Origin of the sequence: Beijerinckia mobilis, assembly GCF_000745425.1 — a bacterium.
Lineage (GTDB): Bacteria > Pseudomonadota > Alphaproteobacteria > Rhizobiales > Beijerinckiaceae > Beijerinckia > Beijerinckia mobilis.
The window spans coordinates 1-57671 of sequence record NZ_JQJH01000021.1; the positions used below are offsets into that span (position 1 = coordinate 1).

Consider the following 57671-nt stretch of genomic DNA (forward strand, 5'->3'; position numbering starts at 1 on the left):
AATGCCGGCTGGTCACTACGTAAAAGCCGCTTCTCAGCAGCTCTCTCGACGAGTCCCAAGCACACCCGTTCAAAGCTTAAAGCTCCAAACTCGGTGAACTTGATCCGTGACCGCCAGAGTTCTTTCTCAACCCAACACCTCAAAGGTTCCCCTTCAAAGGTCAGGCCGCAAGGACCCCGCCGCCCACGTTTCTCTTTCTTCCGATTCAATTGTCAAACAGCTAATCCAGCAAACAAGGGTACATAAACCCTCTAACTCAGAGACGCCAAACCACCCAGCCTCTCAGCCGGGCGATCCTTCACCCAATCATTCAGGAGATAACGTCCCGCGTCAGCCGCCTCTTCAGCAGCGCCGCCGTCGATGAACGCCTTATAGAACCACCCCTCCCCCAATGTCAAACCCTTTCTTCAGGGATGAGCTGGAAAGGGCCATTTATATTGATTTTCAATGGCTTATTTATGACAGGCAAAGCGCCAGCGAGAGGGTCGGCGTGCAATTTCGCGGAAAATTTTTTCGAAAAATTTCTTTGCTAGAGGAATGGCAGATTTCCGATGCTGCGGCGCGCAAGCTCGATAGCAACCAGATGCCGGTCTCTTGAGAAAAGCGAGACGCCTCCGGCCTCCATCAGAGCACGAAAAGCGTTCCCTGAGCGTTGCCGTCATTGGAATTGGAAGTCGCGAAGCTTGGCATGGGTGCCTAGCTTCCCCTTCCATCCAACATCAAAATGCGGTTGCGGGGTAAGCAAAGCGCAGCGAGGAACGGCGACCTAGCCCACGCTTCAATTGATCGTCACCAGCTGGACTTTTCCCTCACGTTCCAGAACGTGAATCGCGACCTCCCGGTCGGCGCGGCAGATTTTCACGTCTATTCGCGCACCAGAAATTGCGAGCCCGTGCAAAGTCACCTCATCGAGGAAATCGGGAAGCATCGGGCGCTCGAATATGACATGGCATTGCTGCGGATCGAATCGCAGCCCCAGACATGATTGCAGCAAGGACAAAGGCGCGGCGGCTGCCCAGGCCTGAGGAGTGCAGGCGACCGGATAGAAGGTCGGTCCCTGGCGGCGGCGGCGAGCGAAACCGCAGAACAATTCCGGTAAACGCCTCAAATCGATGTAAATCGACGCTTCGAACAATCCATGAAACAGGCGTGCCACCGCCTGTGTATGACCATAACGGGCGAAGCCCCTGGCAATCAGTGCATTATCATGGGGCCAGACCGAGCCGTTGTGATAACTCATCGGATTATAGCGCGGCTCGGCGTTGGCGATCGTCCGGATGCCCCAGCCTGAGAAAAATTCGCCACGCATGAGATTGGCGATCAGGACCTCCGAACGCTCCGGCCGTGCAAGCCCGGTCAGCAAAACCTGTCCTGCGTTGGAACTTTTGACGCGGCACGGCCGCTTCAAACGATCGAGCGCAATCGCATAAGTACCTATATCATCCTGCCAGAACACATCATCGAATCGACGATAAAGATCGTCAGCCTTGGCGTTTTGAAGCGAGCAGCACTCGCTTTGCCCGAGACGTCCGGCAATCATGGCAGCCGCCCGCCGAGCTCCATAAACATAGGCCTGCACCTCACACAAGGCGATTGGCCCCTCCGCCAACGTGCCGTCGGCATGAAAAATCGAATCGTAACTATCCTTCCAGCCCTGGTTCACGAGACCATCATCGGTCTGCCGATGATATTCCACGAACCCATCGCCATCACGGTCGCCCCAGGAATCGATCCATTCGAGAGCACGCATGATATGCGGCCACAAATGTGTCACCGTCTTGATATCGCCGGTCCTCTCGAAATAAGCACCGGCCAGTAGAACAAAGAGGGGTGTCGAATCGACGCTGCCATAATAACGGCGGAAAGGAACCTCCCCGCACTCCGCCATTTCGCCAAATCGAACCTCATGCAGGATTTTGCCCGGCTCTGCATCTGAAGCAGCATCCTCAACCAAAGCCTGATTGGCAGCGAGATGCAGTAAAACGCCCCTCGCAATGGTGGGATCAAGCCAGAGGGTCTGCATTGCGGTGATGATCCCGTCCCGTCCAAAAACGGCGGAGAACCAGGGAATGCCAGCATAGGGATAGAGGCCCTCAGGAACATTCGTCGCAAGCGTATAGAGATCCGAAATTGCGCGACGCACCGCCTCATTAAAGATTTCATTGGAAGTCGTCACCGCTACTGCCTGGCGCATGGCCGCTCGCGATGCGCGGCGCGAATCGCGCAAGGCGAAAAGAAAGGCATCTCGCGCCTTTCTGGCTGGCAGATCCGCGCAGCTGATTTCCGTGAAGATGATCTGCCGTTCACGGCTCACGAGAGAAAAATCAAAGAAAACGTAATCCGGGCCGATCCGGGTCGGTCGCGGTTCAAAGCGCAGGCGTGTTATACGCCGCACACCATCAAGCCCCAAATAGGAGAGCGTTACGCCGTCGGGCTCGACGCAGGGAAGCTCGAACTTTCCACGCCTGTCTCTCCGCACGCCGCGTACTTCAAACAGATCGGCAAAATCGCAGGAAAAATGCAGAGCCAATTCTACTCTCTGCACCTGCTCATCATAATTACGCACGGAAATTCGCTCGAAACAGGTGCCTTGCCACAGAAATTTCGAACGCCTCAGGTGTAGCAGATCATGACCGATCAGGATGTTTCCATCCTTATTGAAAATATCCGGATTGGCGAGGTCACAATTGAGCGAGGCATTATCATCGCAGATGGTCGAACTGAGCAACATGGGGCGCGCGCCGCCAAGAGTCAACATGAGCTTCGACAGATGACGGGTATCGCGATGGAACAGCCCCTCGGTACCGCCACCCGCGACGGCGATATCGCCATAATGATCAAAAACAGCGAATGTATCGTTATGTTTCAGCGTGCGCGGCTGCAGCTCCTGAAGCGACACCGACGCCGGAATATAGAATTGCGCCGCATGACATTCGTCGCTCGCCAAGACTTCACCGATCATTCTATCGGATAGCGCTGGCATGGCCATACCTTGAAAAGTATTTCCCGCTCATGTGCCCCGTTTACGCACAAGAGCTACATGGTTTCCTGAATGATTTGATCTTCTTCCGGCTTTCCTTTCAGGATCTGATGCCTGAATGGATTCCGTCTTCTGCGCGGTTCACGTGGACGGTCCTCAGCGAGTGACCGTTTCAGCTCCCCTTTCGCATCAAGCAGCGTCTGATAGAGCGCCAGATGATCTTCCGCCATACGGCGCGCCGTAAACCGCCGATCGAAACAATCGCGGACGCCTGAGCGTGGAAGCGCGAGAACCGCGGATAGAATCTGCACAGCAGCCCCAATATCGTCGACGATAAACCCCGATTGTCCGTTATCGATCACTTCCGGAACAGAACCGCGGCGGAAGGCGAGGATCGGAGTGCCGCAAGCCATGGCCTCGATCATCACGAGGCCGAAGGGTTCGGGCCAATCGATTGGAAACAGCAGTGCCGCCGCATTACCGAGAAACTCGGCTTTCTGTCGTTCATTAATCTCGCCGATATATTCGACGTTCGGGTGACGCGCGATCATCGGCGCGATCACCTCATGCCAATAGGCTTCATCCGCCTTATCGATCTTGGCAGCAACCTTCAGATTCATCCCTGAACGGACGGCTATTTCAATCGCGTGTTCCGGCCCCTTTTCGGGGGCGATCCTGCCGAGAAACGCAAGATAATTGCCTTTCGGATAAGGCTGAAACGGCAGAAGCGCGCTAGGAAGGCCATGATGAATTGTCTTGACCCAATTGACGTAGGGCATCGGTCCGCGTTGAGCATCGGAAATTGAAATGAACTGAATGTCCGAAAACAACCGATAAAGCGGCCAAAGATCCGGCATGTCGAGCCGGCCGTGCAAAGTCGTCACCCCATTCAGTCGGGTTTCGTGAATCAAGGGATAATGAAGCAGATCAATGTGGAAGTGGATAATATCGAAATGGTGCGCACAGGAGCGTACCTGCTCAAGCATGCTAATATGATGGGGTATCCAGTCTCTGACATCCGGATTAAGCCGAAGAGCCTTGTCGCAACAGGAAACGAGCCTCGCCGATGTGATGGAATCGCTTGAAGCAAACAATGTTACCTCGTGACCTCTGGCAACGCATTCCTCCGTCAAATAAGAGACGATGCGCTCCGTCCCCCCATAAAATTTTGGCGGCACGCATTCAAAAAGCGGAGCAACCTGCGCGATCCTCATCTTATGCGTTTCCTGTTCTTCTTGCTTATTCCGCGTTCGTTCTCTTCAAACCCCGAATTCTGCTGGACAGGATTCGTCGCGATTTAAAGAAATACCGATTTTCTGCCGCAGGTATCGATGTTGATCGCGGATGACAAAAAAAGCTTTGTATCCACCCCTAGACGAACGAGCCTGGACGAATGAACCCTATTGGAACCGCGCGGCAGAATTCCAACGCATGTCCACCGGCGGCGGCCCCGTTCTCGCTGATGTGAGACCAAGCTTGTTGAAAGATACCCGCCAGGAATCTTTATCGTTCCCGCCCGTTGCCAAACGAACGGGAGACCTCACGATTAGTTCCTCTTTCGAAACAGCAATGTCCCGCCGATGTGAGGCGAAAGGGGTTGCAGAACAGGTCCTGCCCCGAGCAGAGGCCGATGGATCAAACTCATCTCTTTTGTATGCTCTGTAATGGACGCTTGAAACGGCAATGCCGGCTCCGAAAATCCGGCCGCCGGCATTTGAAAGAAGAGGTTTGAATGGTTTGAGCTTGAGGATGGCGACAGATCAACAGCCTTTTTCACTGACGCCTGTCTGCTCAACGACAGGTTCCAGAATATGCTGCAACCCGATGAGGATCGGCTGATCAGCGCCCTTCATGGCTTCTCCGAGCGCATCCTTCCGGCGATGATCCGAAAACCGGTCGAAATTGTCCACGATTTCCGCTGTGAAACGTCCAATCGACATGCCTTTGGCGCAGGCTGCGGCTTCCACTTTACGCGCAAAGGAATAGCCAAGCGACGCGACCGCCGCCTGAGCAACCTTTTCATGCGAACAATTCCGCAGGATTTCCGTTATCGACGACATAATCCCTCCCAAATCGAATGGTGGCGGTTGTCCGACTATTATTCTGAACACTTTATAGCGTGATGAGCTTAATCGACGAACACAAAGATAAAATGACAATTACGGTTTTTACACATGCATTAATTTAAATATTAAACAAAATTATACAACGCAATCCTCGCACATCCCAGGGCATTCGTCCCTTGGACCATTCTCGCATCGAGAGCAATCGCGACCCAACCAAATGTCTTGAAAATACTCAACCTTCTTTGTCGACTATCTCAGGAGCATCGGTGAACACTCTGGTTTTAACTTAAAACCTTTCAGCTCGAGAGAGCTTTGAGAAGCTTTCCGATCCAATCTTTTCGAAGACAAGAAAACACCGCCTATCGCCGTTTTCAGGTGCAAACGCAACGGCACGGCAACGCTCTAGAATACTGGCGTGAATTCTTTGCGAACCACTCCAGTATAATTGAAGTACAACGCTTGTCGGGATGATACTCGTCTAACGTATTTGACGCAGGAGCAAACGCAGATCTTCCGGGTCGGAAAGCTGGTAACGCGCGCTTGTCCTCATGGAAGAGGCACCAATCTTGACGGTCACACCCCCAAAGGCATTGACGACATCAAAACCTTTTTCATCCGTAAGATCATCGCCGAAGAAGACCGGTTTTCGGCCCATGAAAGGGGAAACGGCAAGGAAAGCTTTAATCGCGGTTCCCTTATCGAACAAATCTGGCTTCAATTCGACGACCATCTTCCCTTCCTGTAGCGCCAACCCATACTTTGACCCAATTACAGAGAGTTCAACGCGTACGATCTCGGAAAGTTCCGGACATTTACGAAAATGCACGGCCAGCGTCATCCCCTTATCCTCAAGGAAGAGCGAGGGAAACCGCGCGGCGAAACCCTCTACCTCCGGCCGTGCCTTTCTTATATTCTCATCCGAGACCAAAATTTCGATCGTATCGGAACGGCGTAACTGTGCGCCGTGCATTCCTGCGGCCGGCAGAGTGAGAGGAAAGAAAATCCGATCGAGATCCTCAATCTTGCGTCCGCTGACAAGCGCCACCGCGCCACTCGCGCATTGGGCCAGATGAATCAAATCCGTTTTCAAGGTTTCGCCGGCAATGACATCGCCAGGTTCAGGCTTGATATCGAGCAACGTTCCATCAACGTCGAAGAAAAAGGCATTCCTGCCGTGCGCCAGCAATCCTTCCAAAAACTCAGGGGTCGAATGCGTCGGTTCGTTGATTGCGAACGGTTCAAGCATCGGCGAAACCCGCGATTGCGCAACGGCAGAAAACGTTAGATTCCAAAAGTGTAATTATTAGGGCAGAATGCACAAATCCTTGACCGATTGCGACACGACGACGGATCAATTTCTCGGCGGCTCTCTGTCTCTGCGACAACCACGCAAAGGACACCGTTCCGGAACCGATGCGATCTTGCTCGCCGCCGCCCCCCCTCCTGATTTTTCAGGTCATGCTCTTGACCTTGGCGCAGGCGTTGGCGCCGCCGGTTTGGCTTTAGCCTTAAAGCGACCAGCACTCACCATCGGCCTCGTCGAGATCGATGAAGCAGCGGCCCAACTTGCAGCCGAAAATTTACGAACCAACCGGATCGATGATCGTGGAATGGTCCATCATGCCGATCTGCTCTCGCTATCGTCCCGCAGGGGAGCCAATCTCCTGAACGGAGCTGCGGATCTCGTCATCACCAATCCACCTTATTATGATCCGGCGCGATCACGCATGCCGGAAAATGCCGCGCGGCGGCAAGCCGCGATGATGGAAGAGAGCGGGCCTCGCCCATTGGAACGGTGGATCGTGGCGAGCCTCTCCCTTCTTGCACCCCACGGTCTATTTTTCATGATCCATCGACCGGAAATGCTCGCCACGATCCTCGGCGCTTGCTCAGGACGCGCGGGCGCCATCACCATTCTCCCTGTGCATTCCGGCGCAAACTCTTACGCGAAAAGAATCCTCATCCGGGCTCGAAAGGGTAGCCGCGCCCCTTTTTCCATAGCTCCCCCGCTCATCCTCCAAAATGAGGGACATTTCACCGAGATTGCGGATGCCATTCATCGCGGTGAAGCCTTCATCCCCTGGCCATGACGCTGGCCCGAGAGGATGGAGATATGGGAAGATGACCTGCTGACACGATAGGTGTCGCGAGATGATTTGATGCCTATCAGGTCGGGGGATCAGAGCTATCCAAGCTGCTAGGGTTAGACGCTCGCGACTTAGCGTGCGACCTGGCGTGCGCCTGGTGCCCAAACTCCGCTTACCCAAGTGCTACTTACGCAAGCTCCACTTGCCCAAGCCCCACTCGCCATTGTAGGAGCCAACAACTCTCTTTTTCAGCCGTCATACGGCATGGGAAACAACATTTCAGTCTGCTGGTGCACAAATGCAGTCCTCGACCGTTTCCACTCTTTCTCCAGAATCCGAAGGGGACAGGCTCCCGTCGCTTGATCCGACCCGTTCCTTTCAAGGTTTGATCCTGACCCTGCAGCATTTCTGGTCGAGCCAGGGCTGTGTGATCCTGCAACCCTACGATATGGAAGTTGGCGCGGGTACCTTCCATCCGGCGACGACGCTGCGATCTCTCGGTCCGAAACCATGGAAGGCCGCCTATGTGCAGCCTTGCCGCCGGCCGAAAGATGGTCGCTACGGCGAAAACCCAAACCGCCTGCAGCATTATTATCAATTTCAGGTCATTCTGAAGCCATCACCGCCCGATTTGCAGGCTCTCTATCTGCAATCCCTGCAGGCAATCGGCATCGACACGCTCCTTCATGATGTCCGCTTCGTCGAGGATGATTGGGAAAGCCCGACGCTCGGCGCCTGGGGGCTTGGTTGGGAATGTTGGTGCGACGGCATGGAAGTCTCGCAATTTACTTATTTCCAGCAGGTCGCGGGCGTTGAATGTGCTCCCGTCTCGGGCGAATTGACCTATGGGCTCGAAAGGCTCGCCTGCTATCTGCAGAATGTCGATCGTATCATGGATCTGAATTACAATGGCCGGGAGGGAGAGGAGAAGGTCACCTATGGTGACATTTTCCTGCAAGCGGAGCAGGAATATTCACGATACAATTTCGAGAGTTCCAATCCAGATCTGCTCTTTCAACATTTCAAGGATGCCGAAACGACCTGTCGTCTGCTTCTGATCGAGGCCGAGAAAACCGGCAAGAGCCTCGTGCTGCCAGCCTACGATCAATGTATCAAAGCATCCCACATTTTTAATCTCCTCGATGCACGAGGAGTCATTTCCGTCACAGAACGCCAAAGCTATATTCTTCGCGTCCGCGATCTCGCCAAAGCCTGTGGAGCCGCTTGGCTCAAGACGGCCGGCGGCGGAGGCACTGCCTGAAAGCATAGCACATATCCCGACAGACGGGCCCTAATGGATCGCATGTATGAGTAGCGCTCGCCTTCACGGCGAGCCCATCAGATTTTTCCGGGAGGCGGTGAACTCTTTCCGGATGGATGTGGTGATTGTTCCATAAAACATCCCGCACACATCAAGATCATTCGAGATTCCGGATGATTCTAACGAAATGCCTTGAATGTGATAATGGTGCATGTATCGACAATGCCGTCGATGCCATGCAGATGTTCGCCAATAAAACGGCCGATATCCACGTCCTCCCCTACATAGAATTTTGCCAGAATGTCGTAGCTCCCGGCAGTCGAATAGATTTCCGATGCGATTTCCGCTTGGGCCAAAGCATTTGCAACATCATAAGTGCGGCCCAGCGCGCATTTGATTTCAACGAAGAATGTCTGCATCAACAGCTCATTTCAACTATAAAGCCTCACAAGAGGGTCGATCGGAAAGTCCGATTATCGTGAGCAAGATCGACACGGATTTGATCGGTGCTCCTCGGCAAGATTGATATTCTGCGCAGATCGAAGACGTCCAGATATATTCTGATAGAAGCCGATCAGTACATAAAGCGAGACGAAGAGATCTTTATCAGAAGATGTCCCATTTGATCTGCCAGTTTCCCTAAGAGACCACGTCCCGCAGAACAATTTCAGCAAAGCTGATACCGCTCAGGTCATGTGGCCCTTGACCGCTTCGATCAATTGTTTCAGCGAAAACGGTTTCGGCAGGAAACCAAAATCCTCCCCCTCGGGCAGGTTCTTGGCGAAGGCTTCTTCCGCATAACCGGATACGAAAATCACTTTCGCCTTGATACCGCGTTTACGCAATTCACCAAACATGGTCGGGCCGTCCATTTCCGGCATGACAACATCGGAGACGACGAGATCAATCGAGTCGGCGTTCTCTTCGGCGACATCGAGCGCCTCAAGACCCGAACTCGCCTGCAGGACGGTATAGCCTCGCGATGTCAGGGCGCGCGCGCCGAAAGCCCTGACGGCTTCCTCATCCTCAACAAGCAGAATGGTTCCACGGCCTGTCAGATCCGGAGCCGGTTTGCGTGTTTCGATCGTTGGTGCGTCGCTGCGCTCTTCTTCCTTGTAGCGTGGAAGCAGAATGGAGAATGTCGTACCGCTACCAATGGTACTGTCGCAAAAAACCGTTCCACCCGTCTGTTTGACGATGCCATAGACCATGGCAAGGCCAAGGCCCGTGCCTTTGCCGACTTCCTTCGTCGTGAAGAAGGGTTCGAAGATCTTATCCTTCACATCATCAGGAATGCCATGTCCATTGTCCTCGACCTCGATCAGGACATATTCACCCGGCCGCAGGGATTGTTCACTGAAGGCTACACAATCCTGCGGCTCGATATTGCGTGTACGGAGACTGATCCGGCCGCCTTCCGGCATGGCGTCACGGGCATTGACGACGAGATTGACGATAACCTGTTCGAATTGATTGAGATCCGCCTTGACCAGCCAGAGATCGCGTCCGTGGCGCAGATCAAGATCGATCTTTTCCCCGACCAGGCGACGCAGCAGCATATGCAGATCGGACAGCACGTCACCGAGTTGGATAACCTGCGGCCGCAAAGTCTGGCGGCGGGAAAAAGCCAACAATTGACGCACCAGACCCGCCGCCCGATTGGCGTTCTGCTTGATTTGCATAATATCCTGAAACGAAGGATCGGTCGGACGCTGATTGGCGAGCAGAAGATCGGAATAGCCAATAATGGCAGTCAGAACATTGTTGAAATCATGCGCGACACCGCCGGCTAGCTGGCCGATCGCCTGCATCTTCTGGGATTGCGCGAAATTATTCTGCAATGTGCGCAATTCCGTCGTATCCAGCGCGTAGATGGTGGCCCCGCCCTCCCCTGCGTCGAAACCCGCCACGAAAAGCCTGGCCGAACGCTCACCTGGGCCGGACAACGTCACATCAAGCGGAGCTGTGTCCCCCTTCCCTTCCCGCGCCGCGTGGATCGCGTCATCAAGCAGAGACCGGTCCCGTTCGACGATGGCCGATTGTACCGTGCGCGCTTCTCCGCGATCGTCGCGCTTTAAAGCCTCCGGCATGAAACGGGCAAAGGCTGCGTTGGAGCGCAAGATTCGCCCCTCGTGGTCTACGATCGCGATGGCAATGGGAGTCGTGTCGAAGACCCGTGCGTAACGGATCTCTCCCTTGTCAGGCAAAGGGACCTTTGCGAGCTCTGGCTCGCGTTTCAGTACCAGCGTCCACGATCCGATGGACGCTCCTCCATTATCGAATTCCACTCGCCGCAACAAAATGACGGGCAGTACCTGCCCGTCTTCCCGTTTCAGTTCGGACTCAAATCGATCCTCCCGCGCTTCGCCGTCAGCCCCGTGGAGATCATTGAGGAGGAACAGCGATGCGTCTTTCGGAGAGAAAAGCGATGCGGCATCCTCAGCAGACGGTCGCGCCTCATTCCCGTCCAGCATCGACGATAGCTGCTGCCGGGACTGGTGATTCCTGCCGAGCCAGCCTGCCATGGCGGCATTCATGCCAATGATTTTCCCACTGCGGTCACAAGCGAAAAAGCCTGCGGGAATATGATCAGCAAAGGTATCGCCCCTAAGAATGTCTCTGCCGATATCATCCCGGTTCTCACGTTCCTTAGTGAGATCGGAGAAAACCCACAGGTTAAGAAGAGCGTCATCGCCTCGGCCAGCCGGCGCCCGTCCCATCGGATGCAAAGCGATTCGATACCATCGACCGGGTTCCTCCCCGTCCCTTGAAGCGACACGCACATCCTCGGAACCTTTGCCATTCAGACGTGCTATCTGGGCCAATCGGTAAAGAGTTTGTGCGACCTCCGGATGCTTTGAGAAAAGGCGATCAGGGTCGCATAGCCCATTTGCCGCGCGGGCCAACGCCAGATAGGCAGCATTGGCAAAAAGGATCTTTCCGTGCTGATCCGCTATTGCGAGCCCATCGGGATAATTCTCAAAGAGGAAATCTCGCCAATTCTGAGTGCCCGCGACCTCTCGATCAAAGTGCAGGAAGCCGGCGGCATAGGCGTATGTCGCCAAGATGCCGAGCACTGCAAGAAGGATGAGGCAGGCCTCTGCAAGCATGGCCGCATGCTCGCGAGGAAGGAGAAGCAATGCGAAGACCGCAGCGAGAATTCCGGTGAGTAAAATCAGAATGGTTCGCCCATTTCCGAACCGATCGACGATCACTGGCGTTCTTAGATCGTCCATGAAAATATCACCTCGTCTCGAGACACATGAATCGCTTGCAGATTCGACCCTTGTGCGAGCAATTAACCGAAATTTACCAAGGATCTCTTATCAGCGGCGATATCAAGCCGGTCTCGCATGGCACATGCTTCTAAACACGGAAGAATTTCCACCTTTCAACCATCATGGCCGCAAAAGGTTGGTGATCAATTTTCGGACGTCACCAATTCCAAGATTAAATGATAGTTTCCTGACGCGAGGCTTGCCTATTCTCAACCAAGGCGATCGTACCGAGAGAGGAATCCATGGAATTACGCCTGCTTCGTAAAAGCGAGACCTCCGCATTTGCCCTCGCTCTTCTCGCTTTTTGCCTGCTCGCATCCGAAGCTTTTCTCGACGCCTGGCATCCAGCCTATGGCGAGGTCCAGACTCTGCCACGGACCATGCGACGCCCGCAGGCCAATGGATCCGCTCCAAGTTCCTCGATCCCGGTGGATGTCTATCGCCGCCAAATCTACCATAATTCGGGGACAGCCGGCCGGATGGGGCTTGGCGCCAGCCCTTTTCATCCCGAGGGTCCCGGAAATGTCGTGACTCCGGGCTGGTGATCAGGCACCGTCTTTTTGTGATTGTGCTCTAGCTTTCAAAGTCGGTTGATCTTAATCGGAGCACAGATAAAAGCGTTTCATTCGCCGCCGAAACCGGTTCTCATCCTCAATCAACTGTCGATACAGGCCTTGACCGAGCAATTCTTCGAATCCAGGACCTTGATGTATGCTGCGGCGCTGATCACCTTCCTGATCGCGGTCGTACTGATTCTCTTGATCTTCCGGCTGGCGTTCGGCCGCAGGGTGCGGTTGCCGGGCGGAAGGACACGTCAGCAACGGCTCGGCCTTGTCGAAGCCTTCGACCTCGATCGCCAGCGCCAGCTGCTGATCGTCCGCCGCGACAATACCGAACATCTCATCATGGTCGGTGGCCCAAACGATCTGCTCATCGAAGCGGAAATCATCCGGATCGAAGGTCGCGCGCGTGAAAACGAGGCGAGAGAGCCTAGTTTACCGCTCCGCAACGGAATCCCCTGGCCGGCGAACTCCATGCCGCCTGGCGCGTCGCCATCCCCGGCCTTCGGGTCTCAAACTGGCGTCCCCATCCCGGGACAAAGCTGGAGCTCGGATCAATCCGTCGAGTTTCCCCTTGCAGGCGAACGGACCGTCGTGGTGACACCCGGCATCGAGCCCGCGCCGCCACCTCCCGAACCGGTTTATCGCGCCAGTCCGCCCCCTCCGGAATTTCCACCGGCCAGCGAACCGTCCATCCCGCAACCACAATTCGCCCAGGCTCCGCGGAGGGAACCCGGTGAGCGGCCGGTACCGCCGCCGCCACGCGTCACACCTGCACCTCCGACGATGCCCCCGCGCACGCCGACTTATCCGATGCCGCCCAAGCGGCCGCTGCCTCCCCTCGGCACGCTCGGAAACCGAGTCGTCGCGGCCCGCGACCAGGGACAGACAGCCTCCGGCCAGCCGGTCAGCCCCGCAGCGGCTTTTCCAAGAGCGCCGATCACCACGCCGGTTCTGAGACCCCTGCCCTCCCGGCTGGCGACAGCCGAGCAGAAGGCAGGCGGACCGTCGGCACCACCCTCTGCGGCCCCCCTTTCCACACCGGAAACAACAGCACCGACGACCACGACGGAGGCGCAAGCGCCACAATCTTCCCCCTCCCCGGCAGAAAACATTCCGTCGCCGCTGGCCGTCCAGGAACCACAAGAGACGCCTCGGATCGTCTCTCAGGAGCCCGCTCCAATGCCAGAGGAGAAACCGGCACCGGCAGAAAAACCGGCCGACATCACGGATTCGCTGGAAGAAGAAATGGCCAAGCTCCTGGGTCGCAGCCCGTCGGAGTCTTGAAACAACCTTCGCTGATTTTTGGCGGCATAATCCTGATACTCTTTCAGAACCATCCGAAAGAGTATCAGGCTGGCGGCATATTGTTGAGCGCCAGCAATTCTCCAGCGAGATAAAGGCTGCCGCAAATCAGGATACGCGGCGCGACACGCCAGTCGCGCACCGCTAGGAAGCGAAGCGCCGCTTCGACACTTTCGCAGGCCGCAGCCTGTATTCCCACCTGCTGAGCCGCCGAAGCAATCTCCGCCGCGGGGCGCGCCTTGCGTTCACTATGGACCGGGACCGCCAGAACTTCCTGCGCCAACCCTTTGAAGGGATGTAAGAAGCCCTCAATATCCTTGCTCGCAAGCGAACCGCAGATCAGCACGAGGGGCCGCGATGTCTTTTCTTCGAAATCGGCCATAGCCTGACCAAGGACTCTTCCCCCATCGGCATTATGGCCACCGTCAAGCCAGAGTTCCGCCCCCTCCGGCGCCAACTGGATCACGGGGCCCTTCGCAATATTCTGAAGACGCGCCGGCCATTCGGCATGGGCTATTCCATGTTGATAGGCGGAATAGGGCAAGGCGAGCTCAAGCGAGCGCAAGGTGGCGATCGCCGTGGCGGCGTTTTCATGCTGATGACGGCCGGCAAGACGTGGCAGGGGTAGGTCGAGCAGCCCGCGCTCGTCCTCAAAGATCAGATGGCCATGTTCTTCCCGAACGTCATAATCCCGGCCGGATTGCATCAAAGGGGCGGACAAACGCGCCGCTTCTCTCTCAAAAACCTTAAGCACCTGCGGCTGTTGCGGCCCAACGACCGCCGTCACCCTGGCTTTCAGAATACCCGCCTTCTCAAAGGCGATTTTTTCGAGCGTCTCGCCGAGAAACTCCTGATGGTCCAGAGAAACCGAGGTCAGAACGGTTCTCAAAGGGTCAGGAACGACATTCGTCGCATCGAAACGGCCCCCTAGGCCGACTTCGAGCAAAAGATAATCCGCCGGATTTTGTGAGAAAAGATGGAAGGCTACTGCCGTCGTGGCCTCGAAAAAGGTGATCGGCTCCTCGCCATTCACCTTTTCACAGAAGCGCAACGCCTCCACCAACGCTTCATCATCAACGAGACGACCACCAGTCGCCGAGCCGAGCCGGATCCGTTCGTTGAATCGCACAAGATGTGGCGACGTGTAGACATGGACGCTTTTGCCGGCCGCCTCGAGAATCGCACGCAAAAAGGCGACGGTGGACCCTTTGCCATTTGTGCCCGCGACATGAATGACGGGGGGCAAATGCTTTTGCGGCGAGCCCATGGCAGCAAGCAGACGGTGCATGCGGCCAAGCGAAAGTTCGATCTGCTGGGGATGCAACGAAAACAATCGTGCCAGCAGCGCATCTAAATTCTGCATGGAATGCGGTTCAGGCAATCGCCGGAAGAGCAAGCACCGGACTGGGACGCGGCGCTCCGGTCAGCAGGGCACACAGGCGCGCTAGCACCGAGGGAAGATCATGGCGCCGTACGACCATATCGACCATGCCATGAGCCTGAAGATATTCGGCACGCTGGAAGCCTTCCGGCAAATGTTCGTGGATCGTCTGTTCGATCACGCGCGCGCCGGCGAAACCAATGACGGCTCCCGGCTCGGCGATGTGAATATCGCCCAGCATGGCATAGGAGGCCGTCACCCCGCCGGTCGTCGGATGGGTCAAAACGACGAGATAGGGGATCTTCGCCTCGCGCAAAGCCTGTACCATCAGAGTCGTGCGTGGCATCTGCATGAGAGAGAACATGCCCTCCTGCATCCGGGCGCCGCCAGAGGCCGTGAAAATGATGAAAGGCACCTGGCGATCGAGCGCCTGCTGCATGCCGGTAATGATCGCCTCACCTGCTGCCATACCCAGGGAGCCACCAAGGAAACCGAAATCCTGCACGGCCGCGACCACGTCGAAACCTTGCAATTTGCCGGTCGCAAGCTTGATCGTATCGGCGGCTCCGGTCTTCTGCCGATATTCCTTGATGCGGTCGGTATAACGTTTAACGTCCCGGAACTTCAGCGGATCGAGCGGGACCTCGGGCGTTGGAAGCAATTCGTAGACACCACCATCGAACAGGGCATCGAGACGCGCCTTGGGCGCGATATACATGTGATAACCCGACCCCGGGATGACGAAGAGATTGGCTTCCAGATCCTTGTGAAAGACCAGTTCACCGCTGTCCGGGCATTTGATCCAGAGATTTTCCGGCGTGTCCCGCCGCAGAAACGAGCGGATTCTCGGCGGCATGACATTGGAAATCCAGTTCATTCGTCACACTCTCGGCTAAACCGCCTAAGACTTTATGGATTTGTCACGCGAGCGCAAGCCGCACTTTGAGCGGATCGCAAAGATCATGGGCAGCAGGCATGACCGCCACACTCTTTCTGAACGCACGTCTGGCTTATGCAATTCGTTCGGGTACAAGGATTTCATGCCGATGCGGCAATGGCGGTTCTCACACCCTCGGCAAGTTCCTCTACGAACTTTTCAACAACTGTGACGCTGTCAGGTCCAGCCCTTCCCTCGGTATCGAGCGATTTGCGCAAGGTTTCGACGATGGAAGAGCCGACGACCACGGCATCGGCATGACGAGCAATCGTCCTCGCGCTCTCTGCATTCTTGACGCCGAAACCGACGGCGACCGGCAGGTTCGTATGAGCCTTGATGGCTGCGACAGCGTCCGCGACTTTGCCATAATCAGGCACGCCCGCACCGGTAATGCCGGTGATCGACACATAGTAGAGAAAACCCGATGTATTGGTGAGCACGGCAGGCAATCGCGCATCATCCGTCGTCGGCGTGGCAAGACGAATAAAATTCAAACCCGCCGTCCGCGCCGGAAGGCATAATTCCTGATCCTCCTCCGGCGGCAAATCAACGACAATCAATCCATCCACCCCTGCCGCCTTTGCCGCCACCAGAAAGGCCTCGACGCCGAAAACATAGATCGGATTGTAATAACCCATCAGAATGATGGGTGTCGTCTCGTCGGATTTGCGAAAGGAGGTAATCATTTCCAATGTCTTGCGCAGGGTCGTGCCGGCGTTGAGCGCGCGCAGACCCGCTGCCTGAATGGCTGGGCCATCCGCCATCGGATCGGTGAAAGGCATGCCGACTTCAAGGATATCCGCGCCTGCGCGGACCAGAGCGTGCAGAATCTCGAGCGATGTCGCGAGATCGGGGTCGCCCGCCATCACGAAGGTCACGAGTCCGGCTCGGCCCTCCCCGGACAATTCCTTGAACCGACGATCGATGCGTGTCGCTATTTCCATGAAATCAATCTTGCAAAGTTTGTCGCCCAAGAGGGGCGCGAAGCAGCGGGTTCATCCGCAAGGCGGTCTTCGCCTCACCGATACGACCAAAAACGATGCAAGGGAATAGGTTGAGCGTAAAATGCACCAAGGGCAGCGAGGCCAGCATCATCGTTCAAGGGGAGTTCTCTGGCTCCTCGGCAGACCTGCCCAGCGTCAGGCCTTTTTCGCGTGATATTCTCGCCAGAGCCAGAATATCCGACGCCGTTTGAGCGAGCGCCTGAGCCATTTCCGGACAGCACATACGCATGGCAAGACGGGAAAGATGATCGATATCGGCGGCAAGATAAAACATTTCGAGCAGTTGTTCGTCTTGCGACATGACCCGATTCTCAGGAAAGTCGTCCTCGACAATGGGCATGGCAAACCTCAAATTCCATAAAGCAACATCAATGAAAGTATTTAAAACAAAGGTAAGCGGGAATTTACCTTATAAAATGCCACCATTACGTTAAATATGCGTAATATATGTTGTTGTTTTTGTAATATAACACGAATTTTTCTGCATAATATATGTGGCGATAATTTTTATGTTGTCTAATTTAAAATGAAGACTTGTAATATTTTCTGGTAAAATAATTTTTATATTCACATTTCTATGAAAGCGCCAGCCATCGTCGATTCAGTCGAAGCACTTTGGCGTTGAAAATCGTTCAACTTGCCGCACTTCCAAGTTCAGTGGCTAAAAGCGTCCGCGCGGTACAGCCGCCTCACCGGCTTCCTTCCCTCTCATGTAGATCATAAATAGAGTTTCAACATATTTGAGTACGTCAAAACAAAAACAACATCTTACTGCGATTCAATACTGAAGTGACAATACATATAGCATCAATAACAATGATCTTTCGAAGGAATATTGTGATGCATCGCTACGAACAAAACCGATGATCAACAGAAAAACCGGCAGAGCAATCGCTACAGGCTTTCCCGATAGAGATTTCACCGCTTATCGGTCCCGGGGCCAGGACCGCCGGTTTGCCACCACATTGGGCCGAACAGGCAGGATGATCAAAGAGAATTTCCCATGCCCGGAGTGACATCGTCAATCTGGGCAGCATCTCCGGAGTCAAAATACGGAGTAGACAACACTCTAATGGGAACGTCTTGAGTGTATGGTGCCGCAAGAGGGATTCGAACCCCCGACCCCCTCATTACGAATGAGATGCTCTACCAGCTGAGCTATTGCGGCGAAAACCAAGGGCGTCATGCGTCCTAAGCCATCTCTTACCGATCTTGGGTCGGCTTGGCAACTGACGGCACATCAAAACCCATCTTTTCCGCTTCCAATTCACCGGGCTCAGTGCGTGCCGTCGTGATCAGGAACAGGAGGTGCCGAAACGGGAGGCGGTTGCGTGGCACCAAGGGCCTGTCCGATCTTTGGCGGCTCCGGCAGGATTGGCTGCGCTGGGCTCTCTGCCCCCACTTCTTCAAGTTCAGGTTTTTCGGCGTTCAGAAGCGGCACTGATTCTTCCAGTTTCTCCGCTCCATCCAAAGTCACGGCCAATCTTTCAGCAGGGCGCTGCCAGCGGAAAGCGTCCAATTGACCGGTGACAGGAGAAGCCGGAAGCCATTTCGGCGAAACATAACCATCGGTCGCCACCCACGTCTCGTCACGAGGGGCACGCGCCGCCTTGGAAAGCCATTCCCGCACATAGCCCGAAAAACCATTCTCCGCTTCTTCGAGCTCAGCCATCAATTGGCACATTCTGACAGAAGGGGTGGTTTCCCTGGCTAAAAGCAGGCGCATGGTCTCCCGCGCGAGCGAAAACTGTTTCGCAGCAATGGCCGCTCCGGCCACGATCAATTGGCTTTCGGCCGATTCGGGCGCGAGCCGTGCGAGCCTCTGCGCGCGGTGAAGCCGGTCCAAAGTCGAATCACCCGGGCGTAAATCAAGATAGGCTAGGGCGATGTCGGGATGTTGGATCTGCGGCCATTCCTTTTCAATCAGCTTTGCGGCCCGCCTCACATCGTTTCGACGCCCCCACAAACGGGCCACGAGAACAATCGCCGGTACGAGATCCGGTGCGTGTTGCACTGCCTGGCGGCCAAGATAGAGGGCTTCGTCCGGCGCGGAGAGTTCTTTTTCCTCCGCCATGGCGAGTTCCAGGACCGCTTTTTGCCGCTGACCGGTCTTTTCATCGACCAATTGGGCGTCGATCTGCTTGCCGAGGATGGCGTAGGCCCCTTCCCAATCCTTCGAGCGGATATGTTCGTCGAGCACTGCCTTGGCCGACCATGGCAGGGGATGTTCTTTATGGGCCTCGCTGGCGAAATGATAAGCAGCCTCGCTGTCGTCATTCCGCAAGGCGTCCGCGTGAAGGCCGCGAAGCCCCAGAAGCCGGGTTTCAGGCCGTTTCTCCATCAGCTGGAAAGCCTGTTGCGCGCGGGACCGGTCACCGGCCAATTGCGCCGCCTGCGCCTCGAGAACGAGCGAGAGCGGATCTTTCGGCAAATATTTCCGCGCTTCGACAGCCGATTGACTGGCGAGCCGCGCGTCACCGGCGCCTGCGGCGACGATGCCACGTGACAGAGCCTCATACCCCTTGCGTTTGCGGCGTGCCTCTCGCCACCGCGCGAAGGTCGCTGGCAAATTGACGATGGACACCAAGAACCAGAGGAGAAGGGCGAGGGCAAGGGCGCCCGCACCAATCAGCCCCGCTGCGACCGGCGCCGATGTTTCGATCTGATATCCCTGCCAGGTCAATAGAAAACGGCCAGGCTGGTCGCCAACCCATACGGCGGCTACCGCCAAAAGCCCGATCACAAGCAGAAAAAGGAGGACACGCAGCATGCCGTTTCCATTCGATCAGCCTTTTGGCCATGACGGCTCAGAAAGCGATTGCGGTAAAGCGAGTCAGGACGTTTCGCGAAAAAGCGGATGATCTTCCCTTACGACCATGGTCTGAAGCATTTGCAATGGGAGGGAACGCCATGCGATAGAAATATCGAGACTTCCTTCTCCCGCAGACAGTTCGTCATCATCCGAACTGCTCCAAAACCCCATCAATATTTCTGCCGGCCAAGCGTCGAAACCGCTTCCGCTTCAACCGCGCGCGCCTCACGCAAGGCATCGATCCGCGTCTGTAATGCCGCGGTGAAGGTGGATGCCTTTACGCGTGCGTCCGGCGGCAAATCGTTCAACAGCGTCATCGCCTCGTCCACCTCGCCTCGGGCCAGCGCAATTGTCACCGCCGCGACAATATTGCCAGATTCTTTCGAATCCTTGCCGTCGAGCCGTGTGACGCGCACGAGTTGCGACGCATCCCGTTCCAGCCTTTCGAGAAATCCTTCATCGGATTTGGCTGGTGGTGACGTCACCACCAGCCCCTTCGACAAGGCGGCGAATTCATCGCGCAAAGCGCGCGGTGTCGCGACACCGGTATTCGCCGCCGCGCGGAGCGCGTTCAACCGTCCCTTGTCGACGCCAAGTGTTTCGAGCGCATCGAGATCCTCATTGTAGGAAAGCCCGCCGCGACGGATTTTCTCGACGAGAGCGCTTGCCAGAATCGCCGTAGTTTCCAACCGATTACGCCGATTGTCCGCCGCGTCCGACTGGGTATCTCGCAGGAATCGGATATCGATCTTGGCCTGTGCCAGCGTCTTTTGCAGGGTCCCGATCTGCTGCTCCAGCAGATTCAAGCGTTCATCATAGGCTTGGGGATCATGCGCCTGCAGGGCGGCCGTCATTTCCTGCTGCCCCTTCTGCATCTCCTCGCGAAGTCCGGTCACGGTCTCTTCGATGGTGCCGACCCGTTGGTCGATGGCCTCGATCTGCTGGTGGTTCGCCGCGATTGCGTTTGATTGATCGGCAGATGTCTCGGCAGCGGCTTCAGATTGCGGCGATGTCGGCGAGGTACCGGCAGCGCGCTGCGCTTCCTGCATCTGGTTCAAGGCTCGCGTATGACCCTCAAGAGTATTCTCTACCGCGGCAAACCGCTCCTCAAGCGACGAAAGATCATGCCGGGTCGTTTCCCCTGCGTGCTCCGCACCATGCTGTAGCTCCGCAAGCCGAGCCTTCACGCCCTGCAGATCCTTACTGATTTCGACCGACACGCTATTAGGCTGTTCGAATGTGATCAGAGCCCATTCACCAAGGAGCGCGATACCGGCGCCGCCCAAGATCGCAAAAAAAACCGGCCATAAAGAGCGGTGGGTCCTTTTCTTGCTTTGCAACTCAGGGTCTTCGAAAGGCGGCAGGGTTTTGTTTTCAGGCTTGCCGTTCGCTTCCTCCGCCTGCGCGTCGATTATGGGTGGGGTCCGTTGCAACGCACGGCCCGTCCCGGACGCGGACGGCTTATCCTCGACGCCATCGCCATTCTCATCGGCCATACCCGCACCCTCTCATGAACCATCATTCAGCCAAGCCGCGACAGATCCTGGAAAAAACACGCGTCTTTCCAAGAATGTCGCGCATGATATCGGAATTTGCGACTCTGTAATGTCACGATTTGGCGTGTCGATCCCCGTTTGCGAAATTGCAGCGGAGAAGCCTCGCGGTAAAAAGCGGCACGATTCACAATCCGCCATCTGTTCAAGCAAAGCGTACTTTTCTTGTAGGGGCTTCGGTTGAAAAGGTGCCCCCTGCTTTTCGGCAGAGTCATAGGCGACAGGGCTCCAGCGCTCCGAAGTTGATCGCCGGTTTGTGAGGAGTCTGGGAAAGCGTCGGAACCGAGCGGCTTCTTACGCTAGCGCCGCAATCGCTTCCGCGATCTTAATCGTCCGGCGCGCCATTTCGGCATGCAACCGCTCCACCATCCGCCCCTCCACCTGCAGGACTCCTTTCTCGGCATTTTCCGGCGCGGAGAAAGCCGAAAGGACCTTGTTCGCCCACAGGACTTCCTCGGCGGGGGGAGCGAAAACCTCGTTGCACGCAGCAATCTGGCTTGGATGAATCAGCGATTTGCCGTCCATGCCGAGGTCGCGTCCCTGGATGCATTCCTGCCGGAACCCCTCGGCATCCGAGAAATTATTATAAACGCCGTCGATGATTTCCACGCCATAGGCGCGTGCCGCGACGACGCAGGTCGAAAGCCAGGTCATGATGGATGCCCGCCCCGGCGTCAGCCGCGCCCGGGTTTCCTTCACGATGTCATTCGTGCCCATGACGATGACACGGAGGCGCGAAGCGGGATCAAGAGCCGCGCGCAGGATGGAATCCGCGTTCAGCATCGCGAGTGGCGTTTCCATCATTACCCAAAGCGCCGTGTGATCGGGAGCGCCCGCCTCGCGCATGTCCTTGGCGGCGTGCATAATATCGCCTGGACAGGTCACTTTGGGGATCAGAATAGCGTCTGGCCCAGCGGCGGCGGCGGCAAACATATCGTCGCGTCCCCAGGGCGTATTGTAATCATTGATCCGAACGATGGTTTCCCGCACACCAAAAAGGCGCAGCGCGACAGCCCTCGTGACAGCATCGCGCGCGGCGGGCTTTGCATCAGGCGCAACGGCATCTTCAAGATCGAAAATGAGACCATCCGCGGTCAGCTTTTGAGCTTTTTCGAGAGCGCGGCCATTGTCGCCGGGAACGTAAAGCAAGCTCCGGCGGGGGCGAATCGACATGAAGAACCTCCGATCGTCACCCGTCATTTTATTGCAATGCACTAATGAAACAAGGGTATCCTCGACCAAACGGCAATATTCACGCCATTGGCATGAAGTAGCAGCCATGATACTTTGAGCGCCATGACAGAAAACATACCTCCCCTTCCCGCAGAGCCTGGCCGCACGCTGCTGCCGCCCCATTTGGTCTCCGGCTACGAGAGTTTTCTGACCGGCCGATTCAAGAGCGAACGGGACCATTATCGCCATCTGGCCGAAGCCGGCCAGAAGCCCCGTGTCATGATCATCGGCTGTTGCGACTCACGGGTCTCGCCAGAGGTCATTTTCGATGTCGATCACGGCGAAATCTTCGTCGTGCGTAATGTCGCGGCACTTGTTCCGCCTTATCGCCCCGACAATGATCTGCATGGCACCTCGGCAGCCCTCGAATTCGGTATCATGGGTCTGCGCATCGAACATCTTGTCGTTATGGGCCACGCGCGTTGTGGCGGTATCAAGAATTTCGCTCAAGTGGATGCCGACCCCTATCAACGGCCGCTTTCCTCGGGCGACTTCATCGGCAAATGGATGAGCCTGATCGAACCCGCGGCAGCGCGAATCGGTCACGCGCGGGAGCCCATGGCCAATTACGTCGAGGAGCTCGCTCTCGCCTCCATTGTCCAGAGCGTCGCCAATCTGCGGACTTTCCCCTGGATCAAGACCCTTGAAGAACGCGGCTTCGTGAAATTGCACGGCGCTTATTTCGATATTTCGAATGCCGTGCTTCAGATCCTTGACCCGGCGACGGATCGCTTCGTCCCGCTGTCCCCCCAAGTTCATGCGGAAGCCTTCGAAGAACCGCGCTTCTGATACCAAAATCACGCAGCGGACGGCGATTTCCTTCTTCTGAAGATGGAGAAAGCCAAGTCGCAGTCACAAACATCACCTTAAACGATTGGAGCCGTCCGGAAATATCCGGACGGCTCCAATCGTTTTAACATGCGAATGATGAGCAAGATGACGCGGCTCGCTCCTGTCCTCAAGCGGCCTTGCGCTTCGGCTCGATCAGCTTCCGATTGATAAGGACTTCGGCGATCTGAACCGCATTGAGCGCCGCCCCCTTACGCAAATTATCGGAGACGCACCAGAACACGAGCCCGTTTTCAACCGTGGGATCTTCCCTGATGCGGGAGATATAGGTGGCATCCTCGCCCGCCGCCTCATGCGGGGTCATGTAGCCGCCCTTTTCCCGCTTGTCGACGACGAGACAGCCCGGCGCCTCACGTAGAATGTCACGCGCTTCATCCGCGCTGATCGGATGTTCGAATTCGACATTCACCGCTTCCGAATGGCTGATGAAGACCGGCACACGGACACAGGTCGCCGTGAGCTTGATCTTCGGATCGAGAATCTTCTTGGTCTCGACCACCATCTTCCATTCTTCCTTGGTGTAGCCATCTTCCATGAAGACATCGATTTCCGGAATCACATTGAAAGCGATCCGTTTCGGAAATTTCTTGCTCTCCACGGGATCCGATACAAAGATGGCCCGCGTCTGCGCGAAAAGCTCATCCATCGCGTCCTTGCCAGCGCCGGAAACCGATTGATAGGTCGAAACCACCACACGCAGGATTTTCGCCTTATCGTGCAAGGGCTTCAATGCAACGACCAATTGCGCCGTCGAACAATTCGGATTGGCGATGATATTCTTGCGGGAGAAACCGACGATCGCGTCGGCATTCACCTCGGGAACGATGAGAGGAACGTCGGGATCCATCCGCCAGGTCGACGAATTGTCGATGACGACGCAGCCCTGGGCGCCGATTTTCGGAGACCATTCCTTTGAAACTGCTCCACCGGCGGACATGAGGCAGATATCCGTTCCGGTGAAATCGTAATTCTCGAGCGTTTTGCATTTCAACGTTTTGTCGCCGAAAGAGACTTCCGTTCCCATGGAACGGGAAGAGGCCAGAGCGACCACCTCATCAGCCGGGAATTGACGCTCGGCTAGAATATCGAGCATTTCCCGCCCGACATTGCCCGTAGCGCCGACGACAGCAACCTTGAAACCCATCCTTGTCTCCGTCGCAAACGCGATCCATTTTGAGAAAGTTCATTCGATCCGGCGGCCTTACGCGCTGAAAGGCCTGCTTCGGAATCATTCCATAAGCGTCTTGGCGCCCCACCGCGGATATCGTCCCTGAAGGGTCTCGACCAAGCGGTTTTTTCAATACCACAAGATATTCCGATTTTGCCAAGAATCGACACTTGCGAAGAATCGACGTTTGGCGAAAATCGAAAATACCCTACGAGAGAAGGGCTGGACATTATCGCTCGCCTGACAATCGCGCGCCCAACGGAACCACATCAGGCCAAGCGCGCCAGCCGATTCGTCCTCAAGAGACACAACGCATCGAATCTGCAATTGGCATCCGATCCCGACACGCAATTCTTTGCGAACGAGGCCAGCCGGCTCCGCGAAAGCGAGAGCCTATTTTGCTGCGTTTCAGCACCAAAGCCTGGAACCGCTCTGCCCGCTCGCGACTTTTCAGAGTGACGATCACGCTTCCAACGTGAGCTCGAGCCGAATTTCGGCGGACGCCCGAGGCTCCCGGCTCAAGGCACCACTCCGCCGCTCTGATTACACCAGGGTGGGCGTGGCACACTATTGATGTTTCCCGGACCATACCAAGCATAAAAGCCACAAATCGCAAGAATATGAAGGGATCTTGGCTCAAGCTTGAGCAAAAGTCTTTTCCCATGCCTGCAAGAGGATTAGTGAGAAGGAGGCGCTTCGATCGCGGCTCATCCCATGCCTCCTTCGGAAAGGGCACCGCCAAACCTGGCAAGCAAAAGGAATTGTTCAGATGCGTCGCTCATTCAGGCTTGTTCTCGCAGGAACCCTGCTCCTTTTTGCCATCGATGGTGCCTCCGCCGAGACGACAACGCATAAACACGCCAAACACACGCGGCGCTACAACACCGTCCAAATGGCACGAGAAGCCAATGAGCGGCCGCCGCTGACGGTCAACCGCCGCAGCTTTCTCGATCCCGGACCGGTGGTTCCTGTCGGCAGCCTGAACAATTATGTGACCGCGAATACCATCTTCAACCGGACACCGGACCAGTCGTTTCAGCGGTCGCGCTTCGGCAATGAGAATTTGCCGGCCCCGCTCGAAGTCCCCGGCCGTGATGCTTATGTCCTGCGTTTTGCCTCACCGGCGGAAATCGGCGAAGCGCCGACGATCGACGAGCCGAACGGTTGGGATTGGGACTGGGATAAAGAAGATAAAGAATAAGCGGCGCGTTCTAAAAGAACCGCCGCCTCTATCCCTCGACATTCATCGCAATCCTGATGGGACTTACCATCAGGATTTTTTTTTGCATCAACCGGCGACGCCGGTCCCGGCTTAAAAGTCCATTTCCCAAGTCACCTGAAAGGTTCTCGGATTGCCGACCCAGGCGGTATTGGGCTGCGTCGTGCCGTTGATATTGCCGACGTTGATCGAGCTCCAATAATAGGTATCGGTAATATTTGCCACCTGGAACCGCAGGGTTGAATTATAGCCGTTGAGCTTCGTGGAATAGCGCAACCCGAGATCAAGCGTCGCATAGGATGCGGCCCAGGAATTATTGGTGTTGGTTGCCGCCCGCTCGCTTTCATAATGCGCGTTTGCAGTAAAGGCGACGCCATGCGCCCAATCCGGATGGTAATCGAGAAAGACATTGGACGTCCAATGCGGAATGCCGATCACCAGCTTGTCCGAGGTCGTATAGGACGATGTCCCTTCAAGGCGCGGATCGAGCCAGGTGAAACCGCCAACGGCGCTGAGTTCCGGCGTGATCGCTCCCGATCCGAAGAATTCTATGCCCCAGTTACGCTGTTCGCCCTCGACCTGAAACACTCGCGACGTGGGGTCTGTATAGGCGAGAGGCCGTGTGATCCGGAATCCGTCGAGGGTCAAAAGGAAATTCTTGTTCACGGCATATTTCGCGCCGAGCTCATATTGCTGGCTGCGGTAAGGTGCCAGCGTCTCACCGGAATTGATGGCGTCCGAGGTCGCCGTATCACCTTGCTGAAGACTTTCGGCATAAGTGAAATAGGTCGTCCAATCCTCTGCCGGCTTATACATGACGCTCACCGTGGGGCTGAGCACCGCACTCCGCCTGTCGCTTGAAGTCTCCTGACCCGTCTTGCTGAAATTATCGGTTGTCATCCAGGTGGTGCTGACCACACCCTGTACTGACCATTGATCGTTGAAATGAATCGTATCTCCGGTAATCAAGGATTGCTGGAAGACGCGGCTCTGCAGATAACGACCGCCGGTCGGCCCGACGGCTTGCTGTTCAAACAGGAGCGGATTGGCGATGCTCGCCGATCCGAGCTGGGTCGTGATGCTATTTTTATTGCCATATTGGCCATTGATGTAACCATTGGTGCCGATCGTCAGATCGTGCTTGATGCCCCAAGTGTCGAAGTGACCATTGAGGTAGACCATATTGCTGCCGACATCGAAACGGGACACCGCGCTGAACCCCCTCGATGTCTTGTAATTGCCAATATCGTTTGTCAGCGAATTGGTGACACCGTAAAGACCGCGATCGGCAACCTGATAGAGGCCGCCTGCGACGAGATCCCAATCCTTATTGATACGATGCCGGATCTTGATATCACCGGAATCCGTGGTGAGATTGGTGCCCATATTCGGCTGACCGTAGCCGACTTTCGTCGGATCGACAGCCGCCGGCAGGATCGTGCTGTTGCCACTGCCATAAGTGAAGGCACCCGGATAACCATAGGCCTTGACGTTGTAGTGATAGGCATCGAGTTCGACGGTCGTATCCTCGTCGAAATGAATGTCAATGCCGCCACTGTAGAGCGTCCGGGCGGTGAAACTATTCGCCACATAGCCTTGGCCCTGACCATGCAGCATGTTCAACCGGTAACCGATCATATTGTTGGGACCGGCCCGGCCGCTGACATCGGCATAACCCGTCATGATACCGAGGCTGTCATAGCTGACGAGTGCGCGGGCCATCGGCGTATCGGTCGGCCGTTTCAACGTATAGCTGAATGTGCCAGACGGCGCCGCCGGGCCATAGAGAGATCCTGCGAGGCCGTTCAGCACCTGCACATTATCGAGGATTTCCACGGGAACGGCAGTGGTGCCGATAATATTCAAACCGTCGAGACGCGTATTCTGGACGATGGATCCCTGAAAGCCGCGCGACTGCGGCCGCGTCACCTCCGTACCCTGCTGCATCTGGATATGCACGGAGGGAAGATAGCTCAGAACCTGATTGAGAGAGCGCGCCTGCGTGTTGACGATCATATCCTGCGTCACGGTGGTGACGGACATGGGAACGTCCAGCGCATTCTTCTTGCCCAAAGGACCAAGATCCACGGATTTCGTCTCGTAACGCGCACCCGATGCATAAGCACCATCCGTGCGGCTCGTCACATCAACTTCCTGTAGCTGGATCGGTGTGCTGTCTGCCTGCTGCGCCGAGGCCGAGCCGGACAGAAAACATGCGGCAGCCACGAATTCAAAATGAAGCCTGGATATGGCCTTCAGTGACAACCTGCGCCTGTTCGAACGGCCGCAGGAAACAATCTGTGCCCCACCTGATACAGCCCTTCGAGCAAACGGCAGACAAATGATATCGTTCATTCTGCTATTCCCCGTGTAATATGGGAAGAAAGCAGGTTCGAATGCTCGAAATCAATCAAAGATTTTTCACGATTTTATGAGCCGGCGCATGCGCCACCCAAGTGCACGTGACGATATCGCTAACGAAATGTATTCAAAAGCATTCTCCCATCATGCAACGCGAGATAAAATTCTTTTTAGAGTATCTCCTGCTTCCTCCATTTCAACGCCATCATAAAAAAACGGCCGCTCGCGCGGCCGTTCGTCAGAGTGCCCACATGATCATGCGCGATCACGTGCTTGATTTCATCCGGCCTGAAGCTCTTTAAGGATAGCGTTACCCATCTGTGTCGTCGAAAGCGGCGTCACCGTGCTGTTGCCCTTGATATCGCCGGTGCGCAAGCCCTTGTCGAGTGTCGCGGCAATAGCGTGGTCGATACGATCAGCAAGAGCGCCGAGATCAAAGGAATAACGCAGGGCCATGCCGAATGAAGCGATCATGGCGATGGGATTGGCTATGCCCTTGCCGGCAATATCCGGCGCCGATCCGTGCACCGGCTCGTAAAGCGCTTTTCTCTTGCCGGTCTGCGCATCATAAGCGCCTAGCGACGCCGAGGGGAGCATGCCGAGCGAACCCGTCAGCATAGAGGCGACATCCGACAAAAGATCGCCGAACAGATTATCGGTGACGATCACATCGAATTGTTTCGGCGCGCGAACCAACTGCATGCCGAGGGCATCGGCGAGCTGATGTTCGAGCATGACGTCGGGAAATTCCTGATCGTGCAGACGGGTGATGATCTGGTTCCAGAGCACGCCCGACTTCATGACATTGCGCTTTTCCGACGAGGTCACCTTGTTGCGCCGCTTGCGCGCGAGCTCGAAGGCGATGCGGCCGATACGCTCGATCTCATAGGTGTCATAGACCTGCGTATCGATCGCACGCTGCTGGCCATTACCGAGATCGATGATCTGCTTCGGCTCGCCGAAATAGACACCGCCCGTCAATTCGCGCACGATCATCAGATCGAGCCCATCGACGAGATCACGTTTCAGCGAGGACGCATCGGCGAGCGCAGGATAGCAGACCGCCGGACGCAGATTGGCGAACAGCTTGAGATCCTTGCGCAAGCGCAGAAGACCCGCCTCCGGCCGGACCTCATAGGGCACATGATCCCATTTCGGGCCACCGACAGCCGCCAGCAGCACAGCATCCGCGGCATCCGCCCGGGCCATGTCGGCATCGCTGATGGCCACGCCATGAGCATCATAAGCGGCACCGCCGACAAGACCTTTTTCGATCTCGAAAGAAGCGCTGCCTTCCTTGGTGAAGAAATTGGCGATCTTCTCGACCTCGGCCATGACCTCCGGGCCGATGCCATCACCAGGCAGGACGAAGAGCTTATATCCCATGCATTTTATCCTTGATGCGGCCTCTAGCTGAAACTTCAACCTGTTAAAAAACAGGAGCGGCCGCCTTGGTCAAGGCAACCGCTCCCTGATAGTCCCGTATTGAAAATTGCTCGCAAGCGATGCCGGCTGACAATGATCCCAGCCGGCAAAATCTCTCGTCAGGCAACGGCGAGCTGACGCAGCACGTAAGGCAGAATGCCACCGTTGTTGAAATATTCGAGTTCGTCGAGCGTGGCGATGCGGCAGAGCAGCGGAATGGTCTTGACCGTCCCGTCGCAATATTTGATCTGCGCTTCCATTTTCTGACGCGGCTTCAGCTCGGCGCCGAGCCCCGGAATGGTGACTTCCTCATTGCCCTTGAGCTGCAACTTGCCCCAGCTCAATCCGTCCTCGAAGGTGAGCGGCAGAACACCCATGCCGACCAGGTTCGAACGGTGGATACGCTCGAAGGATTCGGCGATGACCGCACGCACGCCAAGCAGCTTCGTGCCCTTGGCCGCCCAGTCGCGCGACGAGCCATTGCCATATTCGGCACCGGCGAAGATCACCAGCGGCACGCCTTCGGCCTCATATTTCACCGCCGCATCGTAGATCGACATTTCCTCGCCGTCGGGCCAATGCTTGGTGAAGCCGCCTTCCGGAACGCTGCCGTCTTCCTTCTGCAGGATGTAGTTCTTGATGCGGATATTGGCGAAAGTACCACGCATCATGACTTCATGATTGCCGCGCCGGGTGCCGTACTGATTGAAATCAGCCTGGGCAACCTGGTGCTCCTGCAAATATTTGCCGGCCGGTGAGGTCAGCTTGATCGAACCTGCGGGAGAAATGTGGTCGGTGGTGATCTTGTCGCCGAAAAGCGCCAGGATCCGGGCGTTCTCGATCGGCCTGACCGGATCGGGCTCCTTCTTCATGCCGACGAAATAGGGCGGGTTCTGCACATAGGTCGAGCCCATGTCCCACTTATAGGTCTCGCCGGAAGGCGCCTTCACCTTCTGCCAGTGATTGTCACCCTTGAAGACGTCGGCATATTTTTCCTTGAAGACCTTCTTCGTCACATATTTATCGACGAAGGACTCGATTTCCTTATCGTCCGGCCAGATATCGCGCAGGAAAACCGGCTTGCCCTTCTTGTCGTGACCGACCGGATCGACGTCGAAATTCTTCGTCACGGTACCGGCCAGCGCATGGGCGACAACGAGTGGCGGCGAAGCCAGATAATTGGCCTGCACATCGGGGCTCACGCGGCCTTCGAAGTTACGGTTACCGGACAGAACGGCGGCGGCAATGATGCCGTTTTCATTGATGGTCTTGGAGATTTCCGGCATCAGCGGACCGGAATTTCCGATGCAGGTCGTGCAGCCGAAACCAACGAGATTGAAGCCGACCTTGTCGAGATATTTCTGCAGGCCGGATTCATCGAGATATTCCGCGACGACCTGGCTGCCGGGCGCGAGCGAGGTCTTGACCCACGGCTTGACGGACAAGCCCTTTTCGACCGCGTTGCGGGCGAGAAGGCCGGCGCCGATCAGCACATCCGGGTTCGACGTATTGGTGCAGGAGGTGATCGCGGCAATCACGACATCGCCGTGGCCGAGGTCGAAATTCTTTTCCTGAACCTGGAAACGTTCCTCGGGCTTTTCACCCTTCTTATATTCACTCGCCAGGGCAGTCTTGAAGCCGGCACCGACGGCATCGAGGTCGATACGGCCTTCAGGCCGCTTCGGGCCGGCCATCGACGGGACGACCGTCTCGAGATTGAGTTCGATGATGTCGGTAAAGACCGGGTCCGGCGTCTCTTCCGAATGGAACATGCCCTGGGCCTTGGCATATTCCTCGACGAGATCGACGCGGCCGGAGCTGCGCGCGGAGGTCGTCAGATAGCGGATGGTTTCCTTGTCGATCGGGAAGAAGCCGCAGGTCGCGCCATATTCCGGCGCCATATTGGCGATGGTCGCGCGGTCGGCAAGCGTCAGGCTGTGGAGGCCGGGGCCGAAGAATTCCACGAATTTGCCGACCACACCCAGCTTGCGCAGCATCTGGGTAACGGTCAGCACGAGATCGGTAGCGGTGACGCCGAGCGGCAAGCATTTGCCGGTCAGCTTGAAGCCGATGACTTCCGGCAGCAGCATGGACAGGGGCTGGCCGAGCATGCAGGCTTCGGCCTCGATGCCGCCGACGCCCCAACCGAGCACCGAAAGACCATTGACCATGGTCGTGTGAGAATCGGTACCGACGAGAGAGTCGGGATAGGCAAGTTCAATGCTCTCCGACTTGCCCTTGGCGTTTTGCACCTTCTCCTTCTTGGTCCAGACGGTCTGGGCCAGATATTCAAGGTTGACCTGGTGGCAAATGCCAGTGCCCGGCGGCACGACACGGAAATTATCGAAAGCGTCCTGACCCCATTTCAGGAAGCGGTAGCGCTCGCCGTTGCGGCTATATTCAAGATCGACATTGGTCTTGAACGCCTTGTTGTTGCCGTAGGCGTCCACGATGACCGAATGGTCGATGACGAGATCAACCGGAACCAGAGGATTGATCTTCTGCGGATTACCGCCGAGCTGCGTCATGGCATCGCGCATGGCCGCGAGATCGACGACTGCCGGAACGCCGGTGAAATCCTGCATCAGCACGCGCGTCGGACGGAAGGCGATCTCGCGTTCGGTCTTGCCCTTGTTGACGAGCCATTCGGCAACCGACTTGATATCTTCTTTGGTGACGCTGCGATCATCCTCGAAGCGCAACAGATTTTCGAGCAGCACCTTCATCGAGAAGGGCAATTTGGAAATACCGTCGAGACCGTTCTTCTCCGCCGCCTTCAACGAAAAATAATGATAGGTCTTGTTTCCGACGGTAAGTTCTTTGAGGGATTTGAAACTATCGAGAGAAGCCATCCGCAATGTCCCGGAACGAGTCGAGGGGGAAAGTTTGGAGGGCTTATAGATATTTTTGATATGAAGGGCCATAGGATGATATCCCCTCAAAACTCTTTCGTTCGGCTAGTGTGGATATCTTAAATGCGCCTCGAGGCCCATAATCTGCGTGTCGAACGCGGTGGCCGTACTGTTTTTCAGGATCTTTCCTTCACGCTTGATTCGGGCGAAAGCCTGATCGTGATGGGACACAATGGCGCAGGCAAATCGACACTCCTGCGTACACTCGCCGGATTGGTTCCGCTGACGCAGGGGCAATTGAACGTGACGCCATCGACAGAGATGACCTTGGCCGAGCAGTTACATTATGTCGGTCATGCGGATGCCCTGAAACCGACGCTGACGCCGGTCGAAAATCTGAGCTTCTGGGCAGCGATGTTACAATCGGACCGCCCCGGCCTCGCTCCCCGGGCCGCGCTCGACGCTCTCGACATTGCCCATCTTGGCGATCTGCCATCCTCTTATCTCTCCGCAGGGCAAAGACGCAGGCTCTCTCTAGCTCGGCTGCTCGTCGCAACACGCCCGGTCTGGCTGCTCGACGAGCCGACGACTGCGCTGGATCGCGGCAGTCAGGAGGTTCTTTTTAACCTGATGCGACAGCATGTCGAAGCCGGTGGATCGATCATTGCGGCGACGCATGCGCCGCTCGATCTTTCCGGCAAAAGTCTCACGCTCGGCACGGCGGAAAGCGCAATCGCATGAATGCCAAGTTGGAGACGGATGCGCATAGGACAAGCTTGCGTCCGGTGACAGCCCTGTTTCGCCGCGAACTCGCCATCGGGCGCCGTATCGGTGGCGGAGCAAGCTTCGGGATCCTGTTTTTCCTCAGTCTCGTCGTTCTCATTCCTTTCGCGATCGGTCCCGATCTCGCGCTACTCTCGCGCATCGCACCCGCGATTTTATGGATCGCCGCCTTGCTCGCGAGCCTGCTTGGCCTCGACCGGCTGTTTCAGGCTGATCAGGAAGACGGTTCTCTTGATCTCCTGCGCACGAGCCGGATGCCACTCGAACTCATCATCCTCGTCAAATGCGCGGCCCATTGGCTTTTATCCGGTTTACCGCTGGTGGTGGCGGCACCGGTGTTCGGCCTGATGCTGGCACTCCCCGGCTCGCAGATAGCGCCGCTGGTGTTTTCCCTGCTCGTCGGAACGCCAGCCCTGACCTTCATCGGAGCCATCGGGGCGGCGCTGACGGTCAGCCTGCGGCGCGGCGGCCTTCTCCTGTCCATTCTTATTCTGCCACTGTGCATTCCCGTGCTGATCTTCGGTGTGGCCGCGGCCGCCAATGATCCCATGGTCGGTTTCAAGACACCGTTTCTCATTCTTTGCGGCCTCAGTCTCATCGCTTTCGTCGGAGCGCCGATCGCCGCCGCCGCCGCGCTGCGCCAGAGTCTCGACTGAATAATTCTTATAAGACGATTGATTATCGGACAGATCTTACACCTCAGCCCTGACCTGCGGGTTGAAAGCAATGAGCTCAGGGCGGCATCCACCAACCCGCTTTACTCAAAGGATAAGAACATTGTGAAAGACGTTGAATTGCGAGGCATTCCGTTTCAAGCCGAAAAGGCTCAAGAGCATCCTCAATCGCATCAACATGCTCCCCTTCCGAAATGCCCGGGGCGGTAAGACACGATGAATCGACAATTCTCCGGCGCCACCACCTCCTGGCTCACCCGCAATACGGTTCTTTTAGCCCTGACGAGTCTTTTCGGCGATGTGGCGACGGAAATGCTCTATCCGATATTGCCTGTATTCCTGACGCAGACGTTGCATGCGAGCGGCAGTATCATCGGTCTCATCGACGGCATCGCTCTGGCAACACAAAATATCGTCCAGGGTTTTTCCGGCTGGCTGTCAGATCGTCTGCAGCAGCGCAAATCGATTGCGCTCGTCGGCTATTTCCTCGCTGCGATCGCCAAACCCATGATGGGTCTCGCCCCCGCCTGGCCTTATGTCTTCGCCGCCCGAAGTCTCGACCGGTTAGGCTCGGGTCTGCGTTCCGCGCCACGCGACGCATTGATTGCGGCCTCGGTTACGGAAGAAAACCGCGGCAAGGCCTTTGGGCTCGAAGGCATAGGCGACAATCTCGGCGCCTTTTTCGGGCCAATGCTGACGATTGTGCTCCTGATGGAGCTGAAGCTCGATCTGCGCACGATTTTCGGCATCGCATTCATTCCCGGCCTTCTGGCTTTCATCATGATGCTGCTCATTCGGGAGAGCTCATCTCCGGCGACAGTCGAGGCCAAGGACGTAGTGAAGAGCCGGATTGCTGTCGATCCTAGGCAATTTCCCCGCTCCTATTGGACCTATCTCCTGGTAACGGCCCTGTTTGGCCTCGGCAATTCGAGCAATGCCTTTCTGATCCTGCAAACCCAGGAGGCCGGAGCCTCGCTCAGAACCACCATTCTGATTTATGCAGGCTATAATCTCGCCGCGGCGTTGATTTCCTATCCTGCAGGATATCTTTCCGACCATTGGGGCCGCAGAAACCTCCTGTTTCTTTGTTTTCTTGTTTTCTTTGCCGTCTATCTTGGCTTCGGCTTCACTCATAATATCGTATTGCTCAGCTTCCTGTTCGTTTTCCACGGCCTTTATCAGGGCATATTCCGCTCAGTCGGCAAGGCCTTCGCGTCGGATTTCGCACCCGCGCGTCTTCGGGCGAGTGCTATCGGCTGGTACAGTACGACAGTCGGTTTACTGCAGCTTTGCGCCAGCCTCGTCGCCGGCCAGCTCTGGGATCATATCAACCATGCGGCCGTCTTCTTCTATGGCGCCTTCTTCGCGGCGATGGGCTCGGCAGCCCTCATCATCCTGATCCCTGCGAAGAAGCCGAAATAAGCTCAAAGATACCGCGACCTGGACCGCATGCTTTCGGACGGCTCCGAAACATTCTAGAATTGCGAGATCGTGCGCAATCAGAAGGCCGGACCATGGCTGACAACGAAGGGCTGGCACTTCCCAAGACTTCACCCGATGGTAAAGCCCGCTGCCATTGGCCGGGCATCGATCCGCTCTACCTCGCCTATCACGACGAGGAATGGGGCGTGCCGGAACATGACGATCGTGCTCTCTTCGAGAAACTCATCCTCGATGGTTTTCAGGCAGGACTTTCCTGGATCACGATCCTGCGGCGCCGCGAAGGATTTCGCGCGGCTTTCGATCATTTCAATCCGGAATTGATTGCATCCTACGACGCGGCAAAGGTGGAAAGCTTGCTGCAGGATGCACGTATCATCCGCCATCGCGGGAAAATCGAGGGCGCGGTCAGATCCGCGCAAGCCTGGGCCGCACTTCAGGAAAGGCAGGGATTTTCCGCCTATCTCTGGGATTTCTTCGACGGACGGCCAATCCAGAACCATTATCGCACGCCGGCCGAAATCCCGGCTCAGACCGAACTTTCAGCAAGGATAGCGAAAGACCTCAAGAAGAAGGGCTTCACCTTCTGCGGTCCGACGATCGTCTATGCCTTTTGCCAGGCGACGGGCATGGTCAACGACCACCTCGTCACCTGCTGGCGGCACGCCGAATGCGCGAAGCTCTCGGCGTGAGCAGATCGGTTCTATTCCGCCGCCTCAGCGAGTGGCTCGGCATATTCCGGGGCGAGATCAAGGCCACGGAACACCGAACAGCGGATGAAGACATCGGAGGTCGGCGCGACATTCTTGTGACTGCAGAATTTCGCCGTAAGCTTCGCAAGACCCTTAATGTCGCGGCCCGTGGCATTCGGGAACATATGAACGAGTTCATCCTGCAGCTTCTCCTCGACGGGAAGCTGGAACTGCTCGGTCATGACGCCCCAGATACGCCGGCGCGCATCGGCTGTCGGCGGATGGAACTTGATCATGGCGATGCAACGGGAGACGATCGCCTCGTCGATGTCATCGACCCGGTTCGTTGTCATGAACAACAAGCCATTGAAATATTCGAGCACGCGCAGAAACACGCCGACGACGGCATTATTGGCGATATTGTCGTCACGCTTCTTGATATAGACATCCGCCTCGTCGATTAGCATCACGGCGCCCCAGCGCTGGGCACGCGTCAGCACATCCTTCAGCGCCTGTTCCATCTGCGCGACATTGAGGCCGAGCTGGCCGGAATGAACACGATAGAGAGGACGCCTGATGATTTCCGAATAGACTTCGGCCGTCAGCGTCTTGCCCACGCCGGGCGGTCCGGCGCAGAGCACGGTGGTGCCACCCGACTTGCCAGCCACGATATCATCCATGAGGACGTCCATCTCGGCCGTCAGAATATCGATGAGATCGGTCTGCTCCTGCGGCAGGACCAGCTTTTCCTTGAGGTTCGGCTTATATTCGTAAGGATCCATGTCTTCGACATGCACCCAGATGTAATGGTGCAGTTCCAGATGGAACATGAGAATATAGGCGTGCACCGGCAATTGCGTGAAGAGACCTTTCGGAATCTCCTTCTGTGATTCCTCGACCTCATCCTCGGCGTTGTATTTGTCGCTCTTGGCCGCTTTCTTGAGATATTGGCCGAGAATATCGCCGGTCGCATCCATGGTCAGGCTGCGCGAGGTGAGAATACCCTCATCATTGACGAGCCGCGCATCGCCGCCACCGGAGGAAAGGACGATGATATCCTTGCGCGTCCAGTCCGTATCACGATGCGTCGAATTCGGATCCTCGGCATAGAAACCGGTGCCACGGGCCGAGAATTGTGCGCCATATTGAGCGCGCCATTCGAAATATTTTTCGACCGTACGGTCATATTCTGTAATGAGTTCCGGCGTTTCCTTGAGAAAACCTTTGAGCGCGAAGATTTCCGCGACAGTTTTGCCGCCAATGTCTGTGGAGGCGATCCGCAGCACCTGCGTCGTCACCGAACCTTTGACATTGGCCTTGAGCTCCAGGAAAATCTTGCCGGCGGCATCGTCGGCGGGCGGCGTGTAATCAAGCCGCGTCACGACATAGGGCAGCGGCCGGTTGGTGACATTGGCCGTGAATAGCCAGCCGCGAATGCCATCGACGGCAAGATAGCGCGCAATTGCCGGAACGACATTTTCCAGATCTTCCGGCTTGAAACGCTCGCCCTCGAAGGCCAGCGCTTTCTGCAAGGTCGAAAGATGCGCTGCCTTAGTAGCATAGGCATCGCCTGCCGTTTCATAGATGCCGCGCAGATAATCGAGTTCCACCAGCGACAATTGATGAAACGGGACTTCCACTCTGTTGCCGAAACGAAGCTGATCCTTCAAATGCCCCAGATTTGGAAATTCGCCGATCATCTGTTCGATGTGCGGCCGCTCGATATGAAGATTCATCGTTTCCGCTCTCCGTCCGCGAGATTGTCCTCAAACGGCGCACGGATGCGCCGACCACATCCACGCCCCTGAAATTCTCGCAGCGACGCCGAGGATTTCGGTATCAATCCCCGACACGTCCCGCTGTCCAAATCAGATGCCGCTCGAAACCCGCCCAACGCCGGGCGGGCGCGCAAAGCGCAATCTCCCTCTCCGCCCGCAGGCAGCCACCAAGGTGAAAGCAAGACTCATGCCCTGCCAACCGCACTTGCATCGCTCCTGAAACCACAGCCAAGCCCGTGCGGGGGCATGCCGCAAGAACGGGCAAGACGCATGATAGCTGATCACTTTAAGATATAGCTTAACAAAGCTGACACAGGGTTGCGCCAATGCTCTGTCTCACGCGGGGCAAACTCTTGGAGATTTCCTGGTCCGCTTTCGGCGCGGTTTCGGCGAGGACAGCTTTTCCGACGCAATTTTCGAATAAGATATAATCACACATTCTGCAGGGGGAGGTGAGAATGCCGTGGGACAGCCTGTTGAACGCGGGGATGGGAAAGCTGGCGCTCATTCTCGCCGCACTTTTCACCGGCGGGGCGCTCTACATCACTTTCGTGGAACAGCCGGCGCGGCTGTTGCTCGATGATGAAAATCTTTTGCGTCAATGGCGGCCAAGCTACAAACGCGGTTTCACCATGCAGGCGAGCCTCGCCTTCATCGCCGGCCTGGCCGGTCTTGCCGCAGCCTGGCAGATGGATGATTGGCGGTGGGCGATCGGCGCGCTTCTGATGCTCGCCAATTGGCCCTATACGCTTACGATCATCATGCCGGTCAACAGCCGTCTGAACGCCATCGCTCCAAAAGAGGCTGGATCGCAAACAAGAGAACTGATCAAATATTGGGGCAAATTGCACGTGATCCGTGGTCTCTTCGGTATATGCGCCATTCTCGCTTATGCCGTCCTGCTATGAGTGTTTGCGCATAGGCCTTCGTTTGCAAACCGGCGCTTTCAGTTGGTCGTCTATTCCTCCGGGATAATGGAGAAGAGCTCTTCCCTTTCGATGTATCTTCCCGCATCATCCGGTCGTCGCATCCTCAATCCGTGTGATGGCGCCCATGCCCCTGTCCGCCCACGAAAAGCTTGCCGTCGAAAGCACCACCGTGAAGACACGCGCCTGGGTGCGCCTACCTTCCGGCATGCGTCTTGATCTTCTCGATCCAACGCCCTTCGACTGGGCGGATGAGGACCTCGCCCTCGGTCTCGCCCGGACCTATCGCTGGGGCGGTCATTCGGCATGGCCGCTGCCATTGTCGGTCGCCCAACATTCCCTCGCCGTCCTGGCGTTGCGCCGTTTGAGCTATCCGAAGACCGATCAACCACGCACAGATCTGCGCGAATTGTTGCATGATGCCGATGAAGGTCTCCTGGGCTTCGATTGTATTTCCGTCATCAAGCCCTTTCTTGGGCCAGGCTATGCGGTCTTGACGGAGCGGCTGCGCAGCGCGGTGTCGCAACGCTACGGTTTGCGGGATTGGACCCCGCGCGCCATGGCCCTGCACAAAAAGGCCGACAGGATCGCCGCCGCCTCTGAGGCGGTGCATGTCGTCGGCTGGAGCCCGCGCGAGGTACGCGCTACACTCCATATCCCCTACCAACCTTTACAGGACGATCCGCTGCAAAAAATCTATGGCGGCCCAGCCTGGGAGCCCTGGGCTCCCCAGATCGCGGCGGAGCGTTTCCTCGACGAACTCAAACGCCTCTCAGCCCGGACATCGCAGACCCGCCGACGCCGCGCGCTGCCTTCAGCACCACAGGTTCCGGCTCTCGGCAACCACGCCTGATCCCGATCGTTATTACGCTTTCATCAAAAGAATCGTTCTGTTGCGACGGTTTGTGACGCTAGGCAGGTGAAGGCTTTCCACAGCGTCACCGGAAAAACGGGATTGTTTTCAACGGATTTAAATCGCAGATCTTTTCCGTTCGAAAAGAAAATACAACGGGCCGGACCAAGAAAAGGATTTGGCCGCGATTGCCGGGATGATATTCACGCGCAGGCTCATCATGTGAAAGGCTGAGAGGACCGTGTCGACGATCCATGTCTGTCCACTGTCGAAATTGCCGGAAACAGTGCGCCTGACCGGCGCACGCAGCCTCGTTACCTTTATCAACCAGGGCACTCCGGTCCACCGCCCGCGCGAAATCGCGGCGGAACAGCACCTTTTCGTCCCAATGTCCGATATTACCACGGCGGTGGAAGGCCATATTCTGCCGAATGAGAGCCATGTCACCGCATTGCTTGGTTTCGTCCAGAAATGGGATCGCTCCGCGCCGCTGCTCATCCATTGCTGGGCCGGCGTCAGCCGCTCGACCGCTGCCGCCTTCATTACCGCCTGCGCGCTCTATCCCGGGAAGGATGAGCAGGAAATCGCAGCTGTGCTGCGCCGCAATTCGCCGACCGCCACGCCCAATGCGCTGCTCATAGACATTGCCGATACGATGCTCGGCAGGGAAGGAAAAATGCGCACGGCGATCGACGCTATTGGTCGTGGTTCCGAATGTTTTGAAGGCACACCCTTCAAGCTTGATCTCTGATTGGCAGCAGCTTCCCGAACTGTTTCGGATCGATCCGAAACGCGCCACTTTTTTAAAAACTCAGGAACGTCCCGGTAGTTTGCGCATGGCCTCCGCCATCGGCGGATGCCGCCATTCAGGATGGTTGGCGCGTTCATTTGCCAAGGCACGCCGAAACCGCAAGACGGCGGCAGGGCTCGGCAGCATGGGAATATGCGCCAGTTCCCAATGCAAGCCGTTGATAGGATCGTCGAAAAACACCGCATAATAGCCAGGCGCATAAACCGGATATTCACGCGGCGGATCGGTTACGGGAACCGTATTGGCAATCAGGAAATCATCGTGGAAACGATCGACCTCCTTCCGGTTACGCGCCCAAAGCGCGATATGGTGAATACCGACCGCCTGCGCTGCATGATCCAGTTTGCCACCGCTCCTTGCCGGCTGAAAGCCGATATAGCTGTGGGGAAACGGGAAACGTGCCATGTAATAGGTCGAGTGATAACCGATATCGAGCGTCCAGAAACTCTTGTAGCCGAGCCAGCCGAACATGCGATCGTAAAAGGCGATGGATTGCTCATAGTCGAGCACTGAAAATTCCACATGGTTGATCCCGCGCCACCGCATCAAAGCCCCTCCAACTGGTTCCAGCATCCTGGTTCCGGCATCCCGCGCCTTGCCTCGGGTGATCGAGTCTCTATAAAGAATTCGATGCATCGGGAAGACCTGCTTCGCTCGGCTGCTCCCCCTACTTCCCTTGTTGCTCACAACTTGCCGTGACAACGAGGTCCGGCAAGAAACCATCACCCCGCAATCGCGGGGGCAAATCTTGATGAATGATGCGCATCGGGATTTGGAATCAGCCCCCAAACGGAGAAACCTCTCCTTGTCCGAAGCCAATGCCGATATTGCCGCCCTGCCCTTCGAGCGCGCCATGGCCGAACTCGAGAAAATCGTCGACGAACTCGAAAGGGGAGCGGTGCCGCTCGAGGAATCGATCCGCATCTACGAGCGCGGCGAAGCCTTGAAGAAACATTGCGAGGCCCTGCTCAAAAGCGCCGAGCAGCGCATCGAGAAGATCACCTTTGGCGCTGATGGCCGCCCCAGTGGAACCGAACCGCTGGATGTGGAATAGCGGCAAAGTCAATCCTCTCCCCGTGGCAAGGCGCTTGCTTTGCCTTAGATCGAGACTCATTGATCACACACTGATCGTGGCCAATGAGATCCGGCGGAAAGCCGCCGCTCCGCACTCGCGGGGGCCAAATCTCAATGACGCCCGCTCAATGAGCCTTGGTATTAATCCGCCGGAGCGAGCCCGGCAAAATTCACGTCGAGGTCAAACCCCATGGGTGATTACGCCTTCGCCGAAGCCGAGATCGTCTCGCTTCTCTCCATGTCGACACGGCCGTTCCCCGTCCGCCGCATTTTCTGTGTCGGCCAGAATTACCGCGATCACGCCAAGGAAATGGGTGCTGGAGGAGATGAGGAGCCCTTCTTCTTCATGAAGCCGCCGGCGGCGATTTTGCAGAATGGCGAGACCATGCCCTATCCGCCGGGCACCAATGATCTGCAGCATGAGGTCGAACTCGTCGTCGCGCTCAATATGGGCGGCAAGGACATTCCGCCGGAAAAGGTCAATGACATGATCTTCGGCTATGCCGTCGGCCTCGACATGACGAAGCGCGACGTGCAGCGCGAACTCAAGGCCAAGGGCCGGCCGTGGGAAATGTCCAAGGCTTTCGATTTCTCGGCGCCCTGCTCCTCGATCAGCCCGGAAATGTATACGGGCATCATCACAAAGGGCAAAATCCAGCTCAAGGTCAATGGCGAGCTGCGGCAGAACGCCGACGTCTCCGAAATGATCTGGGATGTGCCGCATATCGTGCATTATCTGTCGAAACAGGTCGAGATCATGCCGGGCGACCTGATTTTCACCGGCACCCCGGCGGGTGTCGGCCCCGTCGTCAAGGGTGACAAGATCGAGGCGACGATTTCCGGCCTCGAACCGCTGATTATCGAGATCGGCTGATCCTTTCAGCAGATACGCGGCAATTGTTCTCCGGCGGGCATGGTCACGGCACGATGCCCGCCGAACCGGTTAAGCAGAGTGACATCCCCTGCTCTGCCCGCATCAGCGACCCTGCCGATGATCGCGGCCCCCGCTCCAAGGGGATGCGCCCGTAGCGCCGCCAAAGCCACTTCGGCGGCCTCCTGCGGCACAACGGCGACAAGTTTCCCCTCATTGGCGAGATAAAGCGGATCGAGGCCGAGAATTTCGCACAGGCCGGCCACTTCCGGCCGCAACGGCAGAGCCTTTTCCTCAATCGTCACCGCGACCCTGCTCGCCTCGGCAAGTTCGGTGAGGACACCGGCAAGACCGCCGCGCGTCGCATCCCTCATCGCACGAACCTGCGGCACGGCCGCAAGCAAGGTCGCGGCGAGATCATGCAGCGGCGCACAATCGCTTTCGATGCTGACACCGAGCGCGAGATCTCCGCGCGCACACAGGATCGCCGCGCCATGATCGCCCAAAGGGCCATTGACAAGGATCACGTCACCCGGGCGCGCGGCGGCAATGCTGACATGATGCGCTTCCGCAATGACACCGATACCAGTCGTGGTGATGAATAATCGGTCGCAGGCACCACGCGGTACTACTTTCGTATCGCCGGTAACGATTGAAACCCCGGCCGCAGCGGCTTGCGAGGCCATCGACGTCACGATACGGCGCAAAGTCTCGAGTTCCAGCCCTTCCTCGATGATGAAAGCCGCCGAGAGCGCGACCGGCCGTGCCCCGCCAACAGCCAGATCATTCAGCGTCCCGCAGACAGCAAGCTTGCCGATATCGCCGCCGGCAAATTCCAGCGGCTCGACGACGAAACTATCGGTGGTGAAGGCAAGACGATCACCGTGACCGGCAAGAGCCGCGAGATCGAAACGCGCCTGATCCTCCTGCACGGGAAAACCCTGCGGATGGAAGGAGGCAAGAAACAGACGTTCGATGAGATCGCGCATCGCCGTGCCGCCGCCATGCGCCAGCGTGACGCGTCCGCCGGATCCGATACCGGCAATGGGATCATTCATCGTCACCCTGCTCTTTTCATGCCTTGATATTGATAATAGGCCGCGCAAGCCCCTTCGGAAGACACCATGAGTGCGCCGAGCGGATTTTCCGGTGTGCAAATTGTGCCGAAGGCGGCGCAATCCCACGGGCGTATGCGGCCGACAAGTACATCATTACAGCGGCAGCCTTCCGGATCCGGCGCCTGGTGCAATGTCAGATCGAAACGCTTTTCTGCGTCATAGACCTCCCACGCCGGGGCGAGGCGCACGCCGGATTCAGCGATGGTCCCAAGCCCGCGCCATTCGCATTCGGGCCGCGTCTCATACACTTCCGCCACCGCCGCCATGGCTGCTTTATTGCCGTCTTCGGGAACGACACGTCTGTATTGATTTTCGACCTGCGGCTTGCCTGTCTCAATCTGCCGCAGGACCATCAGGAGCGATTGCAGAATGTCGAGCGGTTCGAAACCGGAGACAACGAGAGGCTGGCCGAATTCCTCGGGCAGGAACTGAAACGGCCTTGTGCCGATGACCATGGCCACATGGCCCGGACCGATGAAACCATCCACTGGAAAATCCGGCTGTTCCAGCAAAGCCCGCAAGGTCGGAATGATTGTGATGTGATGGCAGAGCAGAGAGAAATTCTTGATATTGCTCCGCGCTGCCCGCAGGATTGTGAGCGCTGTCGAGGGCATGGTCGTCTCAAAACCCAGCGCGAAAAACACCACTTCTCTGTCCGGATTGGCCTTTGCAAGCGCCAGTGCGTCAAGCGGTGAATAGACAAGGCGGATATCGGCACCCGCCGCGCGCGCCTGAATGAGACTGCCCTGCGCCCCCGGCACCCGCATGGCATCGCCGAATGTCGTGAAGATCACTTCCTTATGGCGGGCAATGGCGATCGCATCATCGACACGGCCACGCGGCAGAACGCAAACAGGGCAACCCGGCCCATGCGCGAATTGGATCGTCTCCGGCATACGGGCTTCGAGCGCATAGCGAAAAATCGTATGCGTATGGCCGCCGCAGACCTCCATAATGGTGACGGGACGGTCGCGGCCGGCGGCGATCCGCGCAGCCGTTACGGCGATTTCCGCAAACAGATTTTCGGCCAAAGCGGGATCGCGAAACTCGTCGATGAAACGCAATGTGCCATTCATGCGCGCGTCTCCATACCCTGCATGGCGGAGACCTCGGCATCGAGTTCGCCGATTTCGGCCAGAAGGCGCAGAGTGTTCATCGCCTCGGCCTCGTCGATCCGGCTCATGGCAAAACCCACATGCACAAGCACCCAGGTTCCGATCAGGGCGGAGAGCGGCGCATCCGGATCGGCCACGCAGACGGCATCGACGGCACGGCGGACACCGGAAACCTCGACCTCGACCAGCCCATTGGCTTCATCGAGAACGGCTGAAACCCGGCCGGGAATTCCAAGACACATCGGGTTCTCCCATCATCCCGAAGCGCACGACAATCCCCGTTTCGGAATTCCGGCGCCTTCGCAAAATAGCCCGCATCGCCTCAAGCGATGCTCTATTGGATCGTCTCCCGCTCGGCATCGGGCGCGATGCCATAGCGATCCAGTTTGGCCCGCAACCCGACGCGAGAGAGGCCGAGTTCCTTCGCCGCACGGCTCTTGTTCCAACGGCATCGCACGATCGTTTCCAAAAGAATGCGTGCCTCGATCCGTTCGATCCGCGCCTGCAAGGGGCCCTCGGATTGGAGTGAAATCATATCCATGTCTCTTTGAGCCGCCAGCGAGCCCAAGGCGCTATTCGCATCGTCCCGCCCGCGTGCCGCCGCCACACGGTGCAGGACGCCCGGCGACAACAGATCGGCGCCGAGCCGGTCATGTTCCGTCAGCACGAGCATGCGCAGAATTTCATTCTGCAATTCGCGGATATTGCCGGGCCAGTCATAGGCCGAGAGGCAATCAAGGGCTTCCTGCGTGAACCCGTGCACATGGCGTCCGTGTTGCGCGGACAGCGTATCGAGAAGGTGATCGGCAAGGACGCCGATATCGCCGCGCCGCTGTCGCAGGGGCGGCATCCATAATGTCATGGCGGCGAGGCGGTAATAGAGATCCTCGCGGAAACGGCCTTCCTGCACCTCGGCATGCAAATCCCGATGGGTGGCGGAAAGGATCCGCACATTGACCTTTTTCGCCTCGTTGGCACCAACCGCGCGAATTTCGCCCTCCTGTAGGAAGCGCAGGAGCTTGACCTGAAAGGCCGGAGAAATATCGCCGATCTCATCGAGCAGCAAAGTGCCGCCGTCAGCTTCTTCCAGAAGGCCGCGCCGGTTGGCATGGGCGCCTGTAAAAGACCCCTTTCTGTGGCCGAACAATTCGGATTCGAGCAGCGTATCCGGTATCGCACCACAATTAACGGCGAGGAATGGTCCGAGCGACCTTTGGCTCGCATAATGAATAGCCTGCGCCAGCAATTCCTTGCCGGTACCGGTTTCACCCTGGATGAGGACCGGAATATCAAAAGTCGCAGCCTTCGCGGCCTGACGGCAGATTTCATTCAGCGGGCTGTCCTGCCGACGCACGAGCTTCTCGAAATGGGCGTGATCGCGTTCGAAGGCGCGTTCGAACAGGATCCGCTTCTCGGCAGCGGGCCGCGCCAGCCGCAATTCCAGCTTGAGCCTGTCATGTTCGCGCTGCATAGCAAACAGGCGCGTCGCATTGCGCGCCGCGAGCATGAGCTGATCGGGATGCCACGGCTTTTGAATGTAGTGATAGATGCCGGCCTCGTCGATCGCCGCAACCATTGCATGCGGTTCTGTATATTCGGTCAGGAGAAGCCGCACGATGTCCGGCCATCGCCAGCGCACCTCCGCGAGAATTGTGACTCCGCTATCATCGGGAAGCTGCTGATTGCAGAAGACCGCCTGTATCCATTGCGTGTTGAGGATTGCGAAGGCCATCTCGCCACTCGCCGCAACATGCACATCGAATTCCTCGCCGAGAATTTGCGCCATCATATCAGCGCCTGCGCGCTCGGCCTCGACGATCAGGATGGAAGGCAGATCCATCCCCAGGTCCCGTCCCGTCGTCATTCTATTCCGCCGCGCGCAGAGACGCCGCGCGGGACTCGGCCTCTCCAGCAAGTTCCTGCAACAACGAACGGCGCTCGGCACGCAGCCAATCGAGCCATTGCTCCATGCCCCCGCCCGAGCGCGTCGAGAGTTCAATGACGGCCGCCTTGGGCGCGATCCGCTCCACATTGGCACGCAGAAGCGCAAGATCGACATCGAGATGCGGCAGCAGATCCGCCTTGGTCAGCAGAACGAGATCGGCATCCTGGAAAATATCCGGATATTTGAGCGGCTTGTCCTCGCCCTCGGTCACCGAGAGCAAAGTGACGCGCCGCCGCTCGCCGAGATCGAAAGCCGCCGGGCAGACGAGATTCCCAACATTCTCGATGAAGAGCAGACCACCCATGGTAAGGGAGAGATGATCGAGCGCATGGCCAACCATATGCGCGTCGAGATGACAGCCCTTGCCGGTGTTGATCTGGATCGCCGGCACGCCGGTCGCGCGGATCCGCTCGGCATCATTGCTGGTCTCCTGATCGCCCTCGATCACGGCGGCGGGAAGCGCACCGCCAAGCCGGCGCAAGGTCTCAACGAGAAGCGTCGTCTTGCCGGCGCCTGGACCTGCAAGAAGATTGAGCGCCAGCACACCCTCACGGCGCAGACGCGTGCGGTTTGTGGAGGCGAGGCCATTGTTTTTGGACAGGATATTCTGTTCGATCTCAATCATGCGCGCCTGGCTGAGGCCCGGCGCATGCGCCCGCGCGGGACCCGCGCCATAATCGAGAACGTCACCAACCTGCCCGGATGAGGGGCCATGTGTGTGATCATGGGTATGGGCATGATCGTTTGCATGATCATGGCCGTGCGCATGGCTTTCGCCGTGATCATGGGCATGGTGATCATGCCCGGCACTGCCGTTGATCCGCGTCTCGCCCGCGCCGCATCCGCATGTCGTGCACATCAGACTACCTCCAGATCCTTGATCGCCACATCCATTCCCCCGTTCGGATGCAGCCGCGTTCCACCGCAACGCGGGCATGGATCCAGACGGTCCGCCAGAGTCACGGTCTCACCGCAATCGAAACACCAGGCTGTGCCCGGTTCGTCCACGAGATCGAGCTCCGCCCCTTCGACCAAAGTGCCACGCACAACGACATCAAAACTGAACCGCAGGGCCGCCGTCTCGACCCCGGCGAAACGGCCTATGCTCAATCTCACCCGGCGCACCTGACGAAAATCATGCAAGCGCGCATTTTCGAGGATCACATCCACCACGCTTTCGCAAAGGGAGAGTTCGTGCATGTCCCTAGCCTCGCGCGACTGTGACGGGGACAAAGGTAACAGGAACACAAGGGTTGACGCAGGTTACGACCAATTGCGCCAGCATGAAGCGATTGCAACCGGCGGGCAGGCTCACGAACATCCGTTCGAGCAGGCCCAGCGGCTGCAGATTCCAGAAAGTCGGCGAAAGGATCCTGTAGGCGGCGATCCGTCCCTTGAGGATTTCGGCCTGATGGACCAGAAGGCCACGCGCCGCCCGCGCGAGCCCAATGCCTTTGCCAATGGATGGAAGCCGATAGCCTCTGCCCGTATCATCGGAAGGACAAAGGCAATCGAGAAGATCCAGCAGCCGCGCCAGGAGCCGCACGAACAGGCTCGCCCCCTCGCTCCGCAAAAGGTCCTGCATCAGGGGGCGTGTCGCAAGATCGCCAAGGATCGTCGCCTCGCAGCGCGCGGGGGCGTTGGGATGCGATGATCGCGCGTCCGGTATCAAAGCAGCGTGAATATCATCGGCCCCGAGCGGCGGCAGTTCCGCGCGCCCGAAGCCGGGATCAATCTCCCGCCTGATATGGGCAAGCGCGCGCGCCACAACAGGCCCTTCAGGCTTTTGCGCATCCGCCAGCCAAAGGTCCAGATCGGAGCGCGTGAAAGCGCCAATATCGGCCTCTGTTCCGGTCAGGAGACGCCGCGCCGCGGCAACGTCGGGTTCCTGCCGCTCCAAACGCAGAAGCGCTGCAAGCGCGTCCCGCGCCGGTGCCATGCCGAGAATAGGTGGCAGGTCCAGCAACAGCGCGAGCGCATGATCCCGAAGAATTTCTCGCCGCATCGAAGGTGAGGGCATAGGCAGCGGCGCTTTGAGCCCGAGCGCGACGGAGGCTGCTTCCGCATGGGCGGCGCCGCACAGGCTGAACACACTGGAGACTCGGCGCACGACCTCTTCCGCTGTCAGGCCGAGGCAGAGCTGTGCCGCATCCGCCGTCTCACGCGGCACGATGCGCCAGTGTGTTCCCTCTTCCGGCGGAATGATCGTCAAAGTGCCGATCATTCCAGATCTTCCGTGGGCTTCTGCGGACGCCCGAACAAAAGGCTGCGCCGATCGGGATCCTCGGGCCGGGATTGCGCTTCCCCCTCCTGCTCTGTCACCCCTTGCGGCCGTGCTGCCTCCCGCTGTGGCGGACACAGCGAAGCATCGAACAGCACCGTCAAGACCGCCTCTGCGGTTTCGACCGCCTGCACCATTGTGGAGAATTCGGCCATGGGAGAAAATAAAGAACAGGCCTTGTAAGGCGCAAGATCGAGCCCGGTCTTGCCGCGATTGTCCTGCGCGCGGTTCACATAAGTAAATTCATAGACACCGGACGGAAAGGAAATCCGTTCCTTGCCGCCGGAAGGGAGAGCCGACCAATCCTGATCCGGCCCTGGTGCCAGAATGAGATTCATGAACCAGGGCGTGATCAGGACACCAAGCAAAAGGCCTTCATAGGGGCGAAAGCCGACCGCCTTGACGGCGAGCGCCTCGTTGAGAAACGGCAGGCCACGCATCTGTCCGGAATGAATCTCCTTGAACAAAGCTTCCATCCGCACCGGCCATGCGCGCGCGGCTTGCTCCAGCGGTTCCTCCACCTTGGAGGGATTTACGGCTGCTGCGGACGCACCTGTGCCCCCCTGTGGCGCGAGGGCGGAAACCACCATGAATTGCTCGCGCGCGCCATCGCACACCGGACAGCGCCAATGATCCGGCAGATCCCGGAAGGCGGTGCCGGGAGGAATCTGCCATGTCTCGCAGCCGACTGAGGGATCATAAACATGCCAGCAGATCTTGCATTCAAGCACGGCATCCGCCGGCAGACGCGCCGCATCGCCAAGATAGGACCCCTCGAACCGCCTTCCTGCGCCGCCCGCCATGCTCATGGATGCGCCTCGCCGGCAACGCGGGATTCTTCGTCGAGCAAATCGCAGATCTCGGCGAGACGCGACGCGGAATCTGCAAGATCCTCGGGCGCCGCGCAGGCGACTTCCGGCACATCGACGACCTCGATCATGTCGAGGATCAATGTATCCATGGAATTGAAAAAACGGACTCGCCAGACCTGCGGAGTCGCCGCCGCCTCGATGCGGCAATTGCCGTAACCGCGAGAAAGGATGCGGACGCGGCCCTCGCCGAGTGTCTGATCGATGAAGGCAAGATCTTCCAGCGTATGCGGCAAAAGGGTGAGATTGATACTATGCGGCGGTTGCCCCGGCTGCCAGGCCGTGCTGTGTTCGGCCAATTCCGTCAGGATCGCCGGCGCATTGATGAGACCCGGCGGCTGCGATGCGGCAGTCACATCTTGCAGCGCCCGCTCCGCGAAAGCCCGCGCCAGGACAGAAGTGGGAAAAGCCGCAACCTCTACCTCTTCGCGCGGCGACACGCCCGGCGTCGCGGGAAGTGTGCGCACGAACCAGAGACCAGCGAAAACCGTCTCCTGAACCTCGATCCGGCCCGCGCCATCCTCCATCAGGATCGAGACTTCCCCCTCACCCAAGGCATCATCGACGATGGCCCGCGCCGCCGCATCGAGCACGCTGAGGTCCATGGTGATCGAGTCCTTTGCCGTCCATCCCGCCGCGCCCGCCGATATTTGCCGCAGAAACTGGCTTGCCCGCCCCGCCGCGAGCGGATCCGCGACCTCCGGCAAATGCGGCGAATAGGTCATCACGCCGGACGGCATGGCCAGATATTGCAACCCGTCCTCATCGGTCTGCGGCTGCGAACCGGGGCCAAAACCGGCAGGAGGCATGGCGAAAGATGCAGGCATGATGGACCTCGTGGCGGCAGCTCAGTGGGACACGATGAGCGGGGCGAGAATGGCCTCGAAACGGGCGAGATAATCGGCCCAGTCGCGCATGCGCGCAATCGATCCGACAGGCTGGTTCCCCTGCATCACCACAAGGGCGGGAAGCGTCAGACCCTCGATTTCACCGACGAGCCGTGCCTCGAAGGCGGCGCTGGCGATGGCGGGTTCGATCACCAGCCGGTCGGCGAGGATCTTGCGGCAGATACCTACGAGATCGGGCAGAATGACGGCAATATCCGCCGTTTCCAGATGCTGGCGCTCATGGTTCGGCAAAAAGAGAAGAGTGAGACCGGACGCCAAGCCGCTTTCCACGACCGGAACGCCGCGCTCTTCCACAAGCCGGAGCAACAGAGGCGTGGTTTCCACGATGGACATCAACCCTCCTTCAGGCCGGCGGCGCGCGCGGCTTCGAGATGTGGCGGCAAACTGGGTTCGCGCCCGATGAGATCGGCGAAACCGGCAGCGACGGCATCGCTATCGCCGACACCCGGCCCATTGCCGATCGCCGCCAGAGCCTGCAGAGCCGCCCGGATCTGTTCCGCCTGCCGCGTATCGAGAAGCTGGCGCGCCAGGCCTTGAAACACCAAAATCTCGTCTCCTGCCCGCGCCTCCGGCACCAGCGCGAGATCGACCCTTTCGTCGCGCCCCTCGCACACACAATGCGCAGTTTCCCCGTCGATCGCAACGATACGCATGGGAATGCCGATACACATCAGGATGCATCCTTCAAACGGGCGAGAAGGCGTTCGTCGCCATGACGGCAGGCGGTCTCGGCATCCGGCCGACCGCTTTCATAAGCCGCCTGTGTCACCGCCTCGGCCATCAGGCCGGGCAGTTGCTGACCCAGCTCGACCGGGGCGATGTCGAGGCCGTAATCCTGCCGGAGGAGATCGAGAACGCGCAGGCCAACCTTTTCCACCAGCGCGGCGACGGCAGGCGTCAGGCCCCCGCCATAATCGTCGAGTGTCACCGGCTGGACACCGACGAGCGACAGGCGGCGCGGGGAGCAGCCGCGCAAATCAAGCAAGGCGAGAACTTCCTGAAAGCCGGTCTGGTGCAGGCTCATCTTTCTGGCACCGATGGTCGCCGGCACATCCGCGCCATGGACTTCGTGGATGGTCGCCGGTGGCAGGCCGAAATCGATCGCATCGACAATGATGAGACCCGCCAGATTTTCGAGATAGGGAAGCAGAAACAGACCTTGCGTCCCGCCGTCCATCAGCCGCACGGAAGCAGGCCAGACATAATCCCGCGCGAGACATTCGACGACCCGGACCCCAAAACCCTCATCGGCCCAGAGAATATTGCCGATGCCCAGAACCAGGATCGTCGTATCGTTTGACGCTAGATCGGTCAGCGGATCAGGAAACATGAACGAATTATGTCCGAAATAGGGCGAGGAGGCTTTCGAAAGCACGGCCTTCCGCGCGAAACCGGGCTCGCACCTGACAAGAACTTTTTCAGATAAAGGAAAACGCGCCGCCGGTCAAAAACCGGGGCGCGTTGATTTATAAATGAAACTACACAGGGTGCGGAAAAAGAATGCCTTTGAACGCGGAGACGGCCCTCAATCCCGGCTGTCGTCACGAAAGTTACGATAGCCATTGATCATGGCGGAAATCAGTGTCTGCCGTGAAGAAATGTCTTCCCGCGTAACGGTATAGACATGGATTATCACGAACAGAATGATCACCCACATTCCGATATGATGCCAGAAATGGGTGGCGAGATTGCCGCCGAGAAGAGGCATGACCCAGCCGAAGAGGCGTCCCTCCCAGCTGTCGATCCCGGTTCCGTCCGAATAAAGCGCGAAACCGGTGGCGATCATAAATAACCCTGTGAGGGTGAAGCACAGGAAGATCGTCAACTGCGCCAACGCATTATGGCCGATGAACTTACGTGCGTATTTCTTGACGAAGGCGTAAACGAGAACCTCTTCCCAAAGCTCCCGCCAGAAGGAAAGCTTCCAGACCGGCACATAGAACAATTCGCGCGAATAGATATTGCCGAAAAAGGCCCAGATCACGCGGCCGAGAAATCCAACAGCAAAGATCCAGGCAGCCGCGAAATGCAGATACCGGATCCAGCCCATCTGGAAATGGGCCGAAGCCTCACCGGCCAAAGTGGAGGGCGGTGCTCCGATCAGAAAGCCGGTGATGGCGAGGACGACGATCGCCCCCGCATTGGTCCAGTGCCACAGACGCACCGGCGCCTCATAGACATAGACCGAGGTGACCCTCCGCGCCCGCAGCGGCGCGGCTTTGAGCCCTTCCAGATTGGTGCCGACGAGATCTTCATCGCGGAGCATATGTGCCGGTTTCGATGCAGCCATCTGGGCGTCCCTCAGCGGATCGTGACGCGGGCGAGTTCCGCGCCATCGGGCGACATCACATGGGTCGCACAGGCCATGCACGGGTCGAAGGAATGCAGCGTGCGCAGAATTTCAACGGGCTGTTCCGGATTGACCATGGGCGTCCCAAGGAGGGAGGCCTCGAAGGCGCCGATATTGCCCTTGGCGTCTCGCGGGCCGCTGTTCCATGTGGAAGGAACGACGCATTGATAATTCTCGATGCGCCCGTCGCGGATCTTGATCCAGTGGCCAAGCCCGCCGCGCGGCGCGGCGACAAGACCGACGCCCTTGGCCTCCTTCGGCCAGGTCGCCGGATCCCATTTGGCCACATTGGCGGTCGCGAGATCGCCATTGCGGATATTGGCGATCAGCGCATCGTAATCGTCAACCATCATCTGCGCGCAATAATGCGCTTCGAGCGCACGGGCGAGCGTGCGGCCGATCGTAGTCGGCAGAGCCTGCCGCGCCGTCAGGCTGGTGCCGGCGAGATGGTTAAACTGGTCGAGCGCATCGTCGACCTGCGCCTTCACATAGGGAACATTCTTGGCGTAGGCGAGAATGTAGCGCGAAAGCGGACCGACCTCGCAGGCATTGCCGCGCCAGCGCGGAGACTTGACCCAGGAATATTTGGCGTTTTCGTCGATCTCTTCAATATTGGTGCGCGTGCCTTTGGTGCCCGCTCCGAGCTCGAAATGTGAATCGGTCACGCCGTCCCAGGGATGCAGGCCGATATCCTCGCGGCCGCCGCCATAGGTATACCAGCTATGGGTGACGAATTCCTGCACCTCTTCGGGATTGCGCGGATCGACGGGAAGAATTTCCTCCCATTTGCCGTCCAGGATCACGCCGCCTGGCAGACGGTCGCTGGATTTGTCGTCCTGCGACGTCGGATAATCGCCGTAATCGAGAACATTGGTTGCCGAAAGGCCGCCGCCATAAAGCCAGTTCTTGTAGAAGCTCCCGATGGCGATGACGTCCGGCACATAGACGTTTTTGGAAAACTCGAAGGCTTCGTCGATCTTCTGCTTGACGAAATTCAGACGCTCCATGTTCAGGGGCGCGCCCGCCGCCATATCGCCTTCCATATTGATGGCGCAGGGAACACCACCGACGAGATAGTTCGGATGCGGATTCTTGCCGCCGAAGATCGTGTGGATCTTCACGATTTCCTTCTGGAAATCGAGCGCCTCCAGATAATGGGTCACCGCCATCAGATCGGCTTCGGGCGGCAGGAGATAGGCCGCGCTGTCCCAATAGCCGTTCTTGAAGATACCGAGTTGCCCACTCTCGACGAATTTCTTCAGCCGGTTCTGCACGTCGCGGAAATAGCCGGGCGAGGAAAGCGGATGATTGGGGGAAATCGATTGCTGCAAGGCCGATGTCGCGCGCGGATCAGCCTTCAGGGCGTTCACCGGATTGACCCAGTCGAGCGCATGCAAATGATAGAAATGCACGACATGATCATGCCAGGCGAGCACCTTGGCCATGATCTGGCGGATCAGAAAGGCATTATAGGGAATACGGATGTCGAGTGCATCCTCGACCGCGCGGACCGAGGCGAGCGCATGACAGCCGGTGCATACGCCGCAGATCCGTTCGACGAAGGCCCAGGCATCACGCGGATCGCGCCCCTTGAGGATGACTTCCAGCCCGCGCCACATGGTGCCGGTGGAAACCGCGTTGCGGATCACATTGTCGGCATCCACATTCACTTCGCACCGCATGTGGCCTTCGATGCGAGTCAGAGGATCGACGACGATGCGCCTGCCGGAATTGTCCAGGGTAAACCCGTTCGGCGTCTGCACAGTCATTAAACGTCATCCCCTTTGTAACGCGCGCGCTTCAAGGCGCTGATGGCGGCGTGAACCGCAAGACCCGCTCCAACGACTCCGGCGGCAGTCATGCCGATCCGGTCGGCGCTGGCCTCGATACCGAAACCGCTCACATCCTTGAGCCGGGCATACCAGGAACCCTTGTCCCAGAAACCATCCTCGGAACAGCCGATACAGCCATGGCCGGACTGGATCGGGAAGGAAACACCATCGTTCCAGCGTGTCGTCGAACAGGCATTATAGGTGGTCGGCCCCTTGCAGCCGACCTTGTAGAGGCAATAACCCTTGCGCGCGCCCTCATCGTCGAAGGCCTCGACATATTGGCCGGCGTCGAAATGCGGGCGCCGGTAGCATTTGTCGTGAATGCGCTGGGAATAGAACATCTTCGGCCGGCCCTGCCGGTCGAGTTCCGGAATGCGGTCGAAAGTCAGCATGTAGGTGATGACGCCGGTCATAACTTCGGCGATCGGCGGGCAGCCCGGCACCTTGATGATGGGCTTATCCAACACAACTTTGTGAACAGGCGTCGCCGCCGTCGGATTGGGCGCCGCCGCCTGCACGCATCCATAGGAAGCGCAGGAGCCCCAGGAAATAATCGCCTTGGCGTCCTTCGCGACGCGTTTCAACTGATCGACGAAGGGGCGGCCACCGATGATGCAATACATGCCATCTTCGTTCAGCGGCGGGTTGCCTTCAACGGCGAGAATGTAATTGCCGCGGTATTTCTCCATGACCTCGTCGAGGATGGCCTCCGCCTGATGGCCCGCCGAGGCCATCAGAGTATCGTCGTAATCGAGCGAAATCATCGACAGGACGACATCCTTGACGAGCGGATGCGCGGAACGGATGAAGCTTTCCGAGCAGCAGGTGCATTCAAGCCCATGCAGCCACAAGACCGGCGTGCGCGGCTTGGTTTCCATGGCATGGGCAATCTGCGGAATGAATTCAGGTCCGAGCCCCAGAGCCGCCGCGGTCAGGGAACAATATTTGACGAAGGACCGGCGCGTAATGCCCTGCCTGCGCATCACCTCATAGAATGTTTCGAGTGCGGCCATGGATGGCGCATTCCTTTCAAAAAGGCGAATTTTGGAATTGGCCGGTGCCAATCCCCTCCGCAAATGTACCTGGAGCAGATTCGGCAGCCTCGATCCGCTCCACTAAAATCGGTGCCTTTTCAGGCAATTGCAGTCCAGAGCGATTCGTCGACAGGATGCAGCCAGGACTCCGCATGAATATCAAGCGCCGTACCACAGAAACGCTCAATGAAATTCAATGACTTATAAAACTCGATCGACACTTGCCCGGAAAGTTTGGAATCATTCTTTCCAAAAAGCGGAAAGAGACTGATCAGTAGGACGTGGCTTTTCCACGACACAGAAAATAAATTGACCGAGAAGACGAAACAGAATGTAAAACGAAATCGTCCTTTCCCGAGAGAAGGAGGCTCGATTGCTGCCTCCGGGAAAAACCGAAGGACAGTGGCGTTCAGGCAGAAATAATGCTTAGAGAAAGCTGACGGCATTGTTGCCGCCCCTTCGTCGCTCGGTCCTTTCGATCCGCATAGTAGGAGGGGAGACGATCGGTTTCCTTCAAATCCGGGCGACCGGCCCTAGCAAGGAGTGCGCTTTGAGGTTTGGGATATGATCGAGATCGTTCCCGTCGACGGGCTGATGCGCTTCCTGACTTTCTGCCGGCTTCCACGCGTTCTTTATAAAGGATTGCCCGGATTCAAGGCGGCGCTCGACGTCGAACGCTGGACCTTCTACGGCAAATATTTCAATCCCCATTTCAAGCTGGTCGATTCCCAAACCTGGCTCGCCCGTCGTGACGGGCAATGGGTTGGGCGTATCTATGCCCATGTCTACCACGAGGATTTTACGCCGAATGGCGCCTCGCGCGGACAATTCGGCTGTCTCGACGCGATCGAGGATCAGGCCGTGGTCGACGCATTGCTTGAGACGGCCGAAAACTGGCTGCGCCAACGCGGCATGGTGAAGATTCACGGGCCATTTTCCCCCTCGATCAATGCCGAATGCGGGCTCCTCATTCAGGGCTTTTCCATCGAGCCAACCTTCATGGTGCCCTGGCATCCACCCTATCTGCAGCGGCTCGTCGAGGCACGCGATTACCACAAGGCGCGCGATCTCCTATCCTATTGCTATACGACACCAGAACTCGCCGATATCGACAAGACCAGCGTCAGCGACCATCCGGACTGGCGCGACCGACTGCGCATACGCCCCCTTGACGTGAAGAACATCCGGTCCGAGATCGCGATCTTCGTCGATATTTTCAATGACGCCTGGGCCGAAAATTGGGGTTTCGTACCGCTAACGCTCGAAGAATTGATGACGAATGCGACGGCGCTGAAATATGTCATTCCGCCCGAAGGCGGCTTCGTCATTGAGCTCGACGGCAAGCCGCAGGCTTTCGGGCTGATTTTGCTCAATCTTTATGAACTCGTGGAGAATTTCGACGGCCGCCTGTTGCCGACCAATTTCCTCAAACTCATCTGGCGTATGCGTCGTCACACGTTCAAATCTGCGCGCACCGCGCTTTTCGGCATGCGCCGCGCGCTCCATCGCAAGGCGACAGGTGGTGCGGTCATGCTGGCTTTTTTGGAAGAAATCCGTAAACGCGGACAGATCACCAAGCTGCGCGAAGTTGAATGCGGCTGGGTTCTCGAGGAAAATCGCGCCATGCGCCGCATGATCGAAATGATCGGAGGCAGGGTTGGGAAAATCCACCGGATCTACGAAAAGGATTTACAGCCGCCGCAGTCATTAATCCCGTAAAGCGGGACCAATGACTGCCGGCGTCCATGTCAAATCCGAATGGGAAGAAACAATTTTTATATCAATGGTTTCATAGAATTAGATGTTGCATCAGAGCACGCACAAAGGCGCGCTCACGATAGCTCCTTCCAATTACAATCGCTTATTTCACAGGCCATGCGAGCTCGGGCACCGCACGATAGGTATATTCCGGCGCCCGGTAATTCTCCGGCTCCTGGCGCTTTGGCAGCTTGACCTTTTCGCGCGGCAGTTCCTCGTAGGGGACAT

54 protein-coding genes and 1 tRNA gene (1 of these 55 running past the window's edge) are annotated in these 57671 nt (G+C 57.5%); 18 read left to right on the forward strand and 37 right to left on the reverse strand.

Translation table 11 applies throughout. From position 1 onward, the window contains the following. Positions 1–391 precede the first annotated feature (391 nt). Positions 392–598 (forward strand): hypothetical protein, encoded by a 207-nt coding sequence (locus tag DL88_RS14550; RefSeq protein ID WP_034997483.1) that lies wholly within the window; start codon positions 392–394, stop codon positions 596–598. Between the two features lie 180 nt (positions 599–778). Here the strand turns inward: DL88_RS14550 and DL88_RS14555 are convergent, their stop codons facing one another. From DL88_RS14555 to otsB, 4 genes are all read right to left on the reverse strand, one after another. Next, a complete protein-coding gene (locus DL88_RS14555) occupies positions 779–2962 on the reverse strand; it encodes an amylo-alpha-1,6-glucosidase (RefSeq protein ID WP_051956016.1) in 2184 nt (727 codons plus the stop codon). Positions 2963–3036: 74 nt separating this feature from the next. Further along, positions 3037–4194: a glycosyltransferase family 4 protein gene (locus tag DL88_RS14560; RefSeq protein ID WP_051956003.1), complete on the reverse strand. Its 1158-nt coding sequence runs from the start codon at positions 4192–4194 to the stop codon at positions 3037–3039. 546 nt (positions 4195–4740) lie between these two features. After that, positions 4741–5040 (reverse strand): hypothetical protein, encoded by a 300-nt coding sequence (locus DL88_RS14565; RefSeq protein WP_051956004.1) that lies wholly within the window; start codon positions 5038–5040, stop codon positions 4741–4743. Positions 5041–5524: 484 nt separating this feature from the next. Next, positions 5525–6184, reverse strand: coding sequence for a trehalose-phosphatase (otsB, locus tag DL88_RS14570; protein ID WP_245270866.1), 660 nt, complete (start codon positions 6182–6184; stop codon positions 5525–5527). On the opposite strand from otsB, the gene DL88_RS20850 reads away from it, so the two are divergent. The 3 genes from DL88_RS20850 to DL88_RS14580 all read left to right on the forward strand — a co-directional run bounded on the left by DL88_RS20850 (position 6116) and on the right by DL88_RS14580 (position 8394). Next, positions 6116–6331 (forward strand): hypothetical protein, encoded by a 216-nt coding sequence (locus DL88_RS20850; protein ID WP_245270868.1) that lies wholly within the window; start codon positions 6116–6118, stop codon positions 6329–6331. The genes otsB and DL88_RS20850 overlap by 69 nt on opposite strands. A 28-nt stretch (positions 6332–6359) precedes the next feature. Further along, positions 6360–7136 (forward strand): tRNA1(Val) (adenine(37)-N6)-methyltransferase, encoded by a 777-nt coding sequence (locus DL88_RS14575; protein WP_051956006.1) that lies wholly within the window; start codon positions 6360–6362, stop codon positions 7134–7136. A 295-nt stretch (positions 7137–7431) separates the two neighbouring features. Next, positions 7432–8394, forward strand: a complete 963-nt coding sequence (locus tag DL88_RS14580; RefSeq protein WP_034997488.1) for a glycine--tRNA ligase subunit alpha — start codon at positions 7432–7434, stop codon at positions 8392–8394. Between the two features lie 179 nt (positions 8395–8573). On the opposite strand, the gene DL88_RS14585 is transcribed toward DL88_RS14580, so the two are convergent. Continuing rightward, complete coding sequence (locus DL88_RS14585) at positions 8574–8813, reverse strand: Lrp/AsnC ligand binding domain-containing protein (protein WP_034997492.1); 240 nt, start codon at positions 8811–8813, stop codon at positions 8574–8576. Positions 8814–9080: 267 nt separating this feature from the next. Beyond that, positions 9081–11630 carry an ATP-binding protein gene (locus DL88_RS14590; protein ID WP_051956007.1) on the reverse strand — a complete coding sequence of 850 codons (2550 nt, stop codon included), beginning with the start codon at positions 11628–11630 and terminating at the stop codon, positions 9081–9083. 284 nt (positions 11631–11914) lie between these two features. Here DL88_RS14590 and DL88_RS14595 point away from each other — a divergent pair, with 284 nt between their 5' ends. Further along, positions 11915–12217 carry a hypothetical protein gene (locus DL88_RS14595; protein ID WP_034997496.1) on the forward strand — a complete coding sequence of 101 codons (303 nt, stop codon included), beginning with the start codon at positions 11915–11917 and terminating at the stop codon, positions 12215–12217. Between the two features lie 129 nt (positions 12218–12346). Then, complete coding sequence (locus tag DL88_RS14600; protein WP_156971125.1) at positions 12347–13519, forward strand: hypothetical protein; 1173 nt, start codon at positions 12347–12349, stop codon at positions 13517–13519. A gap of 64 nt (positions 13520–13583) precedes the next feature. Here the strand turns inward: DL88_RS14600 and DL88_RS14605 are convergent, their stop codons facing one another. The 8 genes from DL88_RS14605 to DL88_RS14640 form a co-directional block, all read right to left on the reverse strand. Beyond that, on the reverse strand, positions 13584–14900 hold the full coding sequence (locus DL88_RS14605; protein WP_034997515.1) for a bifunctional folylpolyglutamate synthase/dihydrofolate synthase: 1317 nt from the start codon (positions 14898–14900) through the stop codon (positions 13584–13586). A 10-nt stretch (positions 14901–14910) separates the two neighbouring features. Next, positions 14911–15795 carry an acetyl-CoA carboxylase, carboxyltransferase subunit beta gene (gene accD / locus DL88_RS14610; RefSeq protein WP_034997517.1) on the reverse strand — a complete coding sequence of 295 codons (885 nt, stop codon included), beginning with the start codon at positions 15793–15795 and terminating at the stop codon, positions 14911–14913. 161 nt (positions 15796–15956) lie between these two features. Further along, positions 15957–16793, reverse strand: coding sequence for a tryptophan synthase subunit alpha (gene trpA, locus DL88_RS14615; RefSeq protein WP_034997633.1), 837 nt, complete (start codon positions 16791–16793; stop codon positions 15957–15959). 160 nt (positions 16794–16953) lie between these two features. Then, positions 16954–17160, reverse strand: coding sequence for a hypothetical protein (locus DL88_RS14620; protein ID WP_156971126.1), 207 nt, complete (start codon positions 17158–17160; stop codon positions 16954–16956). 791 nt (positions 17161–17951) lie between these two features. Continuing rightward, positions 17952–18027, reverse strand: a tRNA-Thr gene (locus DL88_RS14625). A gap of 108 nt (positions 18028–18135) precedes the next feature. Next, positions 18136–19629, reverse strand: coding sequence for a heme biosynthesis protein HemY (locus tag DL88_RS14630; protein ID WP_034997523.1), 1494 nt, complete (start codon positions 19627–19629; stop codon positions 18136–18138). A 212-nt stretch (positions 19630–19841) separates the two neighbouring features. Further along, a complete protein-coding gene (locus DL88_RS14635; protein ID WP_034997527.1) occupies positions 19842–21167 on the reverse strand; it encodes a COG4223 family protein in 1326 nt (441 codons plus the stop codon). Between the two features lie 351 nt (positions 21168–21518). Then, positions 21519–22397, reverse strand: a complete 879-nt coding sequence (locus tag DL88_RS14640; protein WP_034997636.1) for an HpcH/HpaI aldolase/citrate lyase family protein — start codon at positions 22395–22397, stop codon at positions 21519–21521. 123 nt (positions 22398–22520) lie between these two features. On the opposite strand from DL88_RS14640, the gene DL88_RS14645 reads away from it, so the two are divergent. After that, entirely contained in the window at positions 22521–23246 is a 726-nt protein-coding gene (locus tag DL88_RS14645; RefSeq protein WP_051956008.1) for a carbonic anhydrase, read from the forward strand. A 169-nt stretch (positions 23247–23415) separates the two neighbouring features. Here DL88_RS14645 and DL88_RS14650 read toward each other — a convergent pair whose 3' ends face one another. After that, complete coding sequence (locus DL88_RS14650) at positions 23416–24450, reverse strand: aspartate-semialdehyde dehydrogenase (protein ID WP_034997530.1); 1035 nt, start codon at positions 24448–24450, stop codon at positions 23416–23418. 793 nt (positions 24451–25243) lie between these two features. Between DL88_RS14650 and DL88_RS14655 the strand changes: the two genes are divergently transcribed. Then, complete coding sequence (locus tag DL88_RS14655; protein WP_034997539.1) at positions 25244–25675, forward strand: hypothetical protein; 432 nt, start codon at positions 25244–25246, stop codon at positions 25673–25675. 111 nt (positions 25676–25786) lie between these two features. Here the strand turns inward: DL88_RS14655 and DL88_RS14660 are convergent, their stop codons facing one another. The 3 genes from DL88_RS14660 to acnA all read right to left on the reverse strand — a co-directional run bounded on the left by DL88_RS14660 (position 25787) and on the right by acnA (position 32331). After that, positions 25787–27919, reverse strand: coding sequence for a TonB-dependent receptor (locus DL88_RS14660; RefSeq protein ID WP_169741589.1), 2133 nt, complete (start codon positions 27917–27919; stop codon positions 25787–25789). A gap of 414 nt (positions 27920–28333) precedes the next feature. Further along, positions 28334–29440, reverse strand: coding sequence for a 3-isopropylmalate dehydrogenase (gene leuB, locus DL88_RS14665; protein ID WP_034997541.1), 1107 nt, complete (start codon positions 29438–29440; stop codon positions 28334–28336). Positions 29441–29598: 158 nt separating this feature from the next. Beyond that, on the reverse strand, positions 29599–32331 hold the full coding sequence (gene acnA / locus DL88_RS14670; protein WP_034997645.1) for an aconitate hydratase AcnA: 2733 nt from the start codon (positions 32329–32331) through the stop codon (positions 29599–29601). Positions 32332–32454: 123 nt separating this feature from the next. Here acnA and ccmA point away from each other — a divergent pair, with 123 nt between their 5' ends. From ccmA to DL88_RS14690, 4 genes are all read left to right on the forward strand, one after another. Further along, the gene (ccmA, locus tag DL88_RS14675) at positions 32455–33072 is read left to right on the forward strand and encodes a heme ABC exporter ATP-binding protein CcmA (RefSeq protein WP_034997543.1); all 618 of its coding nucleotides are present in this window, start codon (positions 32455–32457) and stop codon (positions 33070–33072) included. After that, positions 33069–33770 (forward strand): heme exporter protein CcmB, encoded by a 702-nt coding sequence (gene ccmB / locus DL88_RS14680; protein ID WP_051956010.1) that lies wholly within the window; start codon positions 33069–33071, stop codon positions 33768–33770. The genes ccmA and ccmB overlap by 4 nt, the downstream gene beginning before the upstream one ends. A gap of 234 nt (positions 33771–34004) precedes the next feature. Next, positions 34005–35210, forward strand: coding sequence for an MFS transporter (locus DL88_RS14685; RefSeq protein WP_034997545.1), 1206 nt, complete (start codon positions 34005–34007; stop codon positions 35208–35210). Positions 35211–35302: 92 nt separating this feature from the next. Further along, entirely contained in the window at positions 35303–35920 is a 618-nt protein-coding gene (locus DL88_RS14690) for a DNA-3-methyladenine glycosylase I (protein WP_034997547.1), read from the forward strand. Between the two features lie 11 nt (positions 35921–35931). On the opposite strand, the gene DL88_RS14695 is transcribed toward DL88_RS14690, so the two are convergent. Next, positions 35932–37656, reverse strand: a complete 1725-nt coding sequence (locus tag DL88_RS14695; protein ID WP_034997549.1) for an ATP-binding protein — start codon at positions 37654–37656, stop codon at positions 35932–35934. Positions 37657–38156: 500 nt separating this feature from the next. Between DL88_RS14695 and DL88_RS14700 the strand changes: the two genes are divergently transcribed. The 3 genes from DL88_RS14700 (at position 38157) to DL88_RS14710 (ending at position 40228) form a co-directional block, all read left to right on the forward strand. Beyond that, entirely contained in the window at positions 38157–38606 is a 450-nt protein-coding gene (locus tag DL88_RS14700) for an anthrone oxygenase family protein (RefSeq protein WP_245270856.1), read from the forward strand. A 145-nt stretch (positions 38607–38751) separates the two neighbouring features. Beyond that, positions 38752–39477 carry a phosphohydrolase gene (locus DL88_RS14705; RefSeq protein ID WP_051956017.1) on the forward strand — a complete coding sequence of 242 codons (726 nt, stop codon included), beginning with the start codon at positions 38752–38754 and terminating at the stop codon, positions 39475–39477. Positions 39478–39718: 241 nt separating this feature from the next. Further along, on the forward strand, positions 39719–40228 hold the full coding sequence (locus DL88_RS14710; RefSeq protein WP_034997553.1) for a tyrosine phosphatase family protein: 510 nt from the start codon (positions 39719–39721) through the stop codon (positions 40226–40228). 60 nt (positions 40229–40288) lie between these two features. Here the strand turns inward: DL88_RS14710 and DL88_RS14715 are convergent, their stop codons facing one another. After that, entirely contained in the window at positions 40289–40861 is a 573-nt protein-coding gene (locus DL88_RS14715; protein ID WP_245270857.1) for a VOC family protein, read from the reverse strand. A 232-nt stretch (positions 40862–41093) separates the two neighbouring features. Here DL88_RS14715 and DL88_RS14720 point away from each other — a divergent pair, with 232 nt between their 5' ends. After that, a complete protein-coding gene (locus tag DL88_RS14720) occupies positions 41094–41342 on the forward strand; it encodes an exodeoxyribonuclease VII small subunit (protein WP_034997654.1) in 249 nt (82 codons plus the stop codon). 210 nt (positions 41343–41552) lie between these two features. Then, on the forward strand, positions 41553–42236 hold the full coding sequence (locus DL88_RS14725) for a fumarylacetoacetate hydrolase family protein (protein ID WP_034997559.1): 684 nt from the start codon (positions 41553–41555) through the stop codon (positions 42234–42236). A 5-nt stretch (positions 42237–42241) separates the two neighbouring features. Here DL88_RS14725 and hypE read toward each other — a convergent pair whose 3' ends face one another. The 16 genes from hypE to DL88_RS14805 form a co-directional block, all read right to left on the reverse strand. After that, positions 42242–43291 (reverse strand): hydrogenase expression/formation protein HypE, encoded by a 1050-nt coding sequence (gene hypE / locus DL88_RS14730; protein WP_051956011.1) that lies wholly within the window; start codon positions 43289–43291, stop codon positions 42242–42244. Between the two features lie 2 nt (positions 43292–43293). Further along, the gene (gene hypD / locus DL88_RS14735) at positions 43294–44415 is read right to left on the reverse strand and encodes a hydrogenase formation protein HypD (RefSeq protein ID WP_034997660.1); all 1122 of its coding nucleotides are present in this window, start codon (positions 44413–44415) and stop codon (positions 43294–43296) included. 8 nt (positions 44416–44423) lie between these two features. After that, positions 44424–44708 carry a HypC/HybG/HupF family hydrogenase formation chaperone gene (locus DL88_RS14740; RefSeq protein ID WP_034997561.1) on the reverse strand — a complete coding sequence of 95 codons (285 nt, stop codon included), beginning with the start codon at positions 44706–44708 and terminating at the stop codon, positions 44424–44426. A gap of 92 nt (positions 44709–44800) precedes the next feature. Continuing rightward, positions 44801–46306 carry a sigma-54-dependent transcriptional regulator gene (locus DL88_RS14745; RefSeq protein WP_051956019.1) on the reverse strand — a complete coding sequence of 502 codons (1506 nt, stop codon included), beginning with the start codon at positions 46304–46306 and terminating at the stop codon, positions 44801–44803. A 25-nt stretch (positions 46307–46331) separates the two neighbouring features. Beyond that, positions 46332–47270, reverse strand: coding sequence for a hydrogenase nickel incorporation protein HypB (hypB, locus tag DL88_RS14750; protein ID WP_034997565.1), 939 nt, complete (start codon positions 47268–47270; stop codon positions 46332–46334). Beyond that, on the reverse strand, positions 47270–47611 hold the full coding sequence (gene hypA, locus DL88_RS14755; protein ID WP_034997568.1) for a hydrogenase maturation nickel metallochaperone HypA: 342 nt from the start codon (positions 47609–47611) through the stop codon (positions 47270–47272). Before hypA ends, hypB begins: the two co-directional genes overlap by 1 nt. Before the next feature lie 4 nt (positions 47612–47615). Further along, positions 47616–48635, reverse strand: a complete 1020-nt coding sequence (locus tag DL88_RS14760) for a nickel-dependent hydrogenase large subunit (RefSeq protein WP_034997571.1) — start codon at positions 48633–48635, stop codon at positions 47616–47618. After that, complete coding sequence (gene hybE / locus DL88_RS14765; RefSeq protein WP_156971127.1) at positions 48632–49501, reverse strand: [NiFe]-hydrogenase assembly chaperone HybE; 870 nt, start codon at positions 49499–49501, stop codon at positions 48632–48634. Before hybE ends, DL88_RS14760 begins: the two co-directional genes overlap by 4 nt. Then, positions 49498–50388 (reverse strand): hydrogenase expression/formation protein, encoded by an 891-nt coding sequence (locus DL88_RS14770; protein ID WP_034997574.1) that lies wholly within the window; start codon positions 50386–50388, stop codon positions 49498–49500. The genes hybE and DL88_RS14770 overlap by 4 nt, the downstream gene beginning before the upstream one ends. Before the next feature lie 21 nt (positions 50389–50409). Further along, positions 50410–50802 (reverse strand): thioredoxin domain-containing protein, encoded by a 393-nt coding sequence (locus DL88_RS14775; protein WP_034997579.1) that lies wholly within the window; start codon positions 50800–50802, stop codon positions 50410–50412. Further along, positions 50802–51140, reverse strand: a complete 339-nt coding sequence (locus DL88_RS14780) for a HypC/HybG/HupF family hydrogenase formation chaperone (protein WP_034997582.1) — start codon at positions 51138–51140, stop codon at positions 50802–50804. The genes DL88_RS14775 and DL88_RS14780 overlap by 1 nt, the downstream gene beginning before the upstream one ends. Next, a complete protein-coding gene (locus tag DL88_RS14785) occupies positions 51140–51844 on the reverse strand; it encodes a HyaD/HybD family hydrogenase maturation endopeptidase (RefSeq protein WP_305953023.1) in 705 nt (234 codons plus the stop codon). The genes DL88_RS14780 and DL88_RS14785 overlap by 1 nt, the downstream gene beginning before the upstream one ends. A 150-nt stretch (positions 51845–51994) precedes the next feature. Continuing rightward, a complete protein-coding gene (gene cybH / locus DL88_RS14790; protein ID WP_084705209.1) occupies positions 51995–52759 on the reverse strand; it encodes a Ni/Fe-hydrogenase, b-type cytochrome subunit in 765 nt (254 codons plus the stop codon). An 11-nt stretch (positions 52760–52770) separates the two neighbouring features. Beyond that, entirely contained in the window at positions 52771–54588 is a 1818-nt protein-coding gene (locus DL88_RS14795; RefSeq protein ID WP_034997584.1) for a nickel-dependent hydrogenase large subunit, read from the reverse strand. After that, positions 54588–55664, reverse strand: coding sequence for a hydrogenase small subunit (locus DL88_RS14800; protein WP_034997586.1), 1077 nt, complete (start codon positions 55662–55664; stop codon positions 54588–54590). Before DL88_RS14800 ends, DL88_RS14795 begins: the two co-directional genes overlap by 1 nt. Positions 55665–55783: 119 nt before the next feature. Then, on the reverse strand, positions 55784–56131 hold the full coding sequence (locus DL88_RS14805) for a hypothetical protein (RefSeq protein ID WP_034997589.1): 348 nt from the start codon (positions 56129–56131) through the stop codon (positions 55784–55786). Between the two features lie 118 nt (positions 56132–56249). Here DL88_RS14805 and DL88_RS14810 point away from each other — a divergent pair, with 118 nt between their 5' ends. After that, positions 56250–57404, forward strand: coding sequence for a hypothetical protein (locus DL88_RS14810; RefSeq protein WP_034997592.1), 1155 nt, complete (start codon positions 56250–56252; stop codon positions 57402–57404). A 142-nt stretch (positions 57405–57546) separates the two neighbouring features. Here the strand turns inward: DL88_RS14810 and ppk2 are convergent, their stop codons facing one another. Continuing rightward, positions 57547–57671: the end of a polyphosphate kinase 2 gene (gene ppk2 / locus DL88_RS14815; protein ID WP_051956013.1), read on the reverse strand. The gene runs 727 nt beyond the window's last position; 125 of the gene's 852 nt are visible here — the last part of the coding sequence; its start codon lies beyond the right edge, outside the window — the gene reads right to left on this strand; its stop codon occupies positions 57547–57549.

Excerpts from the sequence above, each read along its gene's own strand:
- DL88_RS14550 (WP_034997483.1), top strand. The coding sequence starts at position 392 with ATGTCAAACCCTTTCTTCAGGGATGAGCTGGAAAGGGCCATTTATATT.
- DL88_RS14555 (WP_051956016.1), bottom strand. The coding sequence starts at position 2,962 with ATGATCGGTGAAGTCTTGGCGAGCGACGAATGTCATGCGGCGCAATTC.
- DL88_RS14560 (WP_051956003.1), bottom strand. The coding sequence starts at position 4,194 with ATGAGGATCGCGCAGGTTGCTCCGCTTTTTGAATGCGTGCCGCCAAAA.
- DL88_RS14565 (WP_051956004.1), bottom strand. The coding sequence starts at position 5,040 with ATGTCGTCGATAACGGAAATCCTGCGGAATTGTTCGCATGAAAAGGTT.
- DL88_RS20850 (WP_245270868.1), top strand. The coding sequence starts at position 6,116 with ATGAATCAAATCCGTTTTCAAGGTTTCGCCGGCAATGACATCGCCAGG.
- DL88_RS14575 (WP_051956006.1), top strand. The coding sequence starts at position 6,360 with ATGCACAAATCCTTGACCGATTGCGACACGACGACGGATCAATTTCTC.
- DL88_RS14580 (WP_034997488.1), top strand. The coding sequence starts at position 7,432 with ATGCAGTCCTCGACCGTTTCCACTCTTTCTCCAGAATCCGAAGGGGAC.
- DL88_RS14585 (WP_034997492.1), bottom strand. The coding sequence starts at position 8,813 with ATGCAGACATTCTTCGTTGAAATCAAATGCGCGCTGGGCCGCACTTAT.
- DL88_RS14590 (WP_051956007.1), bottom strand. The coding sequence starts at position 11,630 with ATGGACGATCTAAGAACGCCAGTGATCGTCGATCGGTTCGGAAATGGG.
- DL88_RS14595 (WP_034997496.1), top strand. The coding sequence starts at position 11,915 with ATGGAATTACGCCTGCTTCGTAAAAGCGAGACCTCCGCATTTGCCCTC.
- DL88_RS14605 (WP_034997515.1), bottom strand. The coding sequence starts at position 14,900 with ATGCAGAATTTAGATGCGCTGCTGGCACGATTGTTTTCGTTGCATCCC.
- accD (WP_034997517.1), bottom strand. The coding sequence starts at position 15,795 with ATGAACTGGATTTCCAATGTCATGCCGCCGAGAATCCGCTCGTTTCTG.
- DL88_RS14620 (WP_156971126.1), bottom strand. The coding sequence starts at position 17,160 with ATGTCGCAAGACGAACAACTGCTCGAAATGTTTTATCTTGCCGCCGAT.
- DL88_RS14630 (WP_034997523.1), bottom strand. The coding sequence starts at position 19,629 with ATGCTGCGTGTCCTCCTTTTTCTGCTTGTGATCGGGCTTTTGGCGGTA.
- DL88_RS14635 (WP_034997527.1), bottom strand. The coding sequence starts at position 21,167 with ATGGCCGATGAGAATGGCGATGGCGTCGAGGATAAGCCGTCCGCGTCC.
- DL88_RS14640 (WP_034997636.1), bottom strand. The coding sequence starts at position 22,397 with ATGTCGATTCGCCCCCGCCGGAGCTTGCTTTACGTTCCCGGCGACAAT.
- DL88_RS14645 (WP_051956008.1), top strand. The coding sequence starts at position 22,521 with ATGACAGAAAACATACCTCCCCTTCCCGCAGAGCCTGGCCGCACGCTG.
- DL88_RS14650 (WP_034997530.1), bottom strand. The coding sequence starts at position 24,450 with ATGGGTTTCAAGGTTGCTGTCGTCGGCGCTACGGGCAATGTCGGGCGG.
- DL88_RS14655 (WP_034997539.1), top strand. The coding sequence starts at position 25,244 with ATGCGTCGCTCATTCAGGCTTGTTCTCGCAGGAACCCTGCTCCTTTTT.
- leuB (WP_034997541.1), bottom strand. The coding sequence starts at position 29,440 with ATGGGATATAAGCTCTTCGTCCTGCCTGGTGATGGCATCGGCCCGGAG.
- acnA (WP_034997645.1), bottom strand. The coding sequence starts at position 32,331 with ATGGCTTCTCTCGATAGTTTCAAATCCCTCAAAGAACTTACCGTCGGA.
- ccmA (WP_034997543.1), top strand. The coding sequence starts at position 32,455 with ATGCGCCTCGAGGCCCATAATCTGCGTGTCGAACGCGGTGGCCGTACT.
- ccmB (WP_051956010.1), top strand. The coding sequence starts at position 33,069 with ATGAATGCCAAGTTGGAGACGGATGCGCATAGGACAAGCTTGCGTCCG.
- DL88_RS14685 (WP_034997545.1), top strand. The coding sequence starts at position 34,005 with ATGAATCGACAATTCTCCGGCGCCACCACCTCCTGGCTCACCCGCAAT.
- DL88_RS14690 (WP_034997547.1), top strand. The coding sequence starts at position 35,303 with ATGGCTGACAACGAAGGGCTGGCACTTCCCAAGACTTCACCCGATGGT.
- DL88_RS14695 (WP_034997549.1), bottom strand. The coding sequence starts at position 37,656 with ATGAATCTTCATATCGAGCGGCCGCACATCGAACAGATGATCGGCGAA.
- DL88_RS14700 (WP_245270856.1), top strand. The coding sequence starts at position 38,157 with ATGCCGTGGGACAGCCTGTTGAACGCGGGGATGGGAAAGCTGGCGCTC.
- DL88_RS14705 (WP_051956017.1), top strand. The coding sequence starts at position 38,752 with ATGCCCCTGTCCGCCCACGAAAAGCTTGCCGTCGAAAGCACCACCGTG.
- DL88_RS14715 (WP_245270857.1), bottom strand. The coding sequence starts at position 40,861 with ATGCTGGAACCAGTTGGAGGGGCTTTGATGCGGTGGCGCGGGATCAAC.
- DL88_RS14725 (WP_034997559.1), top strand. The coding sequence starts at position 41,553 with ATGGGTGATTACGCCTTCGCCGAAGCCGAGATCGTCTCGCTTCTCTCC.
- hypE (WP_051956011.1), bottom strand. The coding sequence starts at position 43,291 with ATGAATGATCCCATTGCCGGTATCGGATCCGGCGGACGCGTCACGCTG.
- DL88_RS14740 (WP_034997561.1), bottom strand. The coding sequence starts at position 44,708 with ATGTGTCTTGGAATTCCCGGCCGGGTTTCAGCCGTTCTCGATGAAGCC.
- DL88_RS14745 (WP_051956019.1), bottom strand. The coding sequence starts at position 46,306 with ATGGATCTGCCTTCCATCCTGATCGTCGAGGCCGAGCGCGCAGGCGCT.
- hypB (WP_034997565.1), bottom strand. The coding sequence starts at position 47,270 with ATGTGCACGACATGCGGATGCGGCGCGGGCGAGACGCGGATCAACGGC.
- hypA (WP_034997568.1), bottom strand. The coding sequence starts at position 47,611 with ATGCACGAACTCTCCCTTTGCGAAAGCGTGGTGGATGTGATCCTCGAA.
- DL88_RS14760 (WP_034997571.1), bottom strand. The coding sequence starts at position 48,635 with ATGATCGGCACTTTGACGATCATTCCGCCGGAAGAGGGAACACACTGG.
- hybE (WP_156971127.1), bottom strand. The coding sequence starts at position 49,501 with ATGAGCATGGCGGGCGGCGCAGGAAGGCGGTTCGAGGGGTCCTATCTT.
- DL88_RS14770 (WP_034997574.1), bottom strand. The coding sequence starts at position 50,388 with ATGCCTGCATCTTTCGCCATGCCTCCTGCCGGTTTTGGCCCCGGTTCG.
- DL88_RS14775 (WP_034997579.1), bottom strand. The coding sequence starts at position 50,802 with ATGTCCATCGTGGAAACCACGCCTCTGTTGCTCCGGCTTGTGGAAGAG.
- DL88_RS14780 (WP_034997582.1), bottom strand. The coding sequence starts at position 51,140 with ATGTGTATCGGCATTCCCATGCGTATCGTTGCGATCGACGGGGAAACT.
- cybH (WP_084705209.1), bottom strand. The coding sequence starts at position 52,759 with ATGGCTGCATCGAAACCGGCACATATGCTCCGCGATGAAGATCTCGTC.
- DL88_RS14795 (WP_034997584.1), bottom strand. The coding sequence starts at position 54,588 with ATGACTGTGCAGACGCCGAACGGGTTTACCCTGGACAATTCCGGCAGG.
- DL88_RS14800 (WP_034997586.1), bottom strand. The coding sequence starts at position 55,664 with ATGGCCGCACTCGAAACATTCTATGAGGTGATGCGCAGGCAGGGCATT.
- DL88_RS14805 (WP_034997589.1), bottom strand. The coding sequence starts at position 56,131 with ATGCCGTCAGCTTTCTCTAAGCATTATTTCTGCCTGAACGCCACTGTC.
- DL88_RS14810 (WP_034997592.1), top strand. The coding sequence starts at position 56,250 with ATGATCGAGATCGTTCCCGTCGACGGGCTGATGCGCTTCCTGACTTTC.